The 56,035-nt window shown below is 60.1% G+C and carries 56 protein-coding genes (2 of these 56 only partly in view); 28 read left to right on the plus strand and 28 right to left on the minus strand.

Annotation, left to right across the window (positions count from 1 at the left end):
* Positions 1-383 carry the 5' end (the start) of a thiamine pyrophosphate-requiring protein gene (locus QOL84_RS07670; RefSeq protein ID WP_129392791.1) on the minus strand. Its footprint begins 1,405 nt before the window's first position, so the window shows 383 of its 1,788 coding nt (coding positions 1-383); its start codon is at positions 381-383; its stop codon lies off the left edge, out of view.
* A gap of 216 nt (positions 384-599) precedes the next feature.
* On the opposite strand from QOL84_RS07670, the gene QOL84_RS07675 reads away from it, so the two are divergent.
* Complete coding sequence (locus tag QOL84_RS07675) at positions 600-1,124, plus strand: cupin (RefSeq protein WP_283436793.1); 525 nt, start codon at positions 600-602, stop codon at positions 1,122-1,124.
* Here QOL84_RS07675 and QOL84_RS07680 read toward each other — a convergent pair.
* Positions 1,121-1,396, minus strand: a complete 276-nt coding sequence (locus QOL84_RS07680; RefSeq protein ID WP_129392785.1) for a DUF2798 domain-containing protein — start codon at positions 1,394-1,396, stop codon at positions 1,121-1,123. The genes QOL84_RS07675 and QOL84_RS07680 overlap by 4 nt on opposite strands.
* A gap of 125 nt (positions 1,397-1,521) precedes the next feature.
* Here QOL84_RS07680 and QOL84_RS07685 point away from each other — a divergent pair, with 125 nt between their 5' ends.
* From QOL84_RS07685 to QOL84_RS07705, 5 genes are all read left to right on the plus strand, one after another.
* Positions 1,522-2,469, plus strand: a complete 948-nt coding sequence (locus tag QOL84_RS07685; protein WP_283436794.1) for a LysR family transcriptional regulator — start codon at positions 1,522-1,524, stop codon at positions 2,467-2,469.
* A 178-nt stretch (positions 2,470-2,647) separates the two neighbouring features.
* Positions 2,648-3,103 (plus strand): hypothetical protein, encoded by a 456-nt coding sequence (locus QOL84_RS07690; protein WP_283436795.1) that lies wholly within the window; start codon positions 2,648-2,650, stop codon positions 3,101-3,103.
* 72 nt (positions 3,104-3,175) lie between these two features.
* Complete coding sequence (gene yghU / locus QOL84_RS07695; RefSeq protein WP_283436796.1) at positions 3,176-4,015, plus strand: glutathione-dependent disulfide-bond oxidoreductase; 840 nt, start codon at positions 3,176-3,178, stop codon at positions 4,013-4,015.
* Between the two features lie 283 nt (positions 4,016-4,298).
* Positions 4,299-6,476 (plus strand): TonB-dependent siderophore receptor, encoded by a 2,178-nt coding sequence (locus QOL84_RS07700; RefSeq protein ID WP_283436797.1) that lies wholly within the window; start codon positions 4,299-4,301, stop codon positions 6,474-6,476.
* 135 nt (positions 6,477-6,611) lie between these two features.
* A complete protein-coding gene (locus QOL84_RS07705; RefSeq protein WP_283436798.1) occupies positions 6,612-7,805 on the plus strand; it encodes a GAF domain-containing sensor histidine kinase in 1,194 nt (397 codons plus the stop codon).
* A 15-nt stretch (positions 7,806-7,820) separates the two neighbouring features.
* Here the strand turns inward: QOL84_RS07705 and QOL84_RS07710 are convergent, their stop codons facing one another.
* From QOL84_RS07710 to QOL84_RS07720, 3 genes are all read right to left on the minus strand, one after another.
* Positions 7,821-8,462, minus strand: coding sequence for a LysE family translocator (locus tag QOL84_RS07710; protein ID WP_283436799.1), 642 nt, complete (start codon positions 8,460-8,462; stop codon positions 7,821-7,823).
* A 397-nt stretch (positions 8,463-8,859) separates the two neighbouring features.
* Positions 8,860-9,201 carry a YajG family lipoprotein gene (locus QOL84_RS07715; RefSeq protein WP_283436800.1) on the minus strand — a complete coding sequence of 114 codons (342 nt, stop codon included), beginning with the start codon at positions 9,199-9,201 and terminating at the stop codon, positions 8,860-8,862.
* 86 nt (positions 9,202-9,287) lie between these two features.
* Entirely contained in the window at positions 9,288-9,932 is a 645-nt protein-coding gene (locus QOL84_RS07720) for an ATPase (protein ID WP_283436801.1), read from the minus strand.
* A gap of 169 nt (positions 9,933-10,101) precedes the next feature.
* Here QOL84_RS07720 and QOL84_RS07725 point away from each other — a divergent pair, with 169 nt between their 5' ends.
* The 10 genes from QOL84_RS07725 to argE all read left to right on the plus strand — a co-directional run bounded on the left by QOL84_RS07725 (position 10,102) and on the right by argE (position 17,987).
* Entirely contained in the window at positions 10,102-10,350 is a 249-nt protein-coding gene (locus QOL84_RS07725) for a hypothetical protein (RefSeq protein WP_129392747.1), read from the plus strand.
* Positions 10,351-10,406: 56 nt separating this feature from the next.
* On the plus strand, positions 10,407-11,435 hold the full coding sequence (gene ahr / locus QOL84_RS07730) for an NADPH-dependent aldehyde reductase Ahr (RefSeq protein ID WP_129392744.1): 1,029 nt from the start codon (positions 10,407-10,409) through the stop codon (positions 11,433-11,435).
* A gap of 106 nt (positions 11,436-11,541) precedes the next feature.
* The gene (locus QOL84_RS07735; protein ID WP_283436802.1) at positions 11,542-12,699 is read left to right on the plus strand and encodes a GGDEF domain-containing protein; all 1,158 of its coding nucleotides are present in this window, start codon (positions 11,542-11,544) and stop codon (positions 12,697-12,699) included.
* Positions 12,700-12,707: 8 nt separating this feature from the next.
* The gene (locus tag QOL84_RS07740; protein WP_283436803.1) at positions 12,708-13,205 is read left to right on the plus strand and encodes a PaaI family thioesterase; all 498 of its coding nucleotides are present in this window, start codon (positions 12,708-12,710) and stop codon (positions 13,203-13,205) included.
* A 77-nt stretch (positions 13,206-13,282) separates the two neighbouring features.
* Entirely contained in the window at positions 13,283-13,501 is a 219-nt protein-coding gene (locus QOL84_RS07745; RefSeq protein WP_129392735.1) for a hypothetical protein, read from the plus strand.
* Positions 13,502-13,640: 139 nt separating this feature from the next.
* Positions 13,641-13,907, plus strand: a complete 267-nt coding sequence (locus tag QOL84_RS07750; protein ID WP_283436804.1) for a FecR/PupR family sigma factor regulator — start codon at positions 13,641-13,643, stop codon at positions 13,905-13,907.
* Between the two features lie 273 nt (positions 13,908-14,180).
* Positions 14,181-15,500, plus strand: a complete 1,320-nt coding sequence (locus QOL84_RS07755; RefSeq protein WP_283436805.1) for a flavin-containing monooxygenase — start codon at positions 14,181-14,183, stop codon at positions 15,498-15,500.
* A gap of 57 nt (positions 15,501-15,557) precedes the next feature.
* A complete protein-coding gene (locus QOL84_RS07760; RefSeq protein ID WP_129392726.1) occupies positions 15,558-15,974 on the plus strand; it encodes a RidA family protein in 417 nt (138 codons plus the stop codon).
* Positions 15,975-16,164: 190 nt separating this feature from the next.
* Positions 16,165-16,842: a DUF1028 domain-containing protein gene (locus QOL84_RS07765; protein WP_283436806.1), complete on the plus strand. Its 678-nt coding sequence runs from the start codon at positions 16,165-16,167 to the stop codon at positions 16,840-16,842.
* Entirely contained in the window at positions 16,839-17,987 is a 1,149-nt protein-coding gene (gene argE / locus QOL84_RS07770) for an acetylornithine deacetylase (RefSeq protein ID WP_283436807.1), read from the plus strand. Before QOL84_RS07765 ends, argE begins: the two co-directional genes overlap by 4 nt.
* An 18-nt stretch (positions 17,988-18,005) precedes the next feature.
* Here the strand turns inward: argE and QOL84_RS07775 are convergent, their stop codons facing one another.
* The gene (locus QOL84_RS07775) at positions 18,006-18,917 is read right to left on the minus strand and encodes a LysR family transcriptional regulator (protein WP_283436808.1); all 912 of its coding nucleotides are present in this window, start codon (positions 18,915-18,917) and stop codon (positions 18,006-18,008) included.
* Positions 18,918-19,433: 516 nt separating this feature from the next.
* Between QOL84_RS07775 and QOL84_RS07780 the strand changes: the two genes are divergently transcribed.
* Positions 19,434-20,849: a purine-cytosine permease family protein gene (locus tag QOL84_RS07780; protein ID WP_129392714.1), complete on the plus strand. Its 1,416-nt coding sequence runs from the start codon at positions 19,434-19,436 to the stop codon at positions 20,847-20,849.
* A 66-nt stretch (positions 20,850-20,915) separates the two neighbouring features.
* Here QOL84_RS07780 and QOL84_RS07785 read toward each other — a convergent pair whose 3' ends face one another.
* The 3 genes from QOL84_RS07785 to QOL84_RS07795 are packed head-to-tail and all read right to left on the minus strand — an operon-like array spanning position 20,916 to position 23,124.
* A complete protein-coding gene (locus QOL84_RS07785; protein WP_283436809.1) occupies positions 20,916-21,779 on the minus strand; it encodes an NmrA family NAD(P)-binding protein in 864 nt (287 codons plus the stop codon).
* Between the two features lie 38 nt (positions 21,780-21,817).
* Complete coding sequence (locus tag QOL84_RS07790) at positions 21,818-22,354, minus strand: carbonic anhydrase (RefSeq protein ID WP_283436810.1); 537 nt, start codon at positions 22,352-22,354, stop codon at positions 21,818-21,820.
* 26 nt (positions 22,355-22,380) lie between these two features.
* Positions 22,381-23,124, minus strand: a complete 744-nt coding sequence (locus tag QOL84_RS07795) for an SDR family NAD(P)-dependent oxidoreductase (protein WP_283436811.1) — start codon at positions 23,122-23,124, stop codon at positions 22,381-22,383.
* A gap of 164 nt (positions 23,125-23,288) precedes the next feature.
* Here QOL84_RS07795 and QOL84_RS07800 point away from each other — a divergent pair, with 164 nt between their 5' ends.
* Positions 23,289-24,197, plus strand: a complete 909-nt coding sequence (locus QOL84_RS07800; protein ID WP_283436812.1) for a LysR family transcriptional regulator — start codon at positions 23,289-23,291, stop codon at positions 24,195-24,197.
* Between the two features lies 1 nt (position 24,198).
* On the plus strand, positions 24,199-24,822 hold the full coding sequence (locus QOL84_RS07805) for a glutathione S-transferase family protein (RefSeq protein ID WP_283436813.1): 624 nt from the start codon (positions 24,199-24,201) through the stop codon (positions 24,820-24,822).
* 62 nt (positions 24,823-24,884) lie between these two features.
* On the opposite strand, the gene QOL84_RS07810 is transcribed toward QOL84_RS07805, so the two are convergent.
* The 3 genes from QOL84_RS07810 to ptrR all read right to left on the minus strand — a co-directional run bounded on the left by QOL84_RS07810 (position 24,885) and on the right by ptrR (position 27,095).
* Positions 24,885-25,313, minus strand: coding sequence for a TOBE domain-containing protein (locus QOL84_RS07810; RefSeq protein ID WP_283436814.1), 429 nt, complete (start codon positions 25,311-25,313; stop codon positions 24,885-24,887).
* Between the two features lie 140 nt (positions 25,314-25,453).
* Complete coding sequence (locus tag QOL84_RS07815) at positions 25,454-26,134, minus strand: M24 family metallopeptidase (RefSeq protein ID WP_283436815.1); 681 nt, start codon at positions 26,132-26,134, stop codon at positions 25,454-25,456.
* 82 nt (positions 26,135-26,216) lie between these two features.
* Positions 26,217-27,095 (minus strand): putrescine utilization regulator PtrR, encoded by an 879-nt coding sequence (gene ptrR, locus QOL84_RS07820; protein WP_026000443.1) that lies wholly within the window; start codon positions 27,093-27,095, stop codon positions 26,217-26,219.
* A gap of 103 nt (positions 27,096-27,198) precedes the next feature.
* Between ptrR and QOL84_RS07825 the strand changes: the two genes are divergently transcribed.
* The 3 genes from QOL84_RS07825 to QOL84_RS07835 all read left to right on the plus strand — a co-directional run bounded on the left by QOL84_RS07825 (position 27,199) and on the right by QOL84_RS07835 (position 30,015).
* The gene (locus QOL84_RS07825) at positions 27,199-28,590 is read left to right on the plus strand and encodes an aldehyde dehydrogenase family protein (RefSeq protein WP_283436816.1); all 1,392 of its coding nucleotides are present in this window, start codon (positions 27,199-27,201) and stop codon (positions 28,588-28,590) included.
* A 145-nt stretch (positions 28,591-28,735) separates the two neighbouring features.
* On the plus strand, positions 28,736-29,332 hold the full coding sequence (locus tag QOL84_RS07830; protein ID WP_283436817.1) for a paraquat-inducible protein A: 597 nt from the start codon (positions 28,736-28,738) through the stop codon (positions 29,330-29,332).
* Complete coding sequence (locus QOL84_RS07835; RefSeq protein WP_283436818.1) at positions 29,329-30,015, plus strand: paraquat-inducible protein A; 687 nt, start codon at positions 29,329-29,331, stop codon at positions 30,013-30,015. The genes QOL84_RS07830 and QOL84_RS07835 overlap by 4 nt, the downstream gene beginning before the upstream one ends.
* Here the strand turns inward: QOL84_RS07835 and ydiJ are convergent.
* Positions 29,948-32,974, minus strand: a complete 3,027-nt coding sequence (ydiJ, locus tag QOL84_RS07840; protein WP_283436819.1) for a D-2-hydroxyglutarate dehydrogenase YdiJ — start codon at positions 32,972-32,974, stop codon at positions 29,948-29,950. The genes QOL84_RS07835 and ydiJ overlap by 68 nt on opposite strands.
* 158 nt (positions 32,975-33,132) lie before the next feature.
* On the opposite strand from ydiJ, the gene QOL84_RS07845 reads away from it, so the two are divergent.
* Complete coding sequence (locus QOL84_RS07845; RefSeq protein WP_283436820.1) at positions 33,133-34,017, plus strand: LysR substrate-binding domain-containing protein; 885 nt, start codon at positions 33,133-33,135, stop codon at positions 34,015-34,017.
* 97 nt (positions 34,018-34,114) lie between these two features.
* Here QOL84_RS07845 and QOL84_RS07850 read toward each other — a convergent pair whose 3' ends face one another.
* Positions 34,115-35,389, minus strand: coding sequence for a glucarate dehydratase family protein (locus tag QOL84_RS07850; protein WP_283436821.1), 1,275 nt, complete (start codon positions 35,387-35,389; stop codon positions 34,115-34,117).
* A 30-nt stretch (positions 35,390-35,419) separates the two neighbouring features.
* Entirely contained in the window at positions 35,420-36,787 is a 1,368-nt protein-coding gene (locus QOL84_RS07855) for an MFS transporter (RefSeq protein WP_283436822.1), read from the minus strand.
* Between the two features lie 119 nt (positions 36,788-36,906).
* Between QOL84_RS07855 and QOL84_RS07860 the strand changes: the two genes are divergently transcribed.
* Entirely contained in the window at positions 36,907-37,806 is a 900-nt protein-coding gene (locus tag QOL84_RS07860; protein ID WP_283436823.1) for a LysR family transcriptional regulator, read from the plus strand.
* 125 nt (positions 37,807-37,931) lie between these two features.
* On the opposite strand, the gene QOL84_RS07865 is transcribed toward QOL84_RS07860, so the two are convergent.
* The 6 genes from QOL84_RS07865 to QOL84_RS07890 form a co-directional block, all read right to left on the minus strand.
* Entirely contained in the window at positions 37,932-38,537 is a 606-nt protein-coding gene (locus QOL84_RS07865; protein ID WP_283436824.1) for a DUF6338 family protein, read from the minus strand.
* A gap of 101 nt (positions 38,538-38,638) precedes the next feature.
* Positions 38,639-40,252 carry a GMC family oxidoreductase gene (locus tag QOL84_RS07870; RefSeq protein WP_283436825.1) on the minus strand — a complete coding sequence of 538 codons (1,614 nt, stop codon included), beginning with the start codon at positions 40,250-40,252 and terminating at the stop codon, positions 38,639-38,641.
* Between the two features lie 67 nt (positions 40,253-40,319).
* A complete protein-coding gene (locus QOL84_RS07875; RefSeq protein WP_283436826.1) occupies positions 40,320-41,537 on the minus strand; it encodes a mandelate racemase/muconate lactonizing enzyme family protein in 1,218 nt (405 codons plus the stop codon).
* A 1-nt stretch (position 41,538) separates the two neighbouring features.
* Positions 41,539-42,858 (minus strand): MFS transporter, encoded by a 1,320-nt coding sequence (locus QOL84_RS07880; protein WP_283436827.1) that lies wholly within the window; start codon positions 42,856-42,858, stop codon positions 41,539-41,541.
* Between the two features lie 156 nt (positions 42,859-43,014).
* A complete protein-coding gene (aldA, locus tag QOL84_RS07885; RefSeq protein WP_283436828.1) occupies positions 43,015-44,439 on the minus strand; it encodes an aldehyde dehydrogenase in 1,425 nt (474 codons plus the stop codon).
* A gap of 233 nt (positions 44,440-44,672) precedes the next feature.
* The gene (locus tag QOL84_RS07890; RefSeq protein WP_283436829.1) at positions 44,673-45,605 is read right to left on the minus strand and encodes a LysR substrate-binding domain-containing protein; all 933 of its coding nucleotides are present in this window, start codon (positions 45,603-45,605) and stop codon (positions 44,673-44,675) included.
* 186 nt (positions 45,606-45,791) lie between these two features.
* Between QOL84_RS07890 and QOL84_RS07895 the strand changes: the two genes are divergently transcribed.
* Positions 45,792-46,970: a hypothetical protein gene (locus tag QOL84_RS07895; RefSeq protein ID WP_283436830.1), complete on the plus strand. Its 1,179-nt coding sequence runs from the start codon at positions 45,792-45,794 to the stop codon at positions 46,968-46,970.
* Positions 46,971-47,179: 209 nt separating this feature from the next.
* Positions 47,180-48,055, plus strand: coding sequence for a LysR substrate-binding domain-containing protein (locus tag QOL84_RS07900; protein WP_283436831.1), 876 nt, complete (start codon positions 47,180-47,182; stop codon positions 48,053-48,055).
* Between the two features lie 186 nt (positions 48,056-48,241).
* Here the strand turns inward: QOL84_RS07900 and QOL84_RS07905 are convergent, their stop codons facing one another.
* The 5 genes from QOL84_RS07905 to QOL84_RS07925 all read right to left on the minus strand — a co-directional run bounded on the left by QOL84_RS07905 (position 48,242) and on the right by QOL84_RS07925 (position 54,264).
* Positions 48,242-49,606: an MFS transporter gene (locus QOL84_RS07905; RefSeq protein ID WP_283436832.1), complete on the minus strand. Its 1,365-nt coding sequence runs from the start codon at positions 49,604-49,606 to the stop codon at positions 48,242-48,244.
* A gap of 167 nt (positions 49,607-49,773) precedes the next feature.
* Positions 49,774-51,207: an NAD-dependent succinate-semialdehyde dehydrogenase gene (locus tag QOL84_RS07910; protein ID WP_283436833.1), complete on the minus strand. Its 1,434-nt coding sequence runs from the start codon at positions 51,205-51,207 to the stop codon at positions 49,774-49,776.
* A complete protein-coding gene (locus QOL84_RS07915) occupies positions 51,204-52,238 on the minus strand; it encodes an aldo/keto reductase (RefSeq protein WP_129392632.1) in 1,035 nt (344 codons plus the stop codon). Before QOL84_RS07915 ends, QOL84_RS07910 begins: the two co-directional genes overlap by 4 nt.
* Positions 52,239-52,248: 10 nt before the next feature.
* The gene (gene fae / locus QOL84_RS07920) at positions 52,249-52,761 is read right to left on the minus strand and encodes a formaldehyde-activating enzyme (protein ID WP_129392628.1); all 513 of its coding nucleotides are present in this window, start codon (positions 52,759-52,761) and stop codon (positions 52,249-52,251) included.
* A gap of 297 nt (positions 52,762-53,058) precedes the next feature.
* Positions 53,059-54,264, minus strand: a complete 1,206-nt coding sequence (locus QOL84_RS07925) for an NAD(P)/FAD-dependent oxidoreductase (protein WP_283436834.1) — start codon at positions 54,262-54,264, stop codon at positions 53,059-53,061.
* Positions 54,265-54,556: 292 nt separating this feature from the next.
* On the opposite strand from QOL84_RS07925, the gene QOL84_RS07930 reads away from it, so the two are divergent.
* On the plus strand, positions 54,557-55,105 hold the full coding sequence (locus tag QOL84_RS07930; protein WP_129392622.1) for an RrF2 family transcriptional regulator: 549 nt from the start codon (positions 54,557-54,559) through the stop codon (positions 55,103-55,105).
* 91 nt (positions 55,106-55,196) lie between these two features.
* On the opposite strand, the gene QOL84_RS07935 is transcribed toward QOL84_RS07930, so the two are convergent.
* On the minus strand, positions 55,197-55,532 hold the full coding sequence (locus QOL84_RS07935; RefSeq protein ID WP_129392619.1) for a hypothetical protein: 336 nt from the start codon (positions 55,530-55,532) through the stop codon (positions 55,197-55,199).
* Positions 55,533-55,716: 184 nt separating this feature from the next.
* Between QOL84_RS07935 and QOL84_RS07940 the strand changes: the two genes are divergently transcribed.
* Positions 55,717-55,956: a hypothetical protein gene (locus tag QOL84_RS07940; RefSeq protein WP_008085812.1), complete on the plus strand. Its 240-nt coding sequence runs from the start codon at positions 55,717-55,719 to the stop codon at positions 55,954-55,956.
* A gap of 64 nt (positions 55,957-56,020) precedes the next feature.
* Here the strand turns inward: QOL84_RS07940 and QOL84_RS07945 are convergent, their stop codons facing one another.
* Positions 56,021-56,035 carry the 3' end of a DUF2188 domain-containing protein gene (locus QOL84_RS07945; protein WP_129392615.1) on the minus strand. Its footprint extends 183 nt past the window's final position, so the window shows 15 of its 198 coding nt (coding positions 184-198); the start codon falls outside the window, past its right edge — the gene reads right to left on this strand; the stop codon is at positions 56,021-56,023.

Below are 56,035 nucleotides of genomic sequence, written 5' to 3' on the forward strand. Positions count from 1 at the left end.
GCACCAGCGACATCCTTGAACATCGACAACAGATCGAGTTCTTGCTGATAGTGACTGCCGAGCGCGGTGCGCGCCTGCTGGCCGACAATTGCCAGCACCGGCATGTGATCCATCCGCGCATCGTAGAGCCCGGTGATCAGGTGCGACGCACCGGGGCCGGAGGTGGCGATGCACACGCCCAGCTCACCGGTAAACTTGGCATGCGCCGAGGCCATGAACGCCGCCATTTCTTCATGCCGCGCCTGAACGAATTCGATTTTTCCGTGTGCCCGGCTCAGCGCGCCGAAGACGCCATTGATGCCGTCGCCCGGATAACCAAAGATCCGCGTGACGCCCCATTGGCTGAGCCGCTCAACCAGAAAGTCTCCCACTGTCGTCGTCATTTCGATCCTCGCCTGTCACCGCTGCATGAAGCCTTCCCGAGGTGATATCCGTCGGGAGGTGTAAGGGTCTGGACAGTCGGGGCGACGACGAAGTTTCGATTGATTTGCGTTGATTCAGGTCGTGACAGACGCGGGCGGTGGCGCCTTTTATCGGCTGCCTGACGAATTATTCTGAGGCTCGTTGTCGATTGCTCAACGACTGATGGAGGAATGGTGATGTCCGATTCAACGGCGGCTCGCGTACATACCTTGCTGTTCGAGCGCAACGATTGGGTACCGAACAACCCGCGCTTGCCGGTGCTGGTTTATCCGCAAGCGATTGCCATTGAGGGTAGCGATCCGGCTGCGTTGTTCGAACAGATCTTCAGCGCCAATGGCTGGCCGCCGCAATGGCGCTATGGGGTGTATGACTTTCATCACTATCACACCGAGGGTCATGAAGTGCTGGGAGTTGCCGCTGGCCATGCACGGTTGATGCTTGGCGGGCCTGACGGACATGTGCTGCAAGTGAGTGCCGGCGATGCCCTGCTGCTGCCCGCCGGCACTGGTCATTGCAATCTGCAATCCAGCGCTGACTTTCTGGTGGTGGGTGCGTACCCGCCGGGGCAACACGCCGATATCTGCCGCGCGGCGCCGAGCCAGGAACAGCAGCAGAGTATCGATCATCTGGCGTTTCCCGAGCAGGATCCACTGCAAGGATCGCGAGGCGCGCTTTTGAAATATTGGCTCAAGCAGCCCTAGCGGTGCGGATGCACCGTCAACGCTACCAGTTTGCTCACGATGGGCCGCACGACGAGGATGCACAGGAACGCCACCGGCATCGCCAGTTTGTAGGCGTGCAACGCATTATTCAGGTAGTCGTTATCAATCCCGGAGTTGGCGGCGGTGATCACCAGCGACATCAGGAACGCCATGATCGTTGCCATGTACAACGCAAACACGTAGGGCGTGGCGCGCGGCGAAAGCTTGCGACGCCTCAGATAGACAGCTTCGGACTGGGTGCTTTGATTCATAGGGCGGTTCCATCCAATGACAGGGAGCAGGCACCTTAGCAAAGGCTTTTTCTTGCAACTAGACGGCCAATCGCAGGTACTTTATAAAGCACAACTTACGAATCAACCCTCTCAGCGGGCCATGGATGAATCTGTTAGCGGCGATTGCCAGTTTTATCAAAGTCGTCGAATCGGGCTCGATTGTCGCTGCCGCCAAGGCATTGGGGGTCAGCGCGGCAGCGGTGAGCCAGACTCTCAATCGACTCGAAGCACACCTCGGCGTGCGCTTGCTGCAACGCACCACGCGCAGCATGGCCCTGACCGAAAACGGCGCGGTGTATTACAACAGGGTCAAGCGCATTGCAGCGGATCTGGAATCGGCACAAAACCTGATCAGCAGTCATGAAACCGAACTGCAGGGTCGTCTGAGCATCGCCTCGACCTCAGCGTTCGGCCGGCATGTGCTGGCGCCGTTGATCGCTGGTTTCGCTGCGCTGCATCCGCGCCTGATTGTTGAACTGTCGACCACCAACGGCAAGATCAGCCACATCCAGGACGGCATCGACCTGAGCCTGCGGATCAAGCCGCAACTGGAGGACGGCATCGTCGCGCGCAAGATCGTTTCGCTGCCGTTCATCATGTGCGCCTCGCCTGCCTATCTGCAGCGCGCCGGTTGGCCGCAATCACCGGACGATCTTCGACACCACGCGTGCCTGGCGTTTCGTTACCCGCTGGATGGGCGTTTTCTGCGCTGGAGCTTTAGCCGCGACGGGCAACGTTACGATGCCGACATCAATGCAACGGCGATCAGCGATGACATCGACGCGCTGGCGCAAATGGCAGCCAACGGTGCAGGCATCACACGGCTGGCAGAGTTCGTGGCGGCGCCCTTTATCGAGAGTGGCCGACTGGTGCCGCTGTTTGACCATCAGCACAGCGAGGTGGTTGAGCCGATGGAGATTTACGTCTGCGTACAGGAACGCGCGGCGATGACGCCAAAGGTCAGGGCCTTTGTCGATTATCTGACTGAGCATCTGCAGACGCGGTGGCCGATGAACGCTGAATTGGCCAAGGCCAGCGCAGATTGTCGGTGACCCCAGCGGCCCTATCGCGAGCAGGCTCGCTCCCACAATGTCCGACGGCGCCTGCCGATTCTTTGGCAACCCAAAAACCTGTGGGAGATGGCTTGCCAGCGAAGGGGCCAGAGCGCGAGCCTTCAGGGCAATCTGCTTAACTGAACCGTTGCACACTCTTCAGCACAGGAGCTCGGCAATGAAACCCGCAAAATCACTCAGCGTATTGATGCTTGCAGCAAGCCTGTCCGGCTGCGCCACATCATCCAGCCCCGGCGCGAACGTGACGCTCACCGCCACCCGCCAGAACAGCGGGCAGATCGGCAACGTCACCCTCGCTGACTGGGGCGGCAAGCAAACCGGCTTCAGTTTCTTCATCAGCGGCGCACCGAATGGCGCCTCGCTGCCCCTGCGCCTGTATGCCTTCGTCAATCAAGGCAGTTGCGCGCAACCGGGGCCGGTGGCCTATGCGATGAACGACAAAGTCAGCACTGAACGCCAGCCCGTGCGCGGTTGGGCATTTTCCAGAAGTGCGCCGGTGGCATTATCGACATTGCTTGCCGGCGAATATTCGGTGGTCGTGCGCACCGCCGCTACCGATGGCAGCGTCGATATTTTTTGTGGTGATATCAGCCAGGCAAGCACTGCGAAGTAAGCCTGGCAAGGGCGGCGAATTTTCCTTAGGGTGTCTGTCTCTTCTCAGCCAGCCAACGATGAGGTCAGTTACATGAGCAAAGCGCCCTACGTTCCGCCCCAGGTCTGGAAAAACGACGCACCGTCCGGCGGCCAGTTCGCCAGTATCAACCGCCCGACTGCCGGGCCAACCCATGAAAAGACCCTGCCGGTCGGCAAGCACCCGTTGCAGCTCTATTCACTGGCCACGCCGAATGGGGTGAAGGTCACCATTGTGCTCGAAGAGTTGCTCGCGCTCGGTCACCGCGATGCCGAATACGATGCCTGGCTGATCCGCATCAACGAGGGCGATCAGTTCTCCAGCGGTTTTGTCGAGATCAATCCGAACTCGAAGATTCCGGCGTTGCTGGATCGCAGCGTCGAGCCGCCGGTCCGCGTCTTCGAGTCCGGTTCGATCCTGCTGTATCTGGCGGAAAAATTCGGCGCCTTGCTGCCCAAGGACTTGGCCGGACGCACCGAAACCCTCAACTGGCTGTTCTGGCAAATGGGCGCGGCACCTTATCTGGGTGGCGGTTTCGGGCATTTCTATGCCTATGCGCCGGAGAAGCTCGAGTATCCGATCAACCGCTTCACCATGGAAACCAAGCGTCAGCTTGATGTGCTGAATCGGCGTCTCGGCGAAAGTGCTTATCTGGCCGGCGACAGCTACACCATCGCCGATATCGCGGTGTGGTCGTGGTATGGCCAACTGGTGCGCAACACGGTTTATTCGGCGGCAGAATTTCTCTCCGCGCAGGACTACACCCATGTCCAGCGCTGGGCCGAAGACATCGCGCAGCGGCCTGCGGTCGTTCGCGGCATGCGCGTCAACCGCACGTGGGGCGATGAAGAGAGCCAGGTTGCCGAGCGCCATCAGGCTGCAGATCTGGACTGAGTCATCCCTTCAGCGGCGGTGTCGATGATGGCTCATATCATCGACACCGCTGCACACTGTTTGCCCCCACGCTCGGCCCTCTACACCCCGTAATTTCTCTGGCTTCACTCGCTCAAATCGTCCTGATTCGAGACTGTGAGCCACCCCGGCAAATGTGAAAAATTTGTTAACTATCTGACTCGCATGACTTTCTTCGTGCGAATCAATCTGACATGCTAATGCGAATACTTCTTACATGCGCATGCATCAGATTCGTTTTGGTATTTCCCGGGGAAGCAGATTGATGTCGTTTCAGACCATTCACCGCCGTTCGAACCTCTCGCCCAACTTGCTGGCAATCGCCATCTGCATGGCGGGCATCACCAGCGTTTCAGCTGAGGAAAAACCCCAGGCAGCGCCTGAAAAAGCCAATGCACCGACCACCCTCGAGCTGGGCGCTACCGAAATCGGCGCCACGCAAATGAGCAGCACCACCGAAGGCACGGACTCCTACACCACTGGCCCGATGCAGACCGCGACCAAGCTGTCGCTGACCATGCGCGAAACGCCACAAGCGGTGACCGTGATCACCCGGCAGCGCATGGACGACCAGAACATGACCAGCATCAATGATGTGGTGAAGGCCACGCCGGGGTTGTTCCTCAATCAGTCCAGCGGCCCCGGCCGACAGACTTACAGCGCTCGCGGCTTCGACATCGATACCATCATGTACGACGGCCTGCCGAGTTCTTATTCGCCGTTCTCGATGGCGGTGCAGCCGAACCTGGCGATGTTCGACCGGGTCGAAATCGTTCGCGGTGCGACCGGCCTCGTCACCGGTGCCGGCAACCCTTCGGCGGCCATCAACCTGGTGCGCAAACGCCCGACGACCGATCAACAAGTGACCCTCACCGGCGCCGCCGGCAGTTGGGATGATTACCGTGGCGAGATCGACGCCTCCAGCCCGCTGAATGACAGCGGCACCTTGCGTGGCCGGGTGGTGAGTTCCTATCAGGGCGCCGACAGCTTCCGCGACAAAGAGCAGAACGATCACGGTCTGTTCTATGCCATCGGTGAAGCCGACCTCAGCGAAAGCACCACGGCGACCCTGGGCTTCTCCCGTCAGAACGAGCAAACCAACTATTTCTGGGGCGGCTTGCCGATCGGCACCGACGGTCATCACCTCGACCTGCCCCGCTCCACCTATCCGGGCACCGATTGGGAAAACAAGAAGCTGCAGATTGACACCGTCTTCGGTGAAGTCGATCACCGCTTCGACAACGACTGGAAACTGCACCTCGCCGGCTCGTCCTCGACACTCAACGGCGAGTTCTCCGGCACTTATCTGTCGCGCTACAAAGGCCCGCTGGAAACCACCGCCTACCAGTCGCACAACACCGACAAGCAAACCGCGCTCGACGCCTTTGCCAGCGGCCCGTTCGAAGCCTTCGGCCGCACCCACGAACTGGTCCTCGGCGCCAGCAACCGCGTCTACGATGCCACCTCCAAGGAATACGACCCCTACACCACGGCATGGCCGATCGGTGCACCAAAACCGGACTTCGTGCGTGACAGCAAAACCCGCACGGTGACCACGCAGGATGCGGTGTACCTGACCACTCGCCTGAGCCTGGCCGACCCGCTGACACTGATCCTCGGCGGCCGTCTCGACTGGTACGACTACGATGACCGCACCGGTGACGGCGACTACAAAGTCACCCGCAACCTGACGCGCTACTCGGGCCTGATCTACAAGCTCGACGATCACCACTCGCTGTACGCCAGCTACACCGACATTTTCACCCCGCAAACCCAGCAGGACATCTCCGGCAAACAGCTCGACCCGATCGTCGGCGAAAACTACGAGGTCGGCATCAAGGGCGAGTACTTCAACGGCGCCCTCAACGCCAGCCTGGCGGTGTTCCAGATCGACCAGACCAACCGCGCAACCCTCGCCGAAAGTCAGCTCGGCTGCCCGGTGATGACCTGCTACCAGGGTTCCGGCAAAGTCCGCAGCCAAGGCCTGGATGTCGAACTGCAAGGCGCCCTGACCGAGAACTGGCAAGTCGGCGCCGGTTACACCTACACCCGCGCGCACTACATCAAGGACGAAAACCCGGACAACAATAATCAGCGCTTCGACACCGATACGCCTGAGCATTTGTTCAAGGTTTCGACCCTGTACCGCCTGCAAGGCCCGCTGGAGAAATTCCGCATCGGCGGCAACGTCTACTGGCAGAGCCGCATGTACAACGATGTACCGCTCAGCGTCGGCAGCTATCGCCTCGAACAGGGCAGCTACGCGGTCACCGACCTGATGGCCGGTTATGAGGTCAACAAACACCTGGATCTGCAGGTCAACGCCAACAACGTCTTTGACCGCGTCTACTACTCCGCCATCGGCTACAACACCACCTGGGGATCCACCGACAACTACGGCAACCCGCGCAGTTACATGCTGACGGCCAAGTACAAATTCTAAAACACTCGTAAAACGTTCAACCGCGAAGGGCGCCTGGAACAACCACGCGCCCTTCGTCTTTTTCCGACAAGCCCATTAGTCATCACCGGCGATAACGGATAGTCTCTGAGCAAATTCATTGCGAAGCGCCGCCTAATGACCAATCCGGAGTTCATCCCAGACATCGAAGCCATCAGCAGCATTGACGCGGTGCCGGTGATTCTGAGTATGGTCAAACACCTCACCGGCATGCGCTTCGCGGCGGTGGCGCGGGTGACTGAGCGAAACTGGGTGGCCTGCGCCGTCGACGACTCGATCGACTTCGGGCTCAAGCCCGGCGGCGAACTGGTGCTTGAATCGACCATCTGTCACGAAATCCGCCAACACCAGCAACCGGTGATTTTCGGCCACGCCAGCGCGCACCCGATCTTTTCCCGGCATCACACGCCACAGACCTACGGCCTGGAAAGCTACATTTCCATCCCGATCGTCAAAGCCAATGGTGATTTTTTCGGCACGCTCTGCGCCATCGACTCGGTGCCGGCGAATCTCGACGAACCGGCGATCGCCAAGACCCTCACGCTGTTCGCCCAACTGATCGCCATGAGCCTCGACACGCAAAGTCATCTGGAGGCCGCCAAGGTCGAGCTGGCCAGTGCCAACGAACTCGGGCGGCTGCGCGAGCAATTCATCGCGGTGCTCGGCCATGACCTGCGCACACCGCTGAGCGCGATCCGCATGAGCGCCGATCTGCTGCAAACCAAAACCGAAGACAAGCGCTCGCTCAATCTGTTGTCGGCCATCCGCAACAGCTCGATGCGCATGGGCGTGCTGATCGAGAACATTCTCGACTTTGCCCGTGGCCGTCTGGGTGGCGGGATTCCGGTCCAGCGCAAACTGGTGGATGACTTGCAACGGACATTGCTGCTGACCCTGGAAGAGGTCCAGGCTTCGCACCCGCGCGCGACCTTCATTCATGAATTGAACGTACCGACGGGGGTCTATTGCGATGCCCTGCGCATCAGCCAGTTGCTGTCCAACCTGCTCGGCAACGCGGTGACCCACGGCTCGGCCAGCGCGCCGATCATCCTCAAGGCGTGTGCCGAGGGCGATGAAATCGTCATCTCGCTGAGCAATCAGGGCACGCCGATTCCGGCGCCATTGATGCCGCTGCTGTTCGAACCGTTTTCCCGGTCCGAAGCCGGTCAGCGCGGTGAAGGCCTGGGGCTGGGCCTGTACATCGCTGCGCAGATCACCGCTGCACACAACGGCACGTTGCAGGTGACATCCGATGCCGAGTCGGGAACCTGCTTTGTCGCGAGATTCCCGGCGCAGTTCAAATGGGTTTGAGCCGAAGTCCGGCGATCAAGCGGTCTGCCGGCGCATGGTCAGGATCGCGGCACCGAAACCAATGAACGTCGTGCCCACGACGCGGCTGACCCAACGCGACAGCGCCGGCCGCGTCAGCACCCCTTTGGCCCGCGAGGCCAGCGCCGCATAGACGCTCAGCGACGACACCGACAACGCCATGAAGATCGACGTCAGTATCAGGAATTGCGGCAGCAGCGCCGCGCCCTGATCGATGAACTGTGGGAACAGCGCGGTGAAAAACATCGTCGCCTTGGGATTGGTCACAGCGGTGAGAAAGGCTGACTTGTACAGTTTGCTGCGCGTCGGCCGCACCTTGTTCGCGTCCCCTTCCGTGCCTTCCGGCAGCATCGGGCCTTTTTTGCACAGCTGCTTGACGCCGAGATAGAACAGATACCCGGCACCGATGACCTTCACCGCGTTGAAGAGGACTTCCGAACTGGCCAGCAACGCGCCCAATCCGAGCATCGCCGCCGCCGACAGGCAGAACAGCCCACTGGCATTGCCCAACGAGGACCAAATGGTGCTGCGCTGCCCATGGGCCAGGCTGTTGTTGATCGCCATCAACGTCGCCGGGCCGGGACTGGCGATCGCAATCGCGGCGACCAGGGTGAAGGTCAGAATCGAGTGAGAATCCATTTTCAGTGCTCGCGATAAATGAGGTGAGGTGCGGCATGTTACAGCAGCCGGGCGATCTGTCGCAGAGCCGACTATACCTTCTGCGATAGCGCTTTTGCCCATTGACGGATGGACACCGGTGACTGTTTCGAACCAGCTGACTTTTCTATGCCGACAGTGGTTGAGTTCCTGAACGAACCCTGTGGGAGCGGGCTTGCTCGCGAAAGCGGTCTGTCAGGTCATACAGAGAGCGATTGATAAACTGCCTTCGCGAGCAAGCCCGCTCCCACAATGGGTGTGTGCAGTCTCAGCGAAAAAAAGCAAAAAAAACCCCGCGACCGAATGAAGGCGCGGGGCAAAAAATTGGTTGGTTGCGGCCAACCAAAGGAGCTCTGTTACATACGTGTACGGGGTGAAATCAGATGCAGTCCTGCGCGGCGCGCTCAAAACTCGAAGGCAGGTAGTTCGAGGCCAGCAAGTGGCGCTCGTAGAGGAACACCTTGCCGCCAGTGCCAGCCTTGTAGGCTTCCAGAATGTTGTCCGCGGAAATCTTGCTCGGCACCACGATGCGGTAGCTGCGCTGGGTCTGCGACACCGTCGGGTTCAACGCGCTGCCCTGCAGTTTCGGCACCACGCAATCGGCGTATTGCGCCGGGGTCTTGCTGGTCTGCAAGGTCAGGGTCGGGTTGTTCGGCGTGGAGGCACAACCGGCGAGCAACAGGGAAGCAACAGCCATGGCAGGCACAAATAAAGGACGCATCAGTAAAATCCTGAAAATAAAGGTTCGGTTCAACCGGCAACGGTTCAGCCTCACGGAGCCGCCGTCGCCATTTATGTTTTAAGTGTTCAGCTCGACGCCACCAAGGCCTTGAGCGACACATCGAATTGCTTCAATGCGTTAAGTTGCAGGTCTCGCTGTCTGTCGATCTGCGCGGCGACTTGCGGCGCTGCCTGGTTATGTACCCAGACCGAAGGCAGTTGTTTCTCGACAGCGCCTTCGGCCTTGCCGATGTATTGCAGGTCAGCGTCGTAGAAGCGTGCGGTAAACCGCGCTTCGACCAGGCTGTTGCGTTGCGTCAGCAGGCGATTGAAGGTGTCGAGCTTGACCACGATGTCCGGATGCGCCTGAATCAGCGCATCGAGATTGTCGTAGACGGTCACCGACAGAAACTGTTGCTGCAACGAACTCATCAGCCAGTCGATCGCCAGTTCCGGATCGGAGCTGGCAACGAACGCCTGGCGAATCCGCGTATCGAGCGCATCTTTTGCGCCGTTCAACGCCATGTCGTGGTAACGCTCAAGGTATTGCAGGTTTTCCAGGGTGTTCTCGCTGAGCAGTACACCCACGGTCTGCGAGTGCTGCAATGTGGCGCTGCTGCCGGCGATGGCTTGAAGATGACAGGACCGGGCGTCGCCTGCGTAGGCCGGTGCAGTAGCAACCGCGCCGCCCATCAACAGGGCAACCAGAGCCAGTCGGGTCAGAGTCTTCATCGCGCAAATTCCTTGAGCTGCGTGTTCGATGGAGCCGATTTTCCGCTCATTACCGACAAAGCAGAACTTGCGTTTCGTGATGGTCACTATTACTTCTAGCAATAGTTGCGCGCCGAGCAGACTGATACACACTCACTACAACTAGAAAAAGATCAATGAGGATCCCGCTTTGAGAACGTTTGACCTGATCCGTGACGCCGTTCTGCCCGATTTCCGCGAGCGAGTGGCCGAGTATCTCGTCCAGTATGAAAGCGTCCTGCTGGACAAGAACATCGCCGATCCGCAGCTGATCAAGGACACCGCCAACCAATTGCGCGGCTACCTGCGTGGCCTCAACACCACACGGGTATTGGGCATGGCGTACTGGGAAGAGCTGGATCGGCGAGTCGTCGACACCTGGCTCGCGCCGGCGCAATGACCGACTAGACTTGCCGGGCTGTCACTGTCCCCGCGAGTCGAACCGGAGGTGTCCCCATGAGCAACACCGAACCCGCAACTTTCAATGGCTGGGCGGCGACCGCTGCCGGCGCACCGCTGGAGCGTTACAGCTACGATCCCGGCACATTGGGCGAAGAAGACGTCGAAGTCGCCGTGGAATATTGCGGCGTCTGTCATTCCGATCAGTCGCTGATCGACAACGACTGGGGCATCAGCCGCTACCCCTTTGTGCCAGGGCATGAGGTGGTCGGCAAAATCGTCCGCATGGGCACTCAGGTGCGCGGCCTGAAAATGGGCCAGCGCGTGGGCATCGGTTGGTACAAGGGCAGCTGCATGCACTGCTCGTCCTGCATCAGCGGCTCGCAGCAACTGTGTGGCACCGCGCAACCGACGATCATCGGCAGCAACGGCGGCTTCGCTGACCGCTTGCGTTCGCACTGGGCGTGGGCGATTGCGGTACCCGACAACCTTGACCCGGCCATGGTCGGCCCACTGTTCTGCGCTGGCTCCACGGTGTTCAACCCGTTACTGCAATTTGGCGTCAAGCCCACCGACCGCGTCGGCGTGGTCGGCATCGGCGGCCTCGGCCATCTGGCGCTGCGTTTTCTCAACGCCTGGGGCTGTGAAGTCACGGCGTTCACCTCGTCGCTGAACAAGCAGGACGAAGCCAAGCGCCTCGGCGCGCACAATGTCGTCGCTTCGACCGACAGCAATGCCTTGAAAGCCATTGCCGGCACGCTGGACTTTCTGTTGATCAGCGCCAACGCCGACCTCGACTGGACAGCCATGCTCGCCACCCTGCGTGCCAACGGCCGACTGCACTTTGTCGGCATCGTGCCCAGCGCCATTCCGGTGCATGTGTTCGATCTGATCCCGCAGCAGAAATCCCTGTCCGCCTCGCCGGTAGGCTCGCCCGCCACCATGGCGACCATGCTGGAATTTTGCGCCCGGCATCAGATTCTGCCGCAGGTCGAGATGTTTCCCATGAGCCAGGTCAACGAGGCGGTCGAGCATTTGCGCAGCGGCAAGGCGCGCTACCGCGTGGTGCTCGACGCCAGCCAGTAACCGTTCGGCGCGACGGCCACAGCCGCTCGCGCCGCCCTCCTGCCAAATCAGCCGCAAACGCTTACAATCGCCGGTCTTGCTGCCCCACAGACAGGCCCCTGAAGAAATGCCGCTCGACCCTCCTACGATGCTGACCCTTTCGATCGCGCTCGCGGCCGCTGCCGCGCTGTACCTGGCGGTCGAGTGGCGCAGCATCCGTGAACCTTCGCTGCTGTTCTGGAGCGCCGGGTTTGCCACGATCACCGTAGGCTCCACCCTCGCCCTGCTGCGCAGCAACGGCTTTGTGCTGATCGGGATCTGGTTTGCCAACGGCCTGCTGGTCACCGCGCATTTTCTGTTCCTGCTCGGTGTCGCGCGTTTCACCCAGACGCGGCTGTCGCGCGCCTGGTACCTGATTTTCGTGCTCTGGCTGGCGTTGTTGCTGTTGCCGGACGGGCCGCAGTGGTCGAAAGTCATGCTGGTGGCCAACTCGCTGCTGGTCGCGGCGGCGACGCTCAAGGGCAGTTTCCTGCTGCGCCCGCACGGCAAATCGCTGAGCGTCGGCGCGGTGCAGTTGCGCTATGTGCTGCTGCTCCACGGCCTGTTCTATGTCGCCAAAGCGTTGACCGTGGTGATTCCCGGCACGCTGATCGACCTGGCCGCGTTCAAGGGCGAGATCATCCAGATTTCCCTGGTCGAGGGCGCGATGGCGATCATGCTGATTGCGCTGTCGATGACCGGCACCGAACGCTACCGCCGGGAACAGCAAATCGCCCGCCTCGCCGAGCGCGATCCGCTGACCGCCCTGTACAACCGCCGCGCCCTCGAAAAACGCGCACCACGCCTGCTCGCCGAGGTTTCGCCAGAGCGCCGTGGCGCCCTGCTGTTGATCGATATCGACAACTTCAAACTGGTCAACGACCTGTATGGCCATACCGCCGGCGACCGTTTGCTGATCGCTTTGAGCGAGATGATCCGCTCGCAGCTGCCACGCAACGCCTTGGCCGCGCGCCTGGGTGGCGACGAGTTCGTCATGCTGCTGAGCAACGTCTCCACCGAACGCATCGTCGAACTGGGCAACGCCCTGCGCGAGCAGTTCCTCGCTAGCGCCTCAGAGACTTTCCCCACGCCCGCCGCCGTGACACTGAGCATCGGCGCCAGCCTGTTCGACACTCCACCGGCCAGCCTCACCGCGCTGATCGAACAAGGCGACGCCGCGCTCTACGAGTCCAAACGCGGCGGGCGCAACCGCATACGCCTGACCGGGCTTACCACTCCAGGATGACCCCTCGCATGTCCAGCCTCGAAACCTCCCTGCAAGACATCGCCGCGCCTGAAGGCGTCTGCTACGGCTGCGGCGGCAGCAACCCGCACGGTTTGCACATCAAGAGTCACTGGCACGCAGACGGCGTGCACGTCGTCGCCGAACACCTGCCCGACGCGCAATACTGCGGCTGGCCGCAACTGGTTTACGGCGGCCTGATTGCGATGCTGGTCGACTGCCATTCCAACTGGACCGCCATGGCCTATCACTACCGCAACGAACAGCGCGAAGCCGGCAGCCTGCCGCGCATCGACTGCGTCACCGGCAACCTCGGCATCAAGTTCATCAAACCAACGCCAATGGGCGTGACGCTGACGCTAAGGGCGAAAGTCGAAGGCGAAATCGGGCGCAAGAGCCGAGTGATCTGCGAGGTGTATGCCGGTGACGTGCTTACCGCGATTGGCGATTCGGTATTTGTCCGCGTCGATACCGGGCAACTGGCAGCAGTGGCCCACGGTCAGGGATGATCAGCGCTGATTGAAAATATCTCGAACTCCGGCACGACCATCGTATCCAACGTACAGGTCACTGGAGGTTGAGAAAAATGAACAGCACTGACGATACCCAACCCGTAACACCGGCCGTCGACTCTTCGGGCAAACCGGTCAATGTGGTGCAACGCGATCTGGCAGACACGGATGACGATACCAAAGCCGTCGACGAGGTGATCACCCCCACTTCGACCCGTACCAAGGAGCAGGACGCCGAGACGCTGCAGCGCAAGGTCGACGAGATCGAGCGCAAGGTAGCGGATGGTAATTAGCTCGCGGGCAGATCTCGATTCAGTCGCTACAGCGGCCATGCGCGCCCGCCGATGAAAAAACGTTCATCACGGGTGTTTTGACGTTTTTTTATCAAACCGCTTCGTAGAGTGGCTGAATCGACCCAACAGGTAGCGCTCTATGAATACGACCCGCACCGAGGTAGTGGACGACGCCGTCCTCGAACAGGCCGCTCATTGGTGCATGTGGCTACTCGACAATAGTTGCAGCGCCGACGAGCGCCTGGAATTTCAACAGTGGGTGCAAGCGGACCCGCGTCATGCCTTCGAGTACGCGAAAATGCTCGAGATCTGGGATCTCAGCGAGCATTTGCCGGCCGAGCCGGGCACGGCCAAGACCTTGCTGACGGGCCACCTGCCCGGGCAAGCCGGGGCGCGAAGGATCTAGCCCTTCGAGTATTCCAAAACAGGCGCGAGGTCATCGTCCGGTGGCCTCAGGCGAGCTGATTTTTTCTTCCTTGCGGTGACATCCCGTTCAGTGCCCCCGCCCCCTGCACGCCCGTATTCAAAGGCTTTCACCCATCTGCATCAGAATTTTATCTTCACATCCCAGCTTAATAATATTTTACCGATACCCCCCCTCTCCCTAGTCTGACCTCAAGCAAAACGGACAAGCCGAACAGCGCCCGAATCCAACTGCCTTGCTAGGAAGGATGTAGAGATGACCACTGAAATAATAACAACAGACACGCTGATCGTCGGTGCCGGCCAAGCGGGCGTGGCGATGAGCGAGCACCTGAGCAAACTCGGTGTGCCGCACATCGTCCTCGAGCGCAACCGTATCGCCGAACGCTGGCGCAGCGGGCGTTGGGACTCGCTGGTCGCCAACGGTCCGGCATGGCACGACCGCTTCCCGGGATTGGAATTCGATGACGTCGACCCCGACGGCTTCGCCCCGAAGGAACGCGTGGCCGATTACTTTGAAGCCTATGCGAAGAAATTCAACGCGCCGATTCGTACCGGCGTCGAAGTCAAAAGCGTGGTGCGCAATGTCGGTCGCCCAGGCTTCACCGTCGACACGTCCGAAGGCGTGATCGAAGCCAGCCGCGTTGTCGCCGCCACCGGTCCGTTCCAGAAACCGGTGATCCCGGCAATTGCCCCGCAAGACGCACGCTTGCTGCAAATCCACTCCGCCGACTATCGCAACCCGCAACAGCTGCCGCAAGGCGCGGTGCTGGTGGTCGGTGCCGGTTCTTCCGGGGTACAGATTGCCGATGAGCTGCAACGTTCCGGCAAGCAGGTTTACCTGTCGGTCGGCGCCCACGACCGACCGCCTCGCGCTTACCGCAACCGTGATTTCTGCTGGTGGCTGGGTGTGCTCGGCGAGTGGGATCAGGCCGCCATGAAACCCGGCCGCGAGCACGTGACCATTGCCGTCAGCGGCGCCCATGGCGGGCGCACCATCGATTTCCGTGGCCTCGCCCATCGTGGCATGACCCTGGTCGGGGTCACCGAATCGTTCAACAACGGCGTGGTGACCTTCAAGCAGGATCTGGCGGGCAACCTCAATCGCGGCGATGAAAACTATCTGGCGCTGCTGGATGCCGCCGATGCCTACATCGAACGCAATGGTCTCGATCTGCCGGAAGAACCGGAAGCTCGCGAAACGTTTGCAGAGCCTGAATGCGTAAAAAACCCGCTGGCCGATCTCGATCTGGCCAAGGCTGGCGTGACGTCGATCATCTGGGCCACCGGGTTTGCCGTGGACTATTCCTGGCTGCAAGTCTCGGCGTTCGATGACAACGGCAAGCCTGTGCATCAGCGCGGTGTGTCGAGCGAGCCGGGAGTGTATTTCCTCGGTCTGCCGTGGCAGTCGCGTCGCGGTTCGTCGTTCATCTGGGGCGTCTGGCACGACGCCAAGCACGTCGCCGACCACATCGCCACCCAGCGCAAGTACCTCGACTATCGCGATGCCGAGCAGCGTGAAGCCGAACTGCATCAAGCCACGCACAGCCACGTTGCTGACACCGTCGACGCTTGATCCGCTCTTTCGCCCCGGCGCCGATTGCGCCGGGCCAACCTTTGTCAGGAGCTTCACATGAGCCAGCCAACTCACACCCGCATCCGCATGTTCAACACCAAAGACACTTACCCGAACCAGTCGCTGGACAATGACCTGTGCCAGGCCGTCCGCGCCGGTAACACGGTGTATGTGCGTGGTCAGGTCGGTACTGATTTCGATGGCAATCTGGTAGGTCTCGGCGATCCGCGTGCGCAGGCCGAACAAGCGATGCGCAACGTCAAGCAACTGCTCGAAGAAGCCGGCAGCGATATGAGCCACATCGTCAAGACCACCACCTACCTGATCGACCCGCGTTATCGCGAAGCGGTGTACGGCGAAGTCGGCAAGTGGCTCAAGGGCGTGTTCCCGATCTCGACCGGGTTGGTGGTGTCGGCGCTGGGGCAGCCACAGTGGTTGATGGAGATTGATGTGATTGCGGTGATTCCTGAGTAAGACTTTAGACCGAGTCGCGGCCTTCGCGAGCAAGCCCGCTCCCACATTTGGAATGCATGCCCCCTGTAGGAGTGAGCCTGCTCGCGAAGAGGCCAGCAAGGAAACCTGCTACCCAACTTGAAATGCATTCCACTGTGGGAGCGAGCCTGCTCGCGAAGAGGCCAGCCCAGATACACAAGGAGTTCAATAGATGACCTTTTCAATCGCAGCCCGCTGCGCCGAAACCGGCCAGTTCGGTGTCGCCATCAGTTCCTCCAGCATCGCCGTCGGCGCCCGCTGCCCATGGCTGCTGCCGGGTGTCGGCGCGGTGTCGAGCCAGAACATCACCCTGCCGTCGCTCGGCCCGGAAGTGCTGGCATTGATGGAGCAAGGCCTGGCCCCGGACGATGCGCTGGACAAAGTCCTCACGCGCAACGGCTACAGCCAGTATCGCCAGATCACCGCGATCAACCATCTGGGCCAGACCGCACACTTCAGCGGTTCGCAAACCCTTGGCGTACACAACGCCGTCTCCGGCGATCAATGCGTAGCCGCCGGCAACATGCTCGCCGGGCGCTCGGTGATCGAAGCGATGGTCAGCGCCTTTGAAGACGGCGAAGGCCAATTGGCCGACCGTTTGCTCAAAGCCCTGCACGCGGCGCAAGCCCTCGGTGGCGAAGCCGGCCCGGTGCATTCGGCAGCGGTTGTGGTGGTCGGCGAACAGACTTGGCCGATCGTCAATCTGCGCGTCGACTGGGCGGATGAAAACCCGATCGGCCAACTGCAAAAACTCTGGGACGCCTATCAGCCACAACTGCAGGACTACATCGACCGCGCCCTCGACCCCGCCAAGGCGCCGGGTTACGGCGTTGCCGGTGATGATCGATGAACAGCGTCGAGTTGCTCAAGGCGCTGGTGGCGTTCGACACCACCAGCCGTGAATCCAACTTGCAGTTGATCGAGTTCGTCAGGGATTACCTCGCAGGTTTCGACGTGCCGTGCGCGCTGATCTACAACGATGAGCGCAGCAAAGCCAACCTGTTCGCCACGATCGGCCCAGTGGATCAACCGGGCATCGTCCTGTCCGGGCACACCGATGTGGTGCCGGTCGATGGTCAGCCGTGGACAATGCCACCGTTCGAACTGACTGAGCGCGACAGCAAACTGTTCGGCCGTGGCACGGCGGACATGAAGGGCTATATCGCCTGCGTGCTCGCGCTGGTGCCGGCGCTGGTGCAGACGTCGTTGCGCCTGCCGGTGCACATCGCATTGTCGTATGACGAAGAAGTCGGCTGCCTCGGCGTACGTTCGTTGCTCAAGGTTCTGGAGCAACGTCCGGTCAAACCGCTGCTGTGCATCATTGGCGAGCCGACTGAACTGAAACCGGTGCTCGGCCACAAAGGCAAACTGGCGATGCGCTGCGATGTGCATGGCCATCCGTGCCATTCGGCGTATGCCCCGCTTGGGGTGAATGCCATCGAGTACGCCGCCGAGCTGATCGGTGAACTCGGGCGCCTCGGTCAGCAGTTGAAAGCGCCAGAGCATCACGATGCGCGTTTTGATCCGCCTTACAGCACGGTGCAGACCGGCGTCATCAGCGGCGGTAAAGCGTTGAACATCGTGCCCGCCGATTGCCGTTTCGATTTCGAAATCCGCGCCCTGCCCTCGCAGGATCCGGCGCTGGTCGCCGAGGCGCTGAAAAGCTATGCCGAACGCGAAGTGCTGCCGCGTATGCGTGCGGTCAGTGAACACAGTGAAATCCGTTTCAGTGAGTTGTCAGCGTATCCGGGCCTGGTCACCGATGCGCAGAGTCAGGCAGCGCAGCTGATCGCCAGCTTCAGCGGTTGCGAGGAATTCGGCACCGTAGCGTTCGGCACCGAAGGCGGACTGTTTGATGCGGCAGGAATTCCCACCGTGGTCTGCGGCCCCGGCAGCATGGACCAAGGGCACAAACCCGATGAGTTCGTCAGCCTCGATCAGTTGCAGGCTTGCGATGACATGCTCCGGCGCCTGCTGGTGTTTATCCGCGCTTGAAACCCGGCTCGACTGCACTCACGCGTACAGTCGGGCCAGTTCCTCACGGCAATGATCGACAAACAACTGCACCGGTTTGGTCAGTTGCACACGCCGCAACCACGCCGCCGACAAGCCCGAACCGGTCACCGTTTCCGCCAGCGGCACACATACGACTTGCTGGCCGTCGTAGGTGTAGTCGCTGAACGGTTTGGTCACCAGAATCGAAAAGCCAAAACCATTGCCGACCATGCCGCGCACCATCTCGATCGACGGCGAGCTGAAGACGATGTTCGGCGTCAGTCCGCGTTCCTCGAAGATGCTCACGAAGTAAGTTCGGCTCGGCACCACGTCGAGCAGGATCATCGGTTCCAGCACCAGATCATGCAGCGAAACCCTGGCCTGTTGCGCGAAACGATGGTTGGCCGGGAGCAAGGCGTAAGGCTGCTGCGGCGGCATCAGCGGCGTGGTGTCGATGGTGCTGTCGAGGTCGTGTTCGAACATCATCGCGACGTCGATGCTGCCGGCAGTCAGGGCTTGCACCAGTTCCTGTTGTTCGCCATCGCGAATGCGGATTTCGACGCCGGGCCAGCGCGCCTTGAAACCGGCGATCAGGCGCGGCAGGTACAGCGGCGCGACGGTTTCGAAGCAGCCGATATCGATCTGCCCGGACACCACGTCGTTGTCGGCCAGAGCGTTCTGCTCAAACTCATGCGCGACGCGCAACAGCTCCAGCGCCTTGCGATAGAAGCGCGAGCCGCTCGGCGTCAGCGAGACGCCTTGGGCGTGGTGGCGGATGAACAACTGCACGCCGAAGCTTTCTTCCAGGTGCTTGATAGCGGTGGAGACCGATGGCTGCGCGATATAGAGCTTGCGCGAGGCTTCGGCGACGCTGCCGCAATCGGCGGTGGTGACGAAGTATTTGAGCTGGCGCAGGTTGTAGGCGGCCATGGGAATCTCCAGAAATCAAAGGATCGCAGCCTTCGGCAGCTCCTGCACAGAGCACCTCTGAGGGGAATATCTGTGGCAGAAGGATTTATCTGTGTCAGAGGGACTTATCTGTGCCACAGGGATTTATCTGTGTCAGAGGGATTTATCTGTGCCACAGGATTTATATGTGGCGAGGGGATTTATCCCCGTTGGGCTGCGCAGCGGCCCCTCTTCTGATTTTAAAAACAGGGGCCGCTTCGCAACCCAACGGGGATAAATCCCCTCGCCACAGATAAATCCCCTCGCCACAGAAAATCCCCTCCCCACAGGACCGTGCAAAGCCGGATAAGGGTGAAGCCTGAACATACCGGAGCTATGCCTCACCCGGAGCATATTTTTTTTAAGGTCTGTAGCAACAAACTTACTAATTTATCTATCCCGATGCTTTGCACATGATCGCTTCAACAAGAATTGCGCCGCCCGTGCCGGCGCTTGCCGAAGTACGTCCACGTACTCATCCTTGCCTTGGAGTTCGTCATGGCTACCCCTGCAGCATCCTCCGCTCCGCTGATTGAAAAACACACGATAGGATACGTGCCCCCCGAAGATCGCCACGGAAAGGTCAGGGATCTGTTCACGCTCTGGTTCGGCGGCAACATCGCGCCGTTGCCCATCGTCACCGGTGCGCTGGGCGTGCAGTTGTTTCACTTGAATCTGGTCTGGGGCATCGTCGCGATACTCGTCGGCCATCTGGTCGGCGGCGTGCTGATGGCGTTGCACTCGGCGCAAGGCCCGCAAATGGGCATTCCGCAGATGATCCAGAGCCGCGCGCAGTTCGGCTCCCTCGGCGCGCTGCTGGTGGTGCTGATTGCCGGCGTCATGTACATCGGTTTCTTCGCCTCCAACATCGTTCTTGCCGGCAAGTCGTTGCACGGCGTGGCCGACAGCATTCCGGTGCCGGTCGGCATCGTTATCGGTGCCCTCGGTTCGGGGATCATCGGCATCATCGGCTACCGCTTCATCCACGTGCTCAACCGCATCGGCACCTGGGTGCTGGGAATCGGCATCGTCGTCGGTTTCGGCTACATCTTTACTCACATTCAAACCGATGATTTCCTCACCCGTGGCGGCTTCAACCTCTCCGGCTGGCTCGCCACCGTGTCGCTGGCGGCGTTGTGGCAAATCGCGTTTGCGCCGTACGTGTCCGACTATTCGCGCTACTTGCCGGCCGACGTCAAAGTCTCCTCGACGTTCTGGACGACGTATCTGGGTTCGGCGCTCGGTTCGAGCCTGGCGTTCATCTTCGGCGCCGTCGCTGTGCTCGCCACGCCCGTCGGCATGGACACCATGGATGCGGTGAAAATGGCCACCGGCTCCATCGGCCCGCTGATGCTGGTGCTGTTCCTGCTCAGCGTGATCAGCCACAACGCCCTCAACCTGTACGGCGCCGTGCTCTCGCTGATCACCTTGGTGCAGACCTTCGCCTACCGTTGGATCCCCACCGCCAAGAGCCGCGCGGTGATCTCGATCATCGTGCTGCTGGCCTGCTGCTTCGCCGCCGTCGGCGCCTCGAAGGACTTCATCGGCCACTTCGTCGACATGGTGTTGGTGCTGTTGGTGGTGTTGGTGCCGTGGACCGCAATCAACCTGATCGACTTCTACGCGATCCACAAAGGCAAGTACGACATCCAGTCGATCTTCCAGGTGGATGGCGGCATCTACGGCCGCTACAACCCACAGGCTTTGCTGGCTTATGCGATCGGCATCGCCGTGCAGATCCCGTTCATGAACACGCCGCTGTACGTCGGCCCGGTGTCGGCGCACATCAACGGCGCCGATCTGTCGTGGCTGGTGGGCTTGCTGGTGACCTCGCCGCTGTACTTCTGGCTGGCGAATCGGGATACGTCCTATCGTCGGCGGATGATGGGCGGGAAGTTGGCGAGCAGCGTGTAATCGTCATCGCCTGAACGTAAAAAGGGCCGGAACGCTGTGCAGCGAACCGGCCCTGTTTCGTTACTCTCAGATGAAGCGCTGGCGATGCTCCTCGATGAATTGCGCGGGTGTCTGCAATGGCTGACCGATGATGGCCGCCCCCGTATCGTCGAGACCCTCAAGGCGTTTTTCTCGCTGGTCGATTTTCACCGCGTTGAAATGTACGGCAAACGCGGGATCGCCATCGACGCCGAGCAGCCGGACAAACTCCTCGACTTCCACCTGCTCGAAACGTACCTCCTTGCCCAGCGTACTGCCCAACAACGCGGCGAGCTCGCGGTGGCTGTACTCGATCGGGCCGTGCAGCGCATACGCCTGACCGCCATGCCCTTCGGGCTTGAGCAGGACATTGGCGACCACCAGTGCGATATCACTGGCCGCCATGGGTGCAAAACGGCTGTCGGCGTCGAACGGTGTCAGGTAACGGCCTTCACGAATAAAGTCGGCGATGTAGAGCATCCATTGGGCGAAGAACGTCACGCGCAAATGCGTGGATGGAATGCCCGACCAGGTGAAAATCTGTTCCGACATCCAGTGGTTCAACGTCGCCTGACTGCGTGCATCGGGTCGCGATTGCTTGTGCGACATGTTGACGATGTGCTTGACGCCTTGCTCCTTCGCCGCCTGCGCAAACAACGCGGCGGCTTCGACCAGCCCATCGCTCAGCGGATAGCAAAAATAGGCGCCGTCCACGCCTTTCATGGCCGGGCGCAACGACTTCAGGTCGCGCAAGTTGCCGACGTGAATCTCGGCGCCCATGTCCTTGAGTTTTTGCGAGCGCTCGTCTTCACGACGGACCAGAGCTTTGACCCGGTGACCGCGCTCAAGCAGGGCTTTGACGGTTGGCGCGCCGGTGTCGCCGGTAGAACCTGTTACCAAAAACGTACTCATCGTATTTCTCCAGATCAATGTTATGAAAATCGGGGTTGTCAGGGACGCAAGCGACCGGCCGGCACCACGGTCTCGACCCGGCCGGTGGCGACGTCGTAGACCAGACCGCTGACGCTGAAACCAGCGGGCAACTGTGGGTTGGCTTGCAGCGCCGCGACATCGATGGCCACGGCCTGACGCGGGTCGTTTATCGCCAGTGATGGCAATTGTTCCGTGGCCACGCCCATGTACTGAGCGAGCAAATCCGGTGCGTGGTGCAGGCATCCGCGAATACCGCAATCGGTGTGCTGCAGGACGATCAAGTGCCAGCCTTCACCGAGCGCCGCGCCGCCCGCTTGCGAAACGCGGCCGAGGATTGCCAGCGTTTCAAACAGTGCCGGGGTGACCCGACCACCGACATTGCGGATCACCGCGGCCTCGCCGGGTTGCAGGCCAAGCACATCCACCGGATCGACACGCGGATCGACACAACCGACGATCAGCGCGCGCTGGGAAGGAATGATCTTCAATTCGGCCGAGAAGCCGTTGGCGGCAAACGCGGCATTGCGTTCGAGCAGGGTTTGCAGGAAGTCCATGGCACACCTCGATCAAGGATGGGTAATCAGCCGCGCTGTGGCAGACGCGTCGACATCAGCGCCTGAAGCTTTTGCGGGTCAGCGATGAACGCCTGATGAATGCTGCGCGATTGGGCGCCAGCGACGACCTCATCGTTGATGCCGGCCTCGATCGCATCCAGTGCGTCAGTCACCACCTCGAGCGGGCTCAGGCGTGGTTCCGGGAGCTTTGCGCCCATCGCCGTTTCGGTCTGCACCGCCAGCACGCCGACCACCTGAGTACCCTGCCCGGCCAACTCGGCACGCAAACTGCGCGTCAGTGACAGGCCCGCAGCTTTCGAGGCGGAGTACGTTGCTGCCATCGGCAGGCTAACCAGCGAGAGCATCGACAACATGTTCAACACCGCGCCACCGGAGGCCGCGAGAACCGGCGCGAACGCTCGGGTCAGGGCCAATGGGCCGAAGTAATTCACTTCCATTTCCAGGCGAGCGTCGAGCATGTCCGGCGCGCTGATGGCGCCGTCGAACGCGGCATACCCGGCGTTATTGATCAGCAACGTGACATCGGCGGCCACACTGGCAGCGGCAGCCACCTGATCGGGATCAGTCACGTCGAGCGGCAGCGGCACCAGGCGGCGATCACCGCTCTTGAGCAGGTCGGCCAGCGCAGCGGTGTCGCGCACGGCAACGTAGACTTTCGCCGCGCCACGCTTGAGCAGTTCTTCGGCAAAGGTACGGCCAATGCCGCGGTTGGCACCGGTGACCAGGGCAATCGAATGGGCGATTTGCATGATGTGTTCCTCGAAGCTCGATAAGGGCAAGTTGCGGAGTTGGCGGCCGTGCCGCGTGTCCGATGTGGCCAATATCCACGCTTCGACTCATGCTCGGTAGCCAGTGAATTGGGCTAAGATTTATCTCGATCCAGCATCAATCCTCCGCGCACACGGGAACCGGCATGCCACTCAAAGACCTTCACAGCCTGCGGCTCTACACCCGCGTCGCACGCCTGGGCAGTTTCTCGGCCGCCGCGCGCGAGGCGGGCCTGACGCAATCCCAGGTGTCGCGAATGATTGCCGAGCTGGAAGCCAGCCTCGGCGCCCGGCTGCTGTCGCGCACCACCCGCGCGGTGGTGCCGACCGAAGCGGGCCTGGAGTTTCTGGCGCGGATGGAGCCAATCCTTGCCGCCGTCGACGATGCGGAAAACAGCGTGCGCGAAACCGGTGAACTACGCGGATTGCTGCGCATCGGTATGCCGTCGACGATGGCTATTCGGGTGATCATCCCGCGCTTGTCAGCGTTCACCGAACGCCACCCGCAACTGCACCTCGAACTGATGCTCGAAGATCAGTGGCAGGACATGGTCAAGGAAGCGGTCGATGTCGGGATTCGCGTCGGTAAACTGCCGGATCTGGCCGGCACGGCGAAGCTGATTGGCAGCATGCAACGAATCGTCGTGGCGTCCGCCGCCTATCTCGCGCGGCACGGCACGCCGCAACGCCCCGAGGAACTGGAACAACACCGGATCATCGGCGGGCCGGCGGCGGCGCAGGCTTCATCCTGGCAATTCGAGCGCGACGGCGCGACCACGTCGGTCAGTCTGACGGCGCAGATTTCGGTCAACGATACTGCCGGCGCATTGGCCGCGGCCGTGGCTGACTTGGGAGTCACCTCGACCACGTCCTGGGCCTGCGCGCAGGAGGTGCAGGACGGCACATTGCTGCAGTTATTGCCGGCATGGAAAATGGCCGACTTGCCGGTTCATGCCTACTTTCCCATGGGCCGCGCGACACGTCTGGCGGCGCGCGCGTTCGCTGATTTTCTCGCCAGCGCACTCGAACAACCACCCACCCTTTCAGGGCAATGACATGCTGCGAATACTCGGCAAGGCCTCATCGATCAACGTGCGCAAAGTGCTGTGGACTTGCGCCGAATTGCACATCCCGTTCGAGCGTGAAGACTGGGGTTCGGGGTTCAAATCGACGAATACCCCGGAGTTCCTCGCGCTGAACCCGTGCGCGATGGTGCCGGTGATTGAGGACGGGGATTTCACGCTGTGGGAATCGAATACGATCATCCGTTATCTGGTCGCGCGTTACGGCGGCGCGCAGCTTTATCCGGCTGAGCCGATGGCCCGGGCGCGGGTCGATCAGTGGATTGACTGGCAGGCTGCGGAGCTGAATCGCTCGTGGTCGTATCCGCTGATGTCCCTGGTGCGCAAGTCGCCGGATTATCAGGACAGCGCTGCGCTGGCGGTCGGGATCGAACAATGGTCGAAGAACATGCAGATTCTTGATCGCCAGCTGCAATCGACCGGTGCTTACGTCAGTGGCGAAGAGTTTTCACTGGCCGATATCCCGATCGGGTTGTCGGTGAATCGCTGGTTTGAAACGCCGCTGAAACATCCGCACTTGCCCGCCGTCAGCGCCTACTACGATCGCTTGAACCAGCGCGAGGGCTATCGCCTGTACGGGCGAAACGGCACGCCATGACGCAAAAAGCCGCTGATCCCGAATCGCGGAATCAGCGGTTTTTTATTTGCCTGAAAGCTAAATCAGGCTGGAACGCCCAGGATGATGTGCGAAGCCTTGATCACCGCCGTGGCGCTGACGCCTTTGGCCAGGCCCAGCTCGGTAACGGCATCGCGGGTCACGATCGAGTAGACCTTGGAGCCGCCAGCCAGCTCGATGACCACTTCGGCGTTGACCGCACCGTCAGTCACGCTCAGCACTTTGCCTTCCAGGCAGTTGCGCGCCGAGAGGCGGATGTCGCTGGACTCGGTCATCAGCATGACCCATGGCGCCTTGACCAGCGCAACGGCTTCTTTGCCGACGGCGATGCCGAGGTTCTTGATGCTTTCCATGGTCACGACTGCAACCAACAGCTCACCGCCAGCCAGGGTCAGTACCACTTCGGCGTTGACGGCGCCGGCCTGAACATTGCTGACTTTGCCTTTGAATACGTTGCGTGCACTGACTTTCATGCTGGACGTCCTGTTTTTTGACTTTGGAGTTAGGAAACGGCGTGCATCATCGAAGTTGACGCTATATAAAAACAACTACAGCGCTGCGCCCTGTTGTCACGCCCCCTACATAAAAGCACGCTCTCAAAAAACAGCACGACTCAGATCAGCAGATCTTCATAGAACGCACCGAACGGTCGCGTCGGATGAGCGATCTGGATTTCCAGAATCCACACGCCGGCATTCGGTGCCTGCTCGAAATCGCCAAGGTCGCCGCCACGGTGAATCGCATGCGGAAAATCACTGACCCGATGCCCCTTGATATTCAGGTTCAACATCCAGCCCATCGCCTCGGCTTGATCCGTCGCATAGCGGTAAAGCTCAACCCCGGATACACCCTCACGCCAGAACGCCTCGACCCGGTCGAACAGCGCTTTGGCCGCTGCCGCGCAGGCTTTCATTTCCGGGTCCGATCCGCTGGTGTAAGTCGCCCCCGCATCACCTTCGTGGCCCTGCCAGACCACACCCATGTCGATGAAGAAAATGTCGTCTTCACCGAGCACCGGATCGCCGTCGGAGCGCTGCTTGAAGGTTTTCAGGGTGTTGGCGCCGAAGCGAATCAGCAGCGGATGCCAGATCCGGTCCATGCCCAGTTCGGCGAGGATTTCCTTGCCACGCGCCGTCGCTTCGGACTCCAGCATGCCCGGTTTGATCACTGCGGCGATGGCATCGACGGCCTTCCAGGTCAGCTGCTGGGCATGGCGCATGGTGTCCAGGACAAAACGTTCGCCGACCGCCTCCTTACCGCTCAGGGCTGCATTTTCGCTCAGGGCTGTACTCATTTCCTCGTCCTCATGGCTGCGCTGTATAGTTTTTTATATTGCGAAACTTCGATAAAGATACAGCCATGACACAAAGTGTCAATTACTCTTCTGCGCGCACCACGCCACGCTCTTCGAGCAGCCGCACGAACATGCTCAAACTGCGCGACACCGTCCCCCGACGCCATACCAGCCACGTCGTCAGGTAGCGAAAATCCGCCGCCAGCGGCCAGACGCTGACGGTTGCACTGCCCGGCATGCTCTGCAGCATCTTGCGTGGCATCAGGGCCAGACCGGCACCAGCGCTGACGCAGGCGAGCATGCCGTGATACGACTCCATTTCGAAGATTTTGCCGGGCACGGCGGCGTCGGTACTGAACCATTTCTCAAAGTGATGCCGGTAGGAGCAGTTGGAGCGGAAGGCATAGATGTTCTCGCCATTCACATCCGCCGCACGCTTTACCGGAGCGTGATTGAGCGGCGCGATGATGACCATTTCTTCCTCGAAGGCCGGCACGCCTTCCAGCGTCGGATGCAGCACCGGGCCGTCGACGAATGCTGCCGCGAGACGCCCGGAAAGCACGCCGTCGATCATCGTCCCGGACGGCCCGGTGGAAAGGTCCAGATCAACTTTCGGGTGCAACTGGTTATAAGCCGCGAGCAGTTCGGGAATGCGCACCGCCGCCGTGCTTTCCAGCGAACCCAAAGGAAACGCGCCCTGCGGTTCTTCGCCCGCTACGGTGGCGCGCGCTTCTTGTACCAGGTCGAGAATGCGCCGCGCGTACTCGAGAAAACTCCACCCCGCCGGCGACAGGCGCAAACGGCTTTTCTCGCGAATAAACAGATCGACACCGAGATCCTGCTCAAGCTGCTTGATCCGCGTGGTCAGGTTCGACGGCACGCGATGGATCTGCGCAGCGGCGGCGCTGATGCTGCCGTGCTCGGCAACGGCCTTGAAAATTTCCAGTTGCACCAGATCCACAGTCATTCTCCAATCGTGAAAGAAACGATCTTTATTATTCAGTTTCCAGAAAACAAACACCACCCTACTCTAGGCTCATCCGACGAACATGCAGGACGAAGCCATGAGCCAGATTTCCAGCCAGACCCACGCCATCTCGATCAACCCAGCCACCGGCGAGCAGATCGGCCATTACGCCTTTGAATCCGCCGCCGCCCTCGATGCCGCGCTGACTCGTGCAGCCTTTGGCTTCGGCAAGTGGAAGCGCAAGCCGTTGCAGGATCGTTCGCGCCTGTTGACCGCTCTGGCCGCTGCGCTGCGTGAAACCAGCGATGCCATGGCGACGATGATCACTCAGGAAATGGGCAAGCCGATCGCTCAGGCTCGCGGCGAAATCGAGAAATGCGCCAAGCTCTGCGAGTGGTACGCCGAAAACGGGCCGGCCATGCTCGACGCGGAACCGACTCAGGTCGAAGGCGGCAAGGCGCGCATCGAGTACCGCCCACTCGGCCCGATCCTCGCCGTGATGCCGTGGAACTTCCCGATCTGGCAAGTGCTGCGCGGCGCCGTGCCAGCGCTGATCGCCGGCAACACCTACGTGCTCAAGCACGCGCCGAATGTGATGGGCAGCGCCTACCTGTTGCGCGATGCCTTCACCCGCGCCGGTTTCGCCGAAGGCGTGTTTGAAGTGATCAACGTCACCCCGCAAGGCGTGTCCAGCGCCATCGCTGACCCGCGCATTGCCGCTGTGACGCTGACCGGCAGCGTGCGTGCCGGCATGGCCATCGGCGCGCAGGCCGGTGCTGCATTGAAGAAATGCGTATTGGAATTGGGCGGTTCCGACCCGTTCATCGTGCTCAACGATGCCAATCTGGATGAAGCGGTACAAGCTGCGGTCATCGGTCGTTACCAGAACTCCGGTCAAGTTTGCGCAGCGGCAAAACGCTTGATCATCGAAGAAGGCGTGGTTGAAGAATTCACTCGCAAATTCGTCGAAGCCACACGCAAGCTGAAAGTCGGCGATCCGTTGGCCGCCGACACGTACATCGGCCCGATGGCGCGCTTCGACCTGCGCGACGAACTCGATCAGCAAGTGCGCGACACCCTGGAAGAAGGCGCGACGCTATTGCTTGGCGGCGGCAAAGCCGCAGGCGCTGGCAACTATTACGAACCCACCGTGCTGGCCGACGTCACCGACCGCATGACCTCGTTCAAACAGGAACTGTTCGGCCCGGTCGCGTCGATCATCACCGCCCGCGATTGCGCCCACGCAGTAGCGCTGGCCAACGACAGCGAGTTCGGCCTGACCGCGACGATCTACACCGCCAACGTGCAACTGGCCCAGCAACTGACCAGTGAACTGGAAACCGGCGGCGTGTTCATCAACGGCTACTCCGCCAGCGACCCGCGCGTGACCTTCGGCGGCGTGAAAAAAAGCGGTTTCGGCCGCGAGCTGTCGCACTTCGGCGTACGCGAATTCTGCAACGCGCAAACCGTGTGGCTCGATCGCAAGTAACCGACCTGACGCCATGTAGGAGCTGCCGAAGGCTGCGATCTGTTGATCTTGTCTTTTAAAAAACAACATCAAAAGATCGCAGCCTGCGGCAGCTCCTACGGGGGAGCGTCTATAGTGATCAGGTCTTTGCTGTCGAGCGTTGTCCATGGTCAACACTGAACACCTGATCATCTGCGAGCACTGCGATTGTGTGTATGAAAAAGCCGTGCTCGGCAAACACCAGAAAACCCTGTGCGCACGCTGCGGCGGTGTCCTGCAGCGTTTCAACGGCCTGAGCGTCGAACAACGCCTGGCGTTGACGTTCACGGCCGCCATGTTGTGGCTGTTCGCCAATTTCTACCCGGTGATGAGCATCAGCATGAAAGGCCTGAAAAACAGCGCGACGCTGTGGGACTCGGTGCTGGCGCTGAGTCAGGGGCCGATTACCTTTATCGCCATGGTTGCGGCCATTGCCATCATCATTGCGCCGGCGTTTCAACTGGTGTTGCTGGTGTGGGTGCTGAGCTTCGCGCTCTCCTCGCGACGGGCGCCGGGGTTCAAGCTGTGCATGCGCTGGCTGGAAACCCTGCGCCCGTGGAGCATGCTTGAAGTGTGTCTGCTGGGCGCGATGGTGGCAGTGTTCAAACTCGCCGGACTGCTCGACGTGTTGCCCGGCATCGGCCTGTTTGCGCTGGCGGTGCTGAGCCTGATGATGATCCGCATTGCCGGCCGCGACATTCGCGATCTCTGGGACATTCTATGAAGCGGCCACCGACTGCCAGCGAACTCGACCTGTGCCTGTGCCACAGCTGCGGGCTGGCCTGCGACATGACTGGCGAGCCGCACGAATGCCCGCGTTGCGATGCGCCGCTGCATCGGCGCAAGACCAACTCGCTGACGCGCACCTGGGCCTACATGCTCGCCGCGCTGGCATTTTATGTGCCGGCCAATCTGCTGCCGGTGATGAACACCACCATGCTCGGCAGTGGCGCCGACAGCACAATCATGAGCGGCGTCCTGGAGTTCTGGGAAGCGGGCGCGTGGGATATCGCGCTGATCATTTTCATCGCCAGTATCGCCGTGCCGGGGATCAAGTTCGTCGCCCTGACGTTACTGCTGACTACCGTACAGCGTGACAGCGCCTGGGCGCGCAAGGAGCGTTCAAAGCTGTACCGCTTCGTCGAGCTGATCGGTTACTGGTCGATGCTCGACGTGCTGGTGGTGGCGTTGGTCGCGGCGCTGGTGAAATTCCAGGCCCTGGGCGACATCGAGCCACGACCGGGCATCCTGTTTTTCGGCCTGGTCGTGGTGTTCACCATGCTCGCGGCGATGAGCTTCGATCCACGGCTGATCTGGGACAAGGACTCGGACCAATCGCTCAGCGACGCTGAACCTCAAGCAGCACCTGCAACGGATGGCGCAGCGCCTGATCCGACTGGCGCTTGACCTGACTGCGGCAGGAATAACCGGTGGCCAGCGCTTCACCCTTCTCCGAGGGCGCCTCGACCTGACGCGCCCACGATTGCTCGTAGATCACCGCCGAGGTTTCACGGTTGCGTGCCTCATGGCCGTAAGTGCCGGACATGCCGCAGCAACCAGTGGCCTGCGTCGCCAACTTCAAACCGGCACGCTCGAACACTTGCTCCCATTGGCGAGTCGCGGCCGGGGCGTTGGTTTTCTCGGTGCAATGCGCGAGCAGACGGAACGACGCGGCGTTATCTTCTGACGCCTGCTGCGGCATCACCTTGAGCAACCATTCCTGCAGCAGAGCAACTTCCGGGCAATCCTGCATACCCGGCACTTTCAAGTATTCCTGGCGATAAACCAGGGTCATCGCCGGATCCAGCCCGAGCAGCGGCACACCCACATTGGCCAACTCACCCAACTGGCGGGCATTGCGCAACGCCGCACGGTTGAACGCCGACAGGAAGCCTTGCACATGCAGCGGCTTGCCGTTGGCACTGAACGGTGCCAGGTAAACCTGATAGCCCAACCGCGAAATCAGTTCGACCAGATCCGCCAGCAACGGCGCCTCGAAGTAACGGGTGAAGGCGTCCTGCACGATGACCACGCTGCGCTCGCGTTGCGCCTGGGTCAGCGCCGACAAGGTCGCGACCGTTGCCGGTTGCACCTGCCAACGACGCAGCGCCGCATGGAAATCGAAGCGACTGAGCAGCGGCACATCGACCATGCCGCCGGCACGTTCGAGCACACTGCGCAGCCACGCAGCGCCCATCAAACCGTTATACAACGCCGGAATCCGCGCCATGTAGGGGATGCTGTATTCCAGCGAGGCGATCAGATAATCCCGCGCCGGGCGCAGATAACGGCTGTGATACAGCTCAAGAAACCGCGAACGAAACTCCGGCACGTTGACCTTCACCGGGCACTGGCCTGCGCAGGATTTACACGCCAGGCAACCGGCCATGGCGTCGTAGACCTCATGGGAGAAGTCTTCGGATTGTGCCCGGGTATTGCGCCAGCGCTGCCACAGCGTGCTGAAAAACGCTGGTTGGCGAACGGCACTGGACAACACATCGACCCCCGCCTCGCCCTGCAAACGCAACCATTCGCGGATCAACGACGCACGGCCCTTGGGCGATTGCGCACGTTCGCGGGTGGCTTTCCACGACGGGCACATGGCGTCGTCGGGATCAAAGTTGTAGCAGGCGCCGTTACCGTTGCAGTGCATGGCGGCGCCGTAGTCTTGCCAGACTTTCTCGTCAATCTGTCGATCCAGTTCACCGCGCAGGGTGACTTCGTCGATTTTCAGCAGGGCCGCCCCGCTGTTGGCAGGCGTGGCGATTTTGCCCGGATTGAATTGGTTGAACGGATCGAACGCGGCTTTCAGGGCTTGCAGCGCCGGATACAACTCGCCGAAAAACGCCGGCGCATATTCCGAACGCAAGCCTTTGCCGTGCTCGCCCCAGAGCAAGCCGCCGTAACGCTGGGTCAGCGCCGCGACGCCATCGGAGACCGGGCGCACCAAGGCCGCTTGCTGCGGATCTTTCATGTCGAGAATCGGCCTTACGTGCAGCACGCCGGCATCGACGTGACCGAACATGCCGTACTGCAAACCGTGGCTGTCGAGCAGGTCGCGTAACTCGGCGATGTACTCGGCCAAGTGCTGCGGCGGCACCGCAGTGTCTTCGACAAACGGTTGTGGCCGCGCCTCACCGGCAACGTTGCCGAGCAGACCGACTGCACGTTTGCGCATGCCGTAGACCTTGTTGACTGCCGCGTGCCCGACCGCCAGGGTATGGCCTAATCGCTCGACCGTGCGGTCGCGGCTCAAGTGCCCGACAAACGCCTCGACCCGACGTTGCAAGTCTTCGGGATCATCGCCGCAGAACTCGACCAGGTTGATGCCCAACGTCGGCCGCTCGGCGCTTTGCGGAAAGTATTCGGCGACGCCGTGCCAGACGATGTCCTGCATCGCCAGCAGCAAGACTTTTGAATCCACCGTTTCAATCGACAACGGCTTCAGCGCCATCAACGCGCGGGCATCGCGCAAGGCGTCCATGAAACCGCCGTAGCGGATATTCACCAGCATTGTGTACTTGGGAATCGGCAACACATTCAGCCGCGCCTCGACGACGAAACCCAGCGAACCTTCAGCGCCGCAAAGCACGCTGTTGAGGTTGAAGCGCTGATCCGCCTCGCGCAGGTGCGCCAGGTCATAACCGGTCAGGCAGCGATTGAGATCGGGAAAACGCGCTTTGATCAGCTCACCCTGTTCATCAATGATCTGCCGCGCGCAGCGATAGACTTCACCGACGCGATCTTCGCGCGCGCACAACGCTTCAAGCTCACTTTCTTCAAGGGGCAAACCGTGCAGACGCTCGCCTCCGCGCAAGACCATGTCGAGTTCAAGCACATGATCACGGGTCTTGCCGTAGGTGCAACTGCCCTGGCCGCTGGCGTCGGTGTTGATCATGCCGCCGACCGTGGCGCGGTTGGAGGTCGACAGTTCCGGGGCGAAGAACAGCCCGGCGGATTTCAATGCGGCGTTGAGCTGATCCTTGACCACCCCGGCCTGCACCCGCACCCAGCGTTGCTCGACGTTGATTTCAAGGATGCGGTTCATGTGTCGCGACAGATCAACGACGATGCCATCGGTCAGCGACTGGCCGTTGGTGCCGGTGCCACCGCCCCGTGGGGTGATCACCACTTGCCGGAAAGCCGGTTCGGCAATCAGTCGCGCCACTCGCGCGACGTCCTCGGCGTCCAGCGGAAACACCGCCGCTTGCGGCAGACGCTGATAGATCGAGTTGTCAGTCGCGAGCACCACGCGGCTGGCGTAATCGGCGCTGATTTCACCGCGAAAGCCGCTGGCCTCCAGGGCTTTGAGGAACTGCTGGTAATCAGTGGTCAGGGCTTGTGCGGGCGACAGCTGGGCAATCATCGGTCAGGGTATCTCGGTCAAAATCGGGCCGTGTGGCGGTGAACAGTTGTACGCAAGGAATGATTGCGTCAGGCTCCGCCATCTAATGGCGCCCATGTTCATTGCTGCAGGACATCGGGACAACCGTAAATTCGACCCGCTATTGATGACTTTTACGAATGAATCCGCGCACGCTCACCCCCTCCATGTCGTTATTGCTGGCTTTCGAGGCTGCCGCGCGCCACGAAAGCTACACCCGCGCCGCCCATGAACTGTCGCTGACGCAAAGTGCGGTCAGCCGGCAGGTGCAGATTCTCGAGAAAATGCTCGGCATGCGCCTGTTCACTCGCGAAGGTCGGCAAGTGGTGCTGACCGACGTCGGGCGCATGTATCAGCGTGAACTCGCGGAAGCGCTGGGGCAGATTCGCAGTGCGACGTTGCAGGCGATGGCCTTTGGTTCGGGCATTCACAGTTTGCGCTTGGCGACGCTGCCGACTTTTGGTTCGAAATGGCTGTTGCCGCGCCTGAAGGATTTCTACACCGCGCATCCGGGCATGACCGTGCACTTGCATTCGCGTATCGAAGCGATCGACTTTGATACCAGCGAAATCGACGCGGCGATTTGCGTTGGCGGCGGTGACTGGCCGGGGCTGACCGCCCTGCCCCTGCACACCGAAGAACTGGTGGTGATTGCCAGCGCGCAGCTGTCCTCGGCTGAACGCGACGACGCCGAACAACAGATTGCCGGGCAACTGCTGCTCAATGTCAGCAGCAATGCGCAGGCGTGGGCGGAGTGGTTCAGCCATCACGGCCTGCCACATCGCAGCATGCGTATCGGCCCGAGTTTTGAAATGACTTCGCACCTGATTCAGGCGGTGCGGGCGAATATTGGTGTGGGGTTGGTGCCGAGGATTCTGGTGGAGGATGAGTTGCACAGTGGCGAGCTGCTGCAATTGGGTGAGCCGATTACCAGTCGGCGCAGCTATTACCTGGTGTATCCGCCGCGCAATGAGAATTTGCCGTCACTGAAAGCGTTTCGCGATTGGCTGCTAGAAACGTTGTAACCGTGAGGACGCCAATCGCCAGCAGGCTCACTCCTACAGTTGGAACGCGTTTCCCTGTAGGAGTGAGCCTGCTCGCGATGGCGCCTATTCAGGCACCTCAAAACCTCGGTTTGACCGCCTTCCAGTCCGGCTTGTACCGCTGCATCTGTCGCACATCATCACGCTGGCGAATCCCGCACGTCAGGTACTGATCATGCAGCTTGCCCAACTGCTCATGATCCAGTTCCAGGCCAAGCCCCGCTGCCCGGCTGATCTTCACGCAGCCATCGACAATCGACAGCTTGCCACCCTTGATCACCTCTTCATCCGGCTCCTGCCACGGGTAATGGGTGTCGCAGGCGTAATCCAGATTCGGCACGGCCGCCGCCACATGCGCCATCGCCATCAGGCTGATGCCCAAGTGCGAGTTGGAATGCATCGACACGCCGAGGCCAAACACGTCGCACATCTTCGCCAGCGCCTGCGTGTCGCGCAGGCCGCCCCAGTAATGGTGGTCGGCGAGAACAATCTGCACGCTGTTCTGCGCGACACTGCGACGGAACTCGTCGAAGTCGGTGACCACCATGTTGGTCGCCAGCGGCAGACCGGTGCGCTTGTGCAGCTCGGCCATGCCATCGAGACCCGGGGTCGGGTCTTCGTAATACTGCAGATCATCGCCGAGCAATTCGGCCATGCGAATAGACGTTTCCAGCGACCAGTTGCCATTCGGATCGATGCGCAGCGGATAGCCCGGGAAGGCTTTTTTCAAGGCTTTGATGCATGCCACCTCATGCTCCGGCGGCAACGTGCCGGCCTTGAGTTTGATGCTTTTGAAACCGTACGCCTCGATCATCCGCGCAGCCTGCGCGACGATTTGCTGCTCGCTGAGCGCCTCGCCCCAGTTGTCCGGTTTGTACGGCGAATCGACATGTTGCGCGTACTTGAAGAACAAATAAGCGCTGAACGGCACCTCATCGCGAATCGCGCCGCCGAGCAGGTCCACCAGCGGCACATTCAGGTAATGCGCCTGCAAATCGAGAAATGCCACTTCGAACGCCGAATAGGCGTTGCTCACCGCTTTGCTGGCGTGGGAACCGGGCGCCAGTTCGGCACCGGCGATGCTCGCAGGTTTATTGGCGGCAACGGTGGCCTGGACGATCGCGCGCAATTGGTTGAGGTTGAACGGATCGAGGCCGATCAGTTGCACCTGCAACTGCTGTTGGATCGCCAGCGCCGGGGCATCGCCATAGCTTTCGCCGAGGCCTATGTAGCCGTTGTCGCTTTCGATCTCGATGATCGAGCGCAGCGCAAAGGGTTCGTGGATGCCGCTGGCGTTGAGCAGCGGCGGATCACGGAAGGCAATCGGGGTCACGGTGACACGGGTGATTTTCAAGATAACGCTCCTGACAGATCAACAATCAATTCAATGGCTCGCAGCCGGGCTGGCCGTCGCGACAACGGCGGTGTCGTCATAGGGCTTTGCCGGGGTTTTGCCTTTGGCACCCGGCGCCGTGCGGGCAAAGAAAATCACCACCGCTGCGATCAGCGACGTGCCAGCCAAGCCATACAGGCCGCCCTCGATAGAGCCGGTGGTTTGTTCGAGAAAACCAAATGCAGTCGGCGCGACGAAACCGCCGAGATTGCCAATAGAATTGATCAGCGCGATCACCGCAGCGGCGATGCGCGCATCCAGATAGCTTTGCGGAATTGGCCAGAACAATGCCGACGCTGCCTTGAAACCGATGGCGGCGAAGCAGATTGCGACGAAGGCGAAAATCGGCCCGCCAGTGGTCGACATGAACATGCCGATGGCCGCGATCACCAGCGTTAGCGCGACCCACGCCTGTTGGAACTTCCATTTACCGGCCATCGCCGCAAAGCCGTACATGGCGACAATCGAAATGATCCACGGTATCGAGTTGAGCAGGCCAACCTGGAAATCGCCGAGATTGCCCATCTTTTTGATCATGCTCGGCAGCCAGAACGTCGCGCCGTAAATGGTCAGGGCAATGGAGAAGTAGATGAAACAGAACAGCGCAATCTGCCGATCCGCCAACAGCTTGAACATCGACGGCTTGGCGATCTGCACCGCTTCACGGGCCTGCTGCTCTTCGGCAATCGCCGCGACCAGTGCTTCGCGCTCCTCTTCACTCAGCCACTTGGCCTGACGCGGATGCGATTGCAGCCAGAACCAGACAAACCCGCAAAGCACCACCGACGCCGCGCCCTCGATCAAGAACATCCACTGCCAGCCGTGCAGGCCCAACCCGCTGATGTGCAGCAGCGCACCGGAGACCGGGCCGGAGATCACCGAGGCAATCGCCGAACCGCTGAGAAACACCGCCATGGTCTTGCCGCGCTCGGAGGCCGGCAGCCACTGCGTGAAGTAGTAAATGATCCCCGGAAAGAACCCCGCCTCGGCCGCGCCGAGAATAAAGCGCAGCACATAGAAACTGGTTTCGCCTCTGACAAACGCCATGGCCATGGCGGCGGCGCCCCAGGTAAACATGATCCGCGTCAGCCACACCCGTGCGCCGTAACGTTGCAGAAGCATGTTGGACGGCACTTCGAACAGCGCGTAGCCCACAAAGAACAAACCGGCGCCGAGGCCGTAAGCCGCCGCACCGATGCCCAGATCGGTTTCCATGTGACTGCGCACGAAACCGATGTTGACCCGATCGATGTAGTTGACGATGAACATCACCACGAACAGCGGCAGCACGTGGCGCTTGACCTTGGCGGCGGCACGGGCGAGAACCGTGACGTCCAGCGGATTCTGGAGGGTTTTCAAGGGGCGACTCCCGATCTTGTTTTTTTAGGGATGGCGTAAAGCGATGGACCGATCATGGACGGCGATCATTGATCCCGTCTAATCTAACCTGGCATTCGATTGATACCTGGATTAGATCAATGTTCGAACTGACTCAACTGCGCTGCTTCACCACCGTCGCCACCGAACTCAACTTTCGCCGCGCCGCCGAGCGACTGAACATGACGCAGCCGCCACTGAGCCGGCAGATTCAATTGCTTGAGCATCACCTCGGCGTCGCGCTGTTCACCCGCAGCACCCGCAGTGTCGCGCTGACCGCCGCCGGCCGGGCTTTTTTCATCGAAGCACAGAACCTGCTGGAGCGCGCGCAGCAAGCGGCAGTCACCGCCCGCCGGTTTGCCGAAGGCGATATCGGTTCGGTGAACATCAGTTTTGTCGGCAGCGCGGTGTATGAGTTTCTGCCCAAGGTTATCGCCGAGGCGCGCCTGAAACAGCCCCAGGTAAAAATCGATCTGTCGGAGATGAACACTTACCAGCAGCACGAAGCCTTGCGCGCGCGACGCATCGATTTGGGCATCGCCCGTGCGCCATTACTCGAGCCGGGATATGCCACTGAATGCCTGGTGCGCGAGCCGTTTGTACTGGCGGTACCGAGTGGCCATCCATTGGCGAGCGCGGCTGAAGTGGCCGTAAACGATCTGGATAAGCAGCCATTTCTGATGTATTCCCACGCCGCTTATCCGCCGTTCAACGAACTGCTGACCGGCATGCTGCGCTCGGCCCGGGTTGCACCGGATTACGTGCAGTGGCTGGGGTCGTCGCTGACGATTCTGGCACTGGTGAATGCCGGGATGGGCCTGGCACTGGTGCCGCGTTGTGCGACCAGTGTGGTGTTCAGGAATGTGGTGTTTCGCGATATCGATCTGGGCGAAGGGGTGCAGAGCGAGCTGCATCTGATCTGGCGGGAGAATAACGACAACCCGGCGTTTGCGATGTTGCTGGAAGCGATTCGCCGGGCGGTGGCTGAGGGGTGGGGCTGAAAGGCGCTAGCTCTTGAGCGGTGGTGGAGCACTGGGTGCTCTAGGCTGCGCATTTGCCACTGGCTTGCCATCTTTCGTATAACGACGCGCCACCCATTCTGGCATTGGTTGCGGTGCTCTGGCTGTCATGACGAAACCTCCGATTTCGGGCCGAACTCTACCCATTTGACTTTCCCGGAATCTATCAGCAAAAACTCAGCGCCAAAAGGCACTTCTGTTCCGTCGGCATCCAGCCAACAGGGATTTTGCATCACGAACTGGCCACTGTCGGATTCCGGCGGCCACTCCACAGGCCAGCCAAAAACGCGCCTCTCATCGTTCAAATGGAGGGTGATGAGACGATGGTGCTGAGCAAAAATACTGAACCATTCACTGGGGTAAGAAGATTGTTTCGTTACGTTTCTACTACGTAGCCACGCATGCATCCTGTCGCTGGTAGCCAGATAGCACGCGAAGATTCCAAGCGCCAATGAGAAAACAAATGCCCAAAGGGTTTCAGCCCGAGCATCCCACTTCCCGATAGAAAAGCCCTTCGCGCCTATCCACAAGCAGATTGCCCCAACCGCCAGCACCGCCCCATGAATCACAAATGTAAAAATCAACGCCTGCACGATCTGCCCAAACGTATCGGGTCGCTTGAACGCCGTCAGCGAATAAAAAATCCACGCCGACAAAAACCCGGGAATCAGGTACTGCAACAGCGGAATAACTTCTTTGACCAGATCATCCATGATCAGAGGCTCCTTGAAAGACCGGCCGATCTGACTATCGACGGCCTTCAAAAGCCTAGTGCACACGGCTGAAAACCCTCGCGCGCAACTGTCACCACTCATTACGCATCCTGCAAAATCAGATCCGCGCCCTTCTCCGCCACCATCAACACCGCGGCGTGAGTATTGCCCGAGGTTACATTCGGAAAAATCGACGCATCAACAATCCGCAGCCCGTCGAAACCATGCACCTTCAGCCGCTTGTCGACCACCGACGTCTGCTCGTCAGCGCCCATCGCACAGGACCCGCACAAGTGATAGATCGAGCCACAGTTATCGCGGAAGTACTGCAACATCTGCTCGTCAGTTTCCACCGCTGGCCCCGGTAAAACTTCATCTACCGTGATGCTCTTGAGCGCCGGGGCGTTCATGATCTTGCGCATCAGACGGCTACCCTGAATGACCTCGTCGATGTCCTTTTGCGTGCTCAGGTAGTTCGGATCGATCAACGCTGCATCCCGGGGATTTTTCGAGGCGATCTCGATATGCCCACGACTGGTCGGCCGGCACGGGTTGAAGCACAGCAGGAAGCCGGAATACGGCTCGGGCTTGAGGCTGGCCCTGTTGTTCTTCGGAATCTGGTACGACAGCGGGTTGAAATACAGTTGCAGGTTCGGGTGATTCTGTTGCGCGTCACCACGGAAAAAACCGCCGGCCTGATTCACACTCATGGCCAGGGCGCCCTTGCGTGTCAGCAGGTATTTCACGCCTAGCTTGAACTGACCGAACAGCGAACTCAGTTCATCATTGAGCGTCGGGATATTGGCCTTGTAGTAATAGCTGGCGCACAGGTGATCCTGCAGGTTCTGCCCTACTGCCGGCAGGTGCTTGACCAGAGGAATGCCATGCCGGGCCAGCAAGCCGCTATCGGCCACGCCGGACAATTGCAGAATTTTCGGCGTGTCGACGGCACCCGCGCACAAGATCACTTCCTTGCGTGCGGTGAAGGTTCGTACCACGCCATGCTGAGTAATGGAGATTCCGGTCGCACGTTGTTGCGTGTCATCAAACAACACCCGATCCACCAGCGCGAAATGCTCGACGGTCAGGTTCGGTCGTTTCAGAGCCGGATGCAGATGCGCGAAGCTGCTGGAGCAGCGCTGACCGTTTTTGGTGTTGACGTCGTAGAGACCCGCCCCTTCGAACTTTGCCCCGTTGAAATCTTCACTGCGCGGATAGCCGAGTTCCGAGCAGCCCTCAAGAAACACATCGCAGATCGGGTGAGTCTGGCCCTTCATCGGCGTAATACTGATCGGGCCGCTGCCACCGTGATATTCGCTGTCACCCAACGGATGGTTTTCCAGTGTGCGGAAGTACGGCAACACATCCTTGAAGCCCCAGCCATCGTTGCCATTGGCGGCCCAATCATCAAAGTCATGAGCCTGGCCGCGCACGTAGATCATCGCGTTGATCGAACCGGAACCGCCCTGCACTTTGCCGCGCGGGGCGTAGATCTCGCGGTTGCCCAACTGCTTTTGTGGCTGGCTGTAATACATCCAGTTGAAGGTCGGGTTGTAATACATTTTGGCGAAGCCGACCGGGATCTTGAACCACAGCGAACTGTCTTTGCCGCCCGCTTCCAGCAACAGCACGGTGTGTTTGCCCGACGCCGAGAGCCGGTTGGCCAGCACGCAGCCAGCGGCGCCTGCGCCAGCGATGATGTAGTCGTATGTCATGCACGGTTACCGCGTAAGTCGTTGTACAAAATTCGCTCCCACAGGGGCTCAGCAATCAAAAGCTGTGTCAGCCGCGAGCCGGCGAGGTGTCTTTGACGTCAGCCGGGCTCGGCGCCATCTGCAAATGCAACCGCTCGCCGGTATACGGCGAATGCCTGCGCACCACGTCCATGTTCAGCTCGACGCCCAGGCCCGGCTCGGTGGACGCAATGATGTAGCCGTCTTCCCACTGCAATGGCTTGGTCAGTACTTCGGCGTGGAAGCCGCCCCAGGTCTCGATACTTTCCTGAATCAGGAAGTTCGGTGTGCAGGTTGCCAACTGGAAACTCGCCGCTGCGCCAATCGGCCCGTTGTACAAATGCGGGGCGATCTGCGCGTAGTAGGCTTCAGCCATGCTGGCGATTTTCTTGGCTTCGAGCAGGCCGCCGCAGCGCGCCACGTTCATCTGCAGGATCGACGCGCCGCCGGCCTGCAACAGCTTGAAAAATTCGTATTTGGTGGTCAGGCGTTCGCCGGTGGCAATCGGGATGCTGGTCTTGGCCGCAACTTGCGCCATGGCCTCTTCCTGCCCCGGCGGCACTGGTTCCTCAAACCACAGCGGATCGTATTTTTCCAGGCGCTTGGCCAGACGAATCGCCGACGACGGCACCATCTGCCCGTGAGTGCCGAACAGCAGGTCGCATTTGTCGCCTACCGCTTCGCGGATCTTGCGGCAGAAGGTCTCGCAGCGCTCCAGCACTTCCAGCGAAATCTGGTGCCCGGAGTACGCGGTGTACGGCCCGGCCGGGTCGAACTTCACCGCGGTGAAACCTTTGTTCATGTTGTCGATGGCGCATTCGGCGGCCAGATCGGGGTTGTCGTAGTCGTACTCGCCACGGCTGTTGACCGGGTACAGATACGTGTAGGAGCGCAGGCGTTCGTTGACCTTGCCACCGAGCAATTCGTAGACCGGCTTGTTCGCCGCTTTGCCGATGATGTCCCAGCAGGCCATCTCCAGGCCGCTGACCACGCCCATCATGGTCAGGTCGGGACGCTGAGTGAATCCGCTGGAATAGGCCTGGCGGAAGAAGCGTTCGATGTGGTGCGGGTCGTGATTGAGCAGATAGCGCTCGAACACGTCCTCGATGATCGGCAACATCGCTTTCGGGCCAAAGGTCGCGGCGTAGATCTCGCCGACACCCTCGATCCCGCAATCGGTCTTGAGCTTGACGAACAGCCAGTACATGCCGCCGATGTGCGGTGGCGGTACGGCAACGATATGGGTTTCAAGGGCGATGATTTTCATCTCAGGCTCCTGCTTTTTTCGAAGATTGACGATTGATTCGGGCACGCAAGGCCACAGCAGCGAGCATGCCGATCAGACCGATAGTGGCGATGTAGCCGAAGTACAGCTTGTAGCCGAGGGCACCGGGGAAATGTTCGGTGAGGTAGCCGTTGATCAGCGGGATAAAGGCATCCGGCATGTAGCCGACCACCGAGACGATCCCGATAGCCAGGCCGGTGATGCGCAGCGGAATGTTGCAACTGTCGAGAATCGCCCAGTACAGACCGCGAATCGCATAAGTCATCAGGCCGATGAAAATCACCGTAGCGATCAGCAGCCCCATGCTGTTGAGTCCCGGGAACACGATCAGCCCGACGATGGCCAGACTCGCCAACAGCAGCGCGACGATCAGCACCGAAATATTGGAGAACTTGTCACCCAGCCAGCCGCCGCCAATGCCACCGATCGGACGCATCCACAGTTTGATCGTGGTGATGGTGCCGGCCATGACCGCCGTCATGCCGCTGCCTTGCAGGTAGTCGGAGAAACTGTAGGTGGCCCAGAAGATGTGGTATCCGCAGAACACGATGGCGGTGACCAGCCACAGCTCGGGAATTTTCACTAACGTGGTGAGGTCGCTGAGCAGATTGAACTTGCCCTTCTCCACCGCCGGCGTTTCTTCCATCGACTTCGGATCCTTGATCAGCACCAGCACACAGCCGATGGCAATACAGGTGAAGGCGTAGAGATAGACCACATGCTTGAAACCTTCGGCAGTGGACTCGCCAGGGGTTTCGGTGGCGAAGGCAAACAGGCCCAGTGCAACGGTCGCGAGCAAGGCTTCGACCAATCCGCGTCCACCATCGAGGATGCCGAAAAAACGCCCCTGTTCGGTGTGATGCGCAATCATCTTCACGCGTTTTAGTACCGAGGCCCAGAAGGTCAAACCGGTGGTCAGGCCCCAGCAGCCGAAAATGATCATCAACCCGGTCATCGACGGCGCGGTCGAGTACCAAAGGCCCAAGACTCCGGTAGCCACTAATGAGAAGAAAATCAGAAAGCGCGGTGCAATGCGATCAGCCAGCCAACCGCTTGGCAAATAACTGAGCAGGAAGATCGTGCCCAGCATCGAATACAGATAACCCAACTCGCTGTGGTTGATCTGGAACACTTCGAGCATGGTCGTCTGATAGACCTGGCGAAGATAGAGAATCGGGTAGATCGCGCCAGCGGCGAGCACCAGCAACATCAATTGGACATAGCGACTTCCCTTGTCGCTCTGGCTTTTCACAGCCGAATCGGAACCCTGAACAGCGGCAGCAGAGGATGCATGCTTGGACATTGAAGTGACCTCGGGCGGTCCGGTGTCCGGGCGCCCCTGATAATTGTTTTTATTAGATAAAATCAGCTGCGAACTTCAAGCTACGCGCGGCAAGCCGAAGCCCGCCACCGTTTGCCCTTACCTACAGCTTGAAGCTCACAGCCAGCAGCTGCCTTTCTAGTACTTCATGACCACAAGTCGGGTCTGGGTGAATTCGAGCATGCCGTGCTTGCCGTCATCGCCGCCCAGGCCGGAGCGTTTCCAGCCGGCGTGGTAACCCTGATACGGGTCGGCCGGGGTGCGATTGACATACAACTCGCCGGCTTCGATGGCATTGGCGACTTTCTGCGCGGTGCGGTAGTTCTCGGTGTAGAGCACCGATGACAGGCCGAACTGGTGATCGTTGGCCATGGCCAGCGCTTCGTCGATGTCGCGGTACTTGAGCACTGGCAGCACCGGGCCGAAGATCTCTTCCTGGACGATTTCCATGTCCTGCCGGCAGCCACTGAGCAGCGTCGGCGGATAGAAATGCCCGGGGCCTTGTGGCAATACGCCGCCGCTTTCGAGAGTCGCGCCGTCAGCAATGGCGCGCTCGACCATGGCGTGAATATTCTTCTGCGAACTGGCGTTGACCAGCGGCCCCATCAGACTCGCATCAGTGGCACGGTCGCCGAACTTCACTTCGGCAATTTTCGCCTTGAGCAGCGCGAGGAATTTGTCGTAGACGCTTTCCTGCACGTAGACGCGCTCGACCGCCGTGCACAACTGCCCGCAGTGGGTAGTTTTCGAGGCGATGACCGCGGTAGCGGCCGCTTCCAGATCGGCATCTGCTTCGATGATCGCCGGGGTCTTGCCGCCCAGTTCCAGCGACGGCTTGGCGATGTTGGTTTTGCAGTAATCGAGGACGATGCGCCCGGCGTTGACGCTGCCGGTCAGGGTAATCAGGCCCACCGCTTTATGCGTGCAAACCGCTGCTGCCGTGGCGTGATCCATCGTCAGGATATTGATCACACCGGCCGGCATGCCCGACTGCTGCACGGCTTTGGCGATCTCGAATGCCGAGGTCGGTGTGTTGTTGCTCGGGCGCACCACCACAGTGTTGCCGGCAATCAGCGCCGGGGCGATTTTGCGCAGCAACGTGTAAACCGGATAGTTGAACGGGATCAGGCACGCCACCACGCCGATCGGTTCGCGGTGCAGAAACAGGTTTTCGTCAGGGCTATCGCTGGGGATAATCTCGCCTTCGATGCGCCGCGCCCATTCGGCGTGATAGCGGGTGATCTGCGCGGCGTAACGCGCTTCGTTACTCGCGTCGCTGACGCTTTTTCCGGACTCGGCCGCCAGCGCTGTGCCGATGGCTTCGGCGCAGTCTTCAAGGGCAGTGGCGAAAGTTCGCAGGTGTTCGGCGCGTTCGATGCTGGTGAGTTTGCCCCAGACCTTTTGCGCCGTTGCCGCCGCGTCGACCGCCGCAGTGGCTTCTTCGACGGTGGCACCCGAGACGTGGCCGAGTAGCGCTTCGGTCGCCGGGTTGTAGACCGCGATCAGCGCCGCGCTGGCAGGCTCGATGAATTGGCCGTTAACAAAATTTCGCTCGATTCGCATGTGCATCGCCCATCGTTTGTTTTTATCAATGCCGCCAGTCTTGTCATCGATGGCGGCTTGAACAAACGATTTATCGGGCGGGCAAACATTCGAAAAATGCAGGTTACCCCACATCGGCGCAAATCCCCTGTAGGAGTGAGCCTGCTCGCGATGGTGGTGTGTCAGCCACATATTTTTCGCTGATACACCGCCATCGCGAGCAGGCTCATTCCTACAAGGGAATCCGGGCTGATTCAGATAGCAGCGGTCGAGGGCTCTAACTGGCGCTGCGCCAGCCAGATTTCTTCTTGCAGCCATTGCGAAAAAACCTGTAATTGCGGCATCTCGGTCTGCTCCGGTCGCGTCACCAGCCAATACGATTGATGCCCCTCCACATGCACATTCAGCACTTGCGTCAGTTGCCCGCTGGCCAGCTCGGCCGCGACCATATGCCAATCGGCAATGGTGATGCCCAGACCATCGGTCGCCGCCTGAATGGCCAGGTCCAGCAGATCGAACTCATACCCGCCCAGGGTATCCACACCGGTGATCCGCGCGGCGTCGAGCCAGTGTTTCCAGGTCAGATAGCGCTGGTCTTCCCTGGCCAGCACATGCAGCAGCGTCAGGCGGTTGAGATCAACGCCCCGCTCGCCCACTTCACGGGCATATAACGACGGCGCGCACACGGCGATATGCCGCTCCTGAATCAACAGCGAACTGTCGAGGCCGTCCCACTCGCCATTGCCGAAACGGATCGCGCAATCGAGGGTGTTGGTTTCGGCGAGGCTGTCCTGCAAGCGCGTGGTAATGCTTAATTCCAGCTCCGGGTGCTGCTCGCGCAAGCGGCCCAACCGCGGCATCAACCAGCGACTGGTGAAGGTCGGCGGTGCATTGATGTGCAAACGATTGGAATGAGTTTTCTGCTGAATGCTGCGCACCGTCAGTTCGATCTTGTCGAAAGACTGGTGCAGGGCTCGCAGCAACACCTTGCCGGCGGACGTCAGTTCCAGATGGTGATGACGGCGCTCCAGCAAGCTCTCGCCGAGCTGTTCCTCCAGTTGCCGCACCTGCCGACTGACCGCACTTTGGGTGACATTGAGCAACTCGGCAGCGCGGGTGAAGCTGCCGGTGCTGCCGGCCACTTCGAACGCTTTGAGCGCGTTCAGGCCAGGCATTTTGCGTTTCATATCGAGGCACTCGAAAACCACTGACAAGATGCCAAGCATCCCACGAGCCTGCCGGACTGTCCTACAGGAATTTGCGAGTAACATGCATCCCACGCAGGTTTACTCATCGTTTTTATCGTTTGTTCAACAATCGGCGGATAGCAAAACTGCGCGGCATCTCTAATAAAAACAATCGAGAGCCGCTCCATGTCCTTCTCTGCTTCCATTCGCTTGCGCACCACCGCCATCGCTCTGTCCTGCAGCATTGCCGCCCCGGCGATGGCCGTGCAGGTCACCGACAATCTTGATCTGGGCGGCGCGATTCGTGCGCGCTGGGACCTCGACCCGGATCGTGACATACAGAAGTTTGGTCTCGACACGGTATTCCTCAGCGCCAAGTACAATTCCGACAGCTGGATCGGCGAAGCGCAATACCGTTTTTACGGTCGCTCCTACCCTTACCAGTACACGAAAAACTATGGCGACATCCAGTTCGCCAAGTTCGCGTGGGTCGGCTACAAGTTCAACCCCGACCAGCAAGTGCAAGTCGGCCTGAACACCGTGCCGTTCGGCTTGCAGCCGTATTTCGGCAGCACTTTTTACGAAACCCTGGGCAACGTCATCGGCCTGGAAGACGTGCAACAGGTCGGCGCCAAATACATCCAGCAAAGTGGCGACTGGAACGTCCAGGCCGGTTACTACCTGCGCCCGGCATGGCAAGGCAAAGGCACAAGCAATGGCGTCAGCTACTCGAGCATCGTCTCCGAAGCCGACAGTTATGTCGCCGACGGCAGCGACAACCAGGAGCGCAACACCGTGGTGCTGCGCGTCGCCAAGGCACTCGATCTGGGCCCGTGGAAATCGGAGGTCGGCATTTCAGGCCTGACCTCCAGCCTGCAAAACCGAGACACCAACAACGATGGCCGGCGCAACGCCGTGGCCATTCACTATCTGGGCAAAAACGGCCCGTGGGGCGTGCAACTGCAAGCGGCGCGGCAACAGATGTCGCCACGCAATCCCGGCAGCGATGCAGTGGTCACGCTCGGTGGTTACGACGGTACTTACAATGTCGCCAGTCGCGGCAATCTGTACGTGGCGGATCTGAGCTATGACATCGGGAGCAAATACTTCTTCGATCAGATCAGCGGGATCAAGCTCTACGCCAACTTCAGCGCCTTCGACAAATCCGCCAGCGGCTTCAAGACCTCAGAGCGAATGATCCTCGGCAGCTCTTTTTCGGTGAGCAAATTGTGGGTCGCGACCGAGTGGTTGTTTGGCCGGAATGATCCCTACATTGGTGGCAGCAGTTACACCCAGAGCCTGGGTGCGGGTGGGCTGGATCAGTGGGAGAACCAGTTGTATGTGAACGTCGGCTACTACTTCTGATCCAGCCGTTATTGCGCCGATGAGATAGCGTTCGCGAGCAGGCTCGCTCCCACCCCGGAATGCATTCCAATGGGAGAGCGCGCGTGCTCGCGAAGGTGCCCGCACAAACAACCCTTGCATCAAACCCTGCGCAATAGTCAGATACCCCCTACAAACAAAACCTACAAAAAACAAACCGAGCCAAACGCTCGATCCGGGGTTCTGCCTCCATGCGTCAACTGCCCTCCCTCAACACCCTGCGCGTGTTCGAAGAAGTCGCGCGCCATCGCAGCTTCAGCCAGGCTGCGCTCGGCCTCAACGTCACCCAGGGCGCGGTCAGTCGCCAGATCAAACAACTCGAAGACTACCTCGGCGTCGCCCTGTTCGTGCGCACGCCCCAAGGCCTGTCGCTGACCGAAGCCGGCAGCAATCTCAAGCCGCATCTTGCTGAAGCGTTCGACCACATGGAGCGTGCCTTGCAAGCCGTCCGCGTACCGAATCTGCGGCAACGCCTGCGCGTACTTGCACCGCCAACCTGGGCGACGCGCTGGCTGTCGCCGCACTTGCGCGCGTTCTGCCAGCGCTATCCGGACATCAGTCTCAGCGTGACCAATCAGGCCAGCCACGACAGCCTCGCGGAAATCGATTGCCACATTCGTTTCGGCCTCGCTGCATCAACGCAATGCGCCAGTCAGTTGCTGGTGATGGAGCGGCACATCGCAGTGGCCAGCCCGGAGCTGTTCAATGGTGATCAAGCCCCAGATCTACATGAGTTTGCACTGCTGCACATCCTGCATGACGGCAAGCGCCTGAAGGTCTGGGAGAACTGGCTGGCGGCGATGGGTCGTGAGGATATCGATGCGGGACAAGGGCTGGAATTCAGCACGCTGGATCAGGTGATTCACACCGCACTGGCCGGTGGCGGACTGGCGGTGATTGACCGGCAGATGATCGAGAAGGAATTGGCCAATGGCAGCCTGGTGCCGATCACTCCGATTGAAGTGATCGGGCCTTATGGGTATTGGCTGGATGTGGCGAATGACAAGCGGGGATTGTCGAAGGTGAAGTTGTTTACTGATTGGTTGAGTCTGGTGAGTAACCCCTGAAAGAGTCCCTCACCCTAGCCCTCTCCCGGAGGGAGAGGGAACTGACCGAGGTGAATGTGCGAAGTGCGGCGACCTGAAATATCGAGCGGAACTCAAATTTTGAACCCCGCGAAGATCGGCTCCGTTCCCCCTCGCCCCTTGGGGAGAGGGTTGGGGTGAGGGGGTAGGCCTTTGAAGCCCTACACATCAAATCGGCGTGGCGATTTTGCTTACTGCGATTGCAGGGCCGTCCACCGGACTTTGCGCCTTGCACGCCTGACTCAGCGTCAGTGCCTTGGTCTCCGGCGCCCACGCCCACGACAGCCACGCGCCAATCGCCAGGATCGCCGCGAGAATGGCCATGGTCGGACTCAGGCCAATCCCGGCCACACTCACCGGCAACAGGAAGGTACTGACTGCCGAACCGAGGCGGCTCACTGCCGTCGCCAGGCCAATCCCGCTGGCACGCACTTCGGTGGGAAAGCTCTCCGCCGGAAACACTCCGACCAGATTGCTCACCGCCGACAGCACCAGCGTGAACACACCGAACACCAGCACCATCAACCACGCCGCACTGCCCGGCAACACCGCCAGTAGAAACAGCGCCACCGCGAGAATGATGAACGAGTTGATCAGGAACCCGCGCCGGGTGAATTTGATCGTGCACCAGATGCCGATCAGCGCGCCGAGGATCAGCAGCATATTGAGCATCAGTTCAGTGCCGAAGCCTTCGGCCAGGCCCATCTTCTGCAGGATCGAGGGCAGAAACGTGTAGATCGCAAAATACGGCATCACGATGCACACGAAGAACAGGCAATTGAATGCCGTGCGCTTGCGGTATTCGCGACTGAACAGCACCGCATAGCCAGAGCGGGTTTCGCTGGAGGGTGTTTCGTCCAGCTCGACGTTGGCGCCCAAGTGCTTTTTGACAATCGCTCGCGCCTCGGCGATGCGCCCCTGATTGACCAGCCAGCGAGGCGATTCCGGCGTGCCAATGCGCGCGATCAGGATCAACGCCGCCGGGATTGCCGACGACGCGAGCATCCAGCGCCAGGCATCGTCGCCAAGACTCAGCATTGCGGTGCCGACGAAGGTTGCAGCGACGTAGCCGAAGGTCCAGATCACACTGAACGAGCCGAGCAGCACGCCGCGATGCTTCTTCGGCGAGAACTCGGCCAGCATGGCGTGACCGACACTGAAATCTCCGCCCAGACCGATACCGATCAACACCCGACAGAGAAACAGGCCCATGGCTGTTTCGGCATAGAACTGCATCACCGAGGCAATGGTGATCAGCACGAAACTGACCAGGAAGATTTTCTGCCGACCGACCTTGTCCGAGATCCAGCCGAAAAACAAACTGCCGAGAAACAGCCCGATCAACGCCGAGGCGCCAATCAATCCCTGCCAGAACGCATCCAGCTGCATCTGCGGGCTGAGCAAGGTGAACGCGATGCCGATCAGGCCAAGGATATAGCCGTCGGTGAAGTGCGCGCCGAAGGTCAGGCCGGCGATCTTGAGGTGAAAACGGCCGATGGGCAGGTCATCGATTTTTATGGGTTGAGCGGACATGTTCGTCTCCAATTGTTGTTATTGACGGAGAAACCGATTGCTCTTGCTTTGGCTTTATGTGGGAGCGAGCCTGCTCGCGAAGGCTGAGTGTCAGTTCATATAAGCGTTGACTGATACACCTCATTCGCGAGCAAGCCCGCTCCCGCAAAGGGGATCTTCGCTGAGGGTCAGAGACCGCCCATCAACAGGTACTTGATCTCCAGATAGTCATCCAGACCGTACTTCGACCCTTCGCGCCCGAGGCCCGATTCCTTGATCCCGCCGAACGGCGCCACTTCGGTCGAGATGATCCCTTCGTTGATCCCGACCATGCCTGCCTCCAGACCTTCGGCCATGCGCCAGACCCGGCCGATATCGCGGCTGTAGAAGTACGCCGACAAACCGAATGGCGTGTCATTGGCCCGTGCCAGCACTTCGGCCTCGTCCTTGAAACGAAAGCATGCTGCCACCGGGCCGAAGGTTTCGTCTTGGGCGATGAGCATGTCGCCGCTGACCTCAGTCAGAATGGTCGGCTCGTAGAACGTACCGCCGAGCGCGTGACGACGGCCGCCGCACAACAGCGTGGCGCCCTTCTCCAATGCATCGCCGACATGCCTTTCGACTTTGGCCAGCGCCGCCGCATTGATCAACGGGCCTTGCTCGGTTTCTCCCTCCAGCGCACTGCCGACGCGCATCGCTGCGACTGCTTCGGCGAGCTTGCCGGTGAAGGCTTCATAGACGCCATCCTGGATAAAGAAGCGATTCACGCACACGCACGTCTGCCCGGTGTTACGGAATTTCGAGGCCATTGCGCCTTTGACTGCCGCGTCCAGATCGGCGTCGTCGAAGACAATGAACGGCGCGTTGCCGCCCAGTTCCAGCGAGACTTTTTTCAGCGTGTCGGCCGCCTGGCGCATAAGCAATTTGCCGGTACGGGTCGAGCCGGTGAAAGACAATTTGCGCACGACGCTCGACGCTTGCAGCGCACCGCCAATCGCCACGGCATCGCCGGAAACGACGTTGAATACGCCCGCCGGAATACCCGCCTGCTCGGCCAGCACCGCCAAGGCGAAGGCCGACAACGGCGTCTCTTCAGACGGCTTGAGAATCATTGTGCAACCGGCCGCCAAGGCTGGACCGACCTTGCGAGTGACCATGGCCAGCGGGAAGTTCCACGGTGTAATCGCGGCGACCACACCGATGGCTTCCTTGACCACAATGATCCGCGCATCCGCCTTGTGGCTCGGGATTACATCACCGTAGGCGCGCTTGGCTTCCTCGCCAAACCATTCGAGGAAACTCGCCGCGTAGACCACTTCGCCCATCGCCTCGGCCAACGGTTTACCCTGCTCGCGACTGAGCAAGGTGGCCAGATCCCTTTGGTTGGCGAGCAGCAAATCGCTCCAGCGCTTGAGACGCTGGCTGCGTTCCTTCGCGGTCAATTTGCGCCATGCCGGCAGTGCGCGGTTAGCGGCGTCGATGGCCAAGCCGGTTTCTTCAGCACCAGCCTTTTGCACCTCGGCGATCAGCTCATTATTGGCCGGGTTGCGCACCGCATAGGTCACGCCGCCCTTGCCCCACTGGCCGTCGATGAAGTTGCCGTGACGGATCAAATCGCTCATGCCACTGCCCCTTGCAGAGTGAAACGCTCCAGCCCCGGACGGGCCGAACGCAGAATGCGTTTACCAGCGGTGTAGTCGTTGATCACGTCGCACGGGGTGTAATTGCGCTCCAGCTCGTGCAACTCGTCAGCATCGAGCCTGGTTTCAAGTGCGGCCAGCGCACTGTCGAATTGCGCCGTGGTGTCGGCGCCGACCAGCATGCAATCGACACCCGGATGATTGGCCACCCACGCCTGCGCGATCTGCGCATTCGATACGCCGCGAGCACGGGCCACGCGCTGCACCGAATGCGCGATCTCGAACGAGGCTTCGTCGCTGTACATCTGCTGGGTGAAAAAGTCAGTCTGGTTACGGGTCGATTGCACGTCACCGGTCAACAGACCGCGCGCCAAAGGACTGAACACCGAGACACCGATGCCCTGATCGCGGCAGAACGGAATCATTTCGCGCTCTTCTTCGCGGTAGGCGCAGTTCAGTTGCAGCTGCATGTTGATCGGCTTGACCCAACCGTTGCGCTCGCAGGCCATGAGGATCTTCGCCAGTTGCCCGGTCAGCATCGTCGACACACCGATGTAGCGGGCTTTACCGCAACGCACGATGTCGTTCAGCGCGCCCATGGTCTCTTCGACCGGGGTGTTCACGTCGAAATAATGCAGCATGAACACGTCGACGTAATCCATGTCCAGACGCTTCAGCGAGGCGTCGATGCTGTCCATGATGTGCTTGCGCGAATGGCCGCTGGCGTTAATGCCGCTACGGGTGCCGTAACCGACCTTGGTGGTGATGACCAGATCTTCGCGACGGGCCAGGCGCTTGACGATGCGCCCGACCACTTCTTCGCCGACACCGGCGGAATAGAAATCCGCCAGGTCGATGAAATTGACGCCGTTGGCCAATGCGTGCGCGACAATCGGCTCGCTCTGTTTTTCATTGAAGATCCACGGTTTCCAGTCTGGCGTGCCCATGTTCATGGTGCCCAGGCATAGACGCGAAACTTGCAGGCCGGAGTTGCCCAAACGAATATATTGCATGGCGCGGACCTCAGGCTTTTGGCGTGTAGAAAGGGTTGCTGATGTGCGCCACGACATCTTTCAGTTGCGCGATTTGCGGCTTGCCGGTCAGCGCCGCGCGGATCGCAGTGCGGCAGGCGTTGTAGTTGTTCTGGTACACCGCATCGAGGTCGTCGCAGGCCGGGTTGACCCAGTTGGCGGTGACGATCGCCCACTCGTCCTCGGCTTCCGGCGGCAAGGTGCCGTCGAGCAACGCTTCGAGTACCGCTTTGGCGATTCCGGCTTGCGAGGCGCCCCACGTGGCATTGCCGTGCAGGTCGCTGTTGATCGCGGCTTTGTTCACATACAGGGTCATCGGCTTGACCGGAATGTTTGGCTGCGCGATCACCATGAACGGGCAATGACCCTGGCTTGGCGACGCCAGGCTGTTGGCGAACGCCTGCCCGGCCGGGCCGTTGCGCGGGCCGATGAGGATGTTGATGTGTGCGGCGTTCACGCCCGGGCCTTCGAAACCTTCACCGATGTACAGGTCGAGTTCTTTCATCAGTCATTACTCTCTTGCGATACGAGGGATGTTCGATAGCTCACGCCGGCCGGATGGCGAGCGCGGTCAATAACGGGCGTGGGGAAATGCGGCGGGACAAATGCGACATGGCTGCAAACGCTCTCTGGTTGTTATTGATGAGCTGTGTTTGCGATTTTTTAACACCGGGTAATGAGCCGGCCGTAACCATTAAAAATCATGGGGCAATGACTTTTAGTCATAGCCCTGTCGTGCAGGAATCAGTGCAGGCAAAAAAAATCCCGCTCAGTGAGCGGGATTTGTTGGTCAAGGCTTTCGTTACGCGACCACAGGAATCATCGGGTCAGCCGCCGCCAGCGCACTCACGCGATCAGCCGCTGGCGGATAAATCCACTGGGTGTTGATCTGGGTCTTCAGGGTTTTACCTTCCTGCTTGACCAGTTTCACTTGGCGATCCCAGCCTTCGGTGTAAACCGCGCCCCATGCGCCAAGGTCCAGGCAGGTCACGTATTTCGGCTGGCTGTACGGCGTCGGATCGATGCCGAGAAGCTGCGCCGCGACGTTGTTACCGGCGTGACGGCCCAGCGAAATAGCGTGCTGGCAGGTCATCAGCGCGTAGTTGCCGATGTCGTCGGTGGCGGCGTAGGCCACGTCGCCGGTGGCAAAGATGTCGTCCTGGCCGATGACCTTCAGGTGCGCGTCGACGTGCAGTCGTCCCTGTTTGTCGCGCTCGGCCGGGATCTGCTCGGTCAGCGAGCTGGCGCGCACGCCGGTGGTCCAGACCACAGTTTTCGCTTCGATGTGTTGCCCGTCCGACAGCGTCACGCCGTCAGCATCGACCGATTGCACCGACACACCCAAACGCCATTCAACGCCCAGTTCTGCGCTGGCCTCGATGATCGACTGGCTGATCTCTTCGCCCATCGAAGCGCCGATCTTCTGCCCGCGATCTACGACGATCACTTTGATGTCGACCTGCTCGCCAAGAATTTCGCGCAGACGCCCGGGCATTTCAGTCGCCGTTTCAATGCCGGTGAAACCGCCACCGGCGACTACCACGGTATTGCGTGCCTGGCTGTCAGGCAGATTCGCGAGGGATTTCAGATGCGTCTCCAGACGGATCGCCGCCTCGATCTGATCAACGTCGAAAGCGTGTTGCGCAACGCCCGGGGTGGCGGATTGGGCCAGACCGCTGCCGCTGGCCAACACCAGTTTGTCGAAGTGCAACACCTGCTGCACGCCTGTCGCATCGCGATAACCGACGGTTTTAGCGGCGACATCGATCGTTTCGGCGGCACCCTTGATGAAGTGAACGCCGACTGCTTCGAACAGTTCCGCCAGCGGTGCCGCGAGTTGATGGGCGTTCGGTTCGTAGAAACGCGGACGCACGCGCAGCTCTGCCTGCGGTGCCAGAACGCTGATTTCGACGTCGTCGCGACCGTGCAGATCAACCAGGCGTGTCGCACTCAATGCTGACCACATACCGCCAAAACCTGCGCCGATCACCAGAATCTGCTGCTTCATTGTGTGTCTCCAGAAAAGCCGAACCGTGGAAAGAGGTGTCACGAAATTTGCCGGAGGCTTGTTGCTGCCCTTCCGATAGCGCCGACTGTATTGGTCGGACATACAGCCGACAAGTCAGATTATTCGATAGGTTTTATCTAAAATAACGATACTTTTAAAATTGAACACGGCAAATTTTACCGCTTATTTGTTGGGTTAAAGCCCGAAAACACCGGGATTCGGTCCCGCACAGGAGATTGTCGAGGGTCGCTCAGGATGATAGTATTTACGACAAATCAAGTCGGACTTATCTATGTCTCTTTACAGTGCAGGTGTCGAATACGGCATACATTGCCTGGCCTTTCTGGTAGGCAACGGCGGCGACAGTCGCGAGGCCAGCGTGCGCGATCTCGCCGAATTGCAGGGCGTACCGGTGGAATACCTGGCGAAGATCTTCACCAAACTGGCCAAAGGCAAACTGGTGGTCGCCAGTGAAGGCGTGCGCGGCGGCTTCAGCCTGGCGCGACCGGCAGACGAAATCACCCTGCTCGACATCGTCAATGCCATCGACGGGCGCAAGAATATTTTCGAATGCCGCGATATTCGTGGGCGTTGCGCCCTGTTTGAGGGTAATCCGCCGGAATGGGCCATTGAGGGCACCTGCTCGATCCACGGCGCGATGATGACTGCGCAAAAACGCATGGAAGAAGCCCTCGCGCAACAGACCATCCTCGACATCGCCAGAAAGGTTGGCCGCAAGGCGCCGGCGGAGTTTGGCCAGCAAGTGGAAGACTGGATTCAGGAGCGCCGCGAGAAAAAGGGCAACGTCGGCAGCATCCCTTTAACCGACATCACCGACTGAACCTCGCCGAACCTGCAAGCAAAAAAAAGCAGAAACCGTTGATCCGGTTTCTGCTTTTTTTGCACCTGATTGTTATCCGCCGATGCGATCGTTACAGGCAGTCCCGCACCGATTTGCGCAACGAGCCGGACTTCGCCCACGGTGGCCCCTGATACAACGAAACCCGGCTGCCATTCTTGTATTTGACGACATCGAGAATTTCATCAGCGGTGATGATGCTCGGCGCAGTGATGCGGTAACCGTTGGAGATCGACGTCTGCGTGGTCTTCGCAACGTCCTGCTGCCACAACGGTAATACACACGCGGCATAATCCTTGGGTGCCTTGTCACTGGTCTTGCTGACATTCGGCTCACCCGGTACCAGCGATGCCGGCAACGAACAACCTGCCAACATGGCCAACGCCAAACTCCCGATCCAAATCCGCATGCTGTTGCCCTGTTCTGAAAAAAAGCGAATGTACCGTTTAACTGTGTGGACATCCATCGCGGCAACACGCTTCGGGGGAAGTTTGGACAATTTTTCACATCCACCGAGCCCGGCGACGGACGAGACCTGCGACCGCTGAAAAATGCGACTACTCTGTTTTACCGAGAATGTTCCGGAGGTGATCATGCGGCTCAATGAATACGAACACGAACTTCAGCGCGACCTGCAAAGTGTCGCATCGGATCTGCGTTGGTCGGCCGTCGACCTCAAGCGGATCGCCGAACAACTGCGCAAATCCGGCAACGAAGCAGACGCCCAGACTGTTTTGAGGTCTTGCGAAGTGTTGCAGAGCGATGAGGAACGGCTGCAACTGTATGCCAAGGAAGTGAAGGCCCGGGCGATCAGCCGCACCAAGGTCCACTGACACCCTTCAAGGCAACGCCCAAACAACAAGCCCCGGCAAATACCGGGGCTTTTCCATTATGGCTTCAACTGGCCGTGTG

It is taken from the genome of Pseudomonas helmanticensis (assembly GCF_900182985.1).
Taxonomy (GTDB): domain Bacteria; phylum Pseudomonadota; class Gammaproteobacteria; order Pseudomonadales; family Pseudomonadaceae; genus Aquipseudomonas; species Aquipseudomonas helmanticensis.

Excerpts from the sequence above, each read along its gene's own strand:
- QOL84_RS07675 (WP_283436793.1), top strand. The coding sequence starts at position 600 with ATGTCCGATTCAACGGCGGCTCGCGTACATACCTTGCTGTTCGAGCGC.
- QOL84_RS07680 (WP_129392785.1), bottom strand. The coding sequence starts at position 1,396 with ATGAATCAAAGCACCCAGTCCGAAGCTGTCTATCTGAGGCGTCGCAAG.
- QOL84_RS07685 (WP_283436794.1), top strand. The coding sequence starts at position 1,522 with ATGAATCTGTTAGCGGCGATTGCCAGTTTTATCAAAGTCGTCGAATCG.
- QOL84_RS07690 (WP_283436795.1), top strand. The coding sequence starts at position 2,648 with ATGAAACCCGCAAAATCACTCAGCGTATTGATGCTTGCAGCAAGCCTG.
- yghU (WP_283436796.1), top strand. The coding sequence starts at position 3,176 with ATGAGCAAAGCGCCCTACGTTCCGCCCCAGGTCTGGAAAAACGACGCA.
- QOL84_RS07700 (WP_283436797.1), top strand. The coding sequence starts at position 4,299 with ATGTCGTTTCAGACCATTCACCGCCGTTCGAACCTCTCGCCCAACTTG.
- QOL84_RS07705 (WP_283436798.1), top strand. The coding sequence starts at position 6,612 with ATGACCAATCCGGAGTTCATCCCAGACATCGAAGCCATCAGCAGCATT.
- QOL84_RS07710 (WP_283436799.1), bottom strand. The coding sequence starts at position 8,462 with ATGGATTCTCACTCGATTCTGACCTTCACCCTGGTCGCCGCGATTGCG.
- QOL84_RS07715 (WP_283436800.1), bottom strand. The coding sequence starts at position 9,201 with ATGCGTCCTTTATTTGTGCCTGCCATGGCTGTTGCTTCCCTGTTGCTC.
- QOL84_RS07720 (WP_283436801.1), bottom strand. The coding sequence starts at position 9,932 with ATGAAGACTCTGACCCGACTGGCTCTGGTTGCCCTGTTGATGGGCGGC.
- ahr (WP_129392744.1), top strand. The coding sequence starts at position 10,407 with ATGAGCAACACCGAACCCGCAACTTTCAATGGCTGGGCGGCGACCGCT.
- QOL84_RS07735 (WP_283436802.1), top strand. The coding sequence starts at position 11,542 with ATGCCGCTCGACCCTCCTACGATGCTGACCCTTTCGATCGCGCTCGCG.
- QOL84_RS07740 (WP_283436803.1), top strand. The coding sequence starts at position 12,708 with ATGTCCAGCCTCGAAACCTCCCTGCAAGACATCGCCGCGCCTGAAGGC.
- QOL84_RS07745 (WP_129392735.1), top strand. The coding sequence starts at position 13,283 with ATGAACAGCACTGACGATACCCAACCCGTAACACCGGCCGTCGACTCT.
- QOL84_RS07750 (WP_283436804.1), top strand. The coding sequence starts at position 13,641 with ATGAATACGACCCGCACCGAGGTAGTGGACGACGCCGTCCTCGAACAG.
- QOL84_RS07755 (WP_283436805.1), top strand. The coding sequence starts at position 14,181 with ATGACCACTGAAATAATAACAACAGACACGCTGATCGTCGGTGCCGGC.
- QOL84_RS07760 (WP_129392726.1), top strand. The coding sequence starts at position 15,558 with ATGAGCCAGCCAACTCACACCCGCATCCGCATGTTCAACACCAAAGAC.
- QOL84_RS07765 (WP_283436806.1), top strand. The coding sequence starts at position 16,165 with ATGACCTTTTCAATCGCAGCCCGCTGCGCCGAAACCGGCCAGTTCGGT.
- argE (WP_283436807.1), top strand. The coding sequence starts at position 16,839 with ATGAACAGCGTCGAGTTGCTCAAGGCGCTGGTGGCGTTCGACACCACC.
- QOL84_RS07775 (WP_283436808.1), bottom strand. The coding sequence starts at position 18,917 with ATGGCCGCCTACAACCTGCGCCAGCTCAAATACTTCGTCACCACCGCC.
- QOL84_RS07780 (WP_129392714.1), top strand. The coding sequence starts at position 19,434 with ATGGCTACCCCTGCAGCATCCTCCGCTCCGCTGATTGAAAAACACACG.
- QOL84_RS07785 (WP_283436809.1), bottom strand. The coding sequence starts at position 21,779 with ATGAGTACGTTTTTGGTAACAGGTTCTACCGGCGACACCGGCGCGCCA.
- QOL84_RS07790 (WP_283436810.1), bottom strand. The coding sequence starts at position 22,354 with ATGGACTTCCTGCAAACCCTGCTCGAACGCAATGCCGCGTTTGCCGCC.
- QOL84_RS07795 (WP_283436811.1), bottom strand. The coding sequence starts at position 23,124 with ATGCAAATCGCCCATTCGATTGCCCTGGTCACCGGTGCCAACCGCGGC.
- QOL84_RS07800 (WP_283436812.1), top strand. The coding sequence starts at position 23,289 with ATGCCACTCAAAGACCTTCACAGCCTGCGGCTCTACACCCGCGTCGCA.
- QOL84_RS07805 (WP_283436813.1), top strand. The coding sequence starts at position 24,199 with ATGCTGCGAATACTCGGCAAGGCCTCATCGATCAACGTGCGCAAAGTG.
- QOL84_RS07810 (WP_283436814.1), bottom strand. The coding sequence starts at position 25,313 with ATGAAAGTCAGTGCACGCAACGTATTCAAAGGCAAAGTCAGCAATGTT.
- QOL84_RS07815 (WP_283436815.1), bottom strand. The coding sequence starts at position 26,134 with ATGAGTACAGCCCTGAGCGAAAATGCAGCCCTGAGCGGTAAGGAGGCG.
- QOL84_RS07825 (WP_283436816.1), top strand. The coding sequence starts at position 27,199 with ATGAGCCAGATTTCCAGCCAGACCCACGCCATCTCGATCAACCCAGCC.
- QOL84_RS07830 (WP_283436817.1), top strand. The coding sequence starts at position 28,736 with ATGGTCAACACTGAACACCTGATCATCTGCGAGCACTGCGATTGTGTG.
- QOL84_RS07835 (WP_283436818.1), top strand. The coding sequence starts at position 29,329 with ATGAAGCGGCCACCGACTGCCAGCGAACTCGACCTGTGCCTGTGCCAC.
- ydiJ (WP_283436819.1), bottom strand. The coding sequence starts at position 32,974 with ATGATTGCCCAGCTGTCGCCCGCACAAGCCCTGACCACTGATTACCAG.
- QOL84_RS07845 (WP_283436820.1), top strand. The coding sequence starts at position 33,133 with ATGAATCCGCGCACGCTCACCCCCTCCATGTCGTTATTGCTGGCTTTC.
- QOL84_RS07860 (WP_283436823.1), top strand. The coding sequence starts at position 36,907 with ATGTTCGAACTGACTCAACTGCGCTGCTTCACCACCGTCGCCACCGAA.
- QOL84_RS07865 (WP_283436824.1), bottom strand. The coding sequence starts at position 38,537 with ATGGATGATCTGGTCAAAGAAGTTATTCCGCTGTTGCAGTACCTGATT.
- QOL84_RS07870 (WP_283436825.1), bottom strand. The coding sequence starts at position 40,252 with ATGACATACGACTACATCATCGCTGGCGCAGGCGCCGCTGGCTGCGTG.
- QOL84_RS07875 (WP_283436826.1), bottom strand. The coding sequence starts at position 41,537 with ATGAAAATCATCGCCCTTGAAACCCATATCGTTGCCGTACCGCCACCG.
- QOL84_RS07880 (WP_283436827.1), bottom strand. The coding sequence starts at position 42,858 with ATGTCCAAGCATGCATCCTCTGCTGCCGCTGTTCAGGGTTCCGATTCG.
- aldA (WP_283436828.1), bottom strand. The coding sequence starts at position 44,439 with ATGCGAATCGAGCGAAATTTTGTTAACGGCCAATTCATCGAGCCTGCC.
- QOL84_RS07890 (WP_283436829.1), bottom strand. The coding sequence starts at position 45,605 with ATGAAACGCAAAATGCCTGGCCTGAACGCGCTCAAAGCGTTCGAAGTG.
- QOL84_RS07895 (WP_283436830.1), top strand. The coding sequence starts at position 45,792 with ATGTCCTTCTCTGCTTCCATTCGCTTGCGCACCACCGCCATCGCTCTG.
- QOL84_RS07900 (WP_283436831.1), top strand. The coding sequence starts at position 47,180 with ATGCGTCAACTGCCCTCCCTCAACACCCTGCGCGTGTTCGAAGAAGTC.
- QOL84_RS07905 (WP_283436832.1), bottom strand. The coding sequence starts at position 49,606 with ATGTCCGCTCAACCCATAAAAATCGATGACCTGCCCATCGGCCGTTTT.
- QOL84_RS07910 (WP_283436833.1), bottom strand. The coding sequence starts at position 51,207 with ATGAGCGATTTGATCCGTCACGGCAACTTCATCGACGGCCAGTGGGGC.
- QOL84_RS07915 (WP_129392632.1), bottom strand. The coding sequence starts at position 52,238 with ATGCAATATATTCGTTTGGGCAACTCCGGCCTGCAAGTTTCGCGTCTA.
- fae (WP_129392628.1), bottom strand. The coding sequence starts at position 52,761 with ATGAAAGAACTCGACCTGTACATCGGTGAAGGTTTCGAAGGCCCGGGC.
- QOL84_RS07925 (WP_283436834.1), bottom strand. The coding sequence starts at position 54,264 with ATGAAGCAGCAGATTCTGGTGATCGGCGCAGGTTTTGGCGGTATGTGG.
- QOL84_RS07930 (WP_129392622.1), top strand. The coding sequence starts at position 54,557 with ATGTCTCTTTACAGTGCAGGTGTCGAATACGGCATACATTGCCTGGCC.
- QOL84_RS07935 (WP_129392619.1), bottom strand. The coding sequence starts at position 55,532 with ATGCGGATTTGGATCGGGAGTTTGGCGTTGGCCATGTTGGCAGGTTGT.
- QOL84_RS07940 (WP_008085812.1), top strand. The coding sequence starts at position 55,717 with ATGCGGCTCAATGAATACGAACACGAACTTCAGCGCGACCTGCAAAGT.